Annotated in this window: 53 protein-coding genes, 3 pseudogenes and 1 riboswitch (2 of these 57 running past the window's edge); of the genes and pseudogenes, 24 read left to right on the top strand and 32 right to left on the bottom strand. The window is 60.0% G+C overall.

The features are described 5' to 3' along the window. The 4 genes from ACK83U_RS25625 to vapC form a co-directional block, all read left to right on the top strand. On the top strand, positions 1 to 442 hold the 3' portion of the coding sequence (locus tag ACK83U_RS25625) for a LysR family transcriptional regulator (RefSeq protein WP_112603478.1). Its footprint begins 443 nt before the window's first position; the window shows 442 of its 885 coding nt (coding positions 444-885); the start codon falls outside the window, past its left edge; the stop codon is at positions 440 to 442. A gap of 70 nt (positions 443 to 512) precedes the next feature. Next, positions 513 to 1517: a LacI family DNA-binding transcriptional regulator gene (locus tag ACK83U_RS25620; RefSeq protein WP_112603548.1), complete on the top strand. Its 1005-nt coding sequence runs from the start codon at positions 513 to 515 to the stop codon at positions 1515 to 1517. Between the two features lie 148 nt (positions 1518 to 1665). Continuing rightward, positions 1666 to 1899, top strand: a complete 234-nt coding sequence (vapB, locus tag ACK83U_RS25615) for a type II toxin-antitoxin system VapB family antitoxin (RefSeq protein WP_095436815.1) — start codon at positions 1666 to 1668, stop codon at positions 1897 to 1899. Beyond that, a complete protein-coding gene (gene vapC / locus ACK83U_RS25610; RefSeq protein WP_112603480.1) occupies positions 1899 to 2297 on the top strand; it encodes a type II toxin-antitoxin system tRNA(fMet)-specific endonuclease VapC in 399 nt (132 codons plus the stop codon). The genes vapB and vapC overlap by 1 nt, the downstream gene beginning before the upstream one ends. 53 nt (positions 2298 to 2350) lie before the next feature. On the opposite strand, the gene ACK83U_RS25605 is transcribed toward vapC, so the two are convergent. Then, complete coding sequence (locus ACK83U_RS25605; protein ID WP_112603482.1) at positions 2351 to 3220, bottom strand: LysR substrate-binding domain-containing protein; 870 nt, start codon at positions 3218 to 3220, stop codon at positions 2351 to 2353. Between the two features lie 126 nt (positions 3221 to 3346). Between ACK83U_RS25605 and ACK83U_RS25600 the strand changes: the two genes are divergently transcribed. Then, positions 3347 to 4207 carry a DUF1989 domain-containing protein gene (locus tag ACK83U_RS25600; protein WP_112603550.1) on the top strand — a complete coding sequence of 287 codons (861 nt, stop codon included), beginning with the start codon at positions 3347 to 3349 and terminating at the stop codon, positions 4205 to 4207. Positions 4208 to 4307: 100 nt separating this feature from the next. Here ACK83U_RS25600 and ACK83U_RS25595 read toward each other — a convergent pair whose 3' ends face one another. The 6 genes from ACK83U_RS25595 to thiC all read right to left on the bottom strand — a co-directional run bounded on the left by ACK83U_RS25595 (position 4308) and on the right by thiC (position 9191). Continuing rightward, complete coding sequence (locus tag ACK83U_RS25595) at positions 4308 to 4652, bottom strand: hypothetical protein (RefSeq protein WP_112603483.1); 345 nt, start codon at positions 4650 to 4652, stop codon at positions 4308 to 4310. Positions 4653 to 4813: 161 nt separating this feature from the next. Continuing rightward, positions 4814 to 5425, bottom strand: coding sequence for a thiamine phosphate synthase (locus ACK83U_RS25590; protein ID WP_112603485.1), 612 nt, complete (start codon positions 5423 to 5425; stop codon positions 4814 to 4816). Further along, on the bottom strand, positions 5422 to 6195 hold the full coding sequence (locus ACK83U_RS25585; RefSeq protein WP_112603487.1) for a thiazole synthase: 774 nt from the start codon (positions 6193 to 6195) through the stop codon (positions 5422 to 5424). The genes ACK83U_RS25590 and ACK83U_RS25585 overlap by 4 nt, the downstream gene beginning before the upstream one ends. 2 nt (positions 6196 to 6197) lie before the next feature. Further along, the gene (gene thiS, locus ACK83U_RS25580) at positions 6198 to 6395 is read right to left on the bottom strand and encodes a sulfur carrier protein ThiS (RefSeq protein ID WP_112603489.1); all 198 of its coding nucleotides are present in this window, start codon (positions 6393 to 6395) and stop codon (positions 6198 to 6200) included. Next, a complete protein-coding gene (thiO, locus tag ACK83U_RS25575; RefSeq protein ID WP_112603491.1) occupies positions 6386 to 7363 on the bottom strand; it encodes a glycine oxidase ThiO in 978 nt (325 codons plus the stop codon). Before thiO ends, thiS begins: the two co-directional genes overlap by 10 nt. A 1-nt stretch (position 7364) precedes the next feature. Then, positions 7365 to 9191, bottom strand: coding sequence for a phosphomethylpyrimidine synthase ThiC (thiC, locus tag ACK83U_RS25570; RefSeq protein ID WP_112603552.1), 1827 nt, complete (start codon positions 9189 to 9191; stop codon positions 7365 to 7367). Positions 9192 to 9283: 92 nt separating this feature from the next. Next, positions 9284 to 9415: riboswitch (TPP riboswitch) on the bottom strand. A gap of 609 nt (positions 9416 to 10024) precedes the next feature. Here thiC and ACK83U_RS25565 point away from each other — a divergent pair. Then, positions 10025 to 11116, top strand: a complete 1092-nt coding sequence (locus tag ACK83U_RS25565) for a porin (protein WP_132717958.1) — start codon at positions 10025 to 10027, stop codon at positions 11114 to 11116. 215 nt (positions 11117 to 11331) lie between these two features. On the opposite strand, the gene ACK83U_RS25560 is transcribed toward ACK83U_RS25565, so the two are convergent. Then, positions 11332 to 11817 carry a TetR/AcrR family transcriptional regulator gene (locus ACK83U_RS25560; protein ID WP_246712130.1) on the bottom strand — a complete coding sequence of 162 codons (486 nt, stop codon included), beginning with the start codon at positions 11815 to 11817 and terminating at the stop codon, positions 11332 to 11334. Between the two features lie 48 nt (positions 11818 to 11865). Beyond that, a pseudogene (locus ACK83U_RS25555) lies at positions 11866 to 11988 on the bottom strand (TetR family transcriptional regulator); the annotation flags it as partial. A 748-nt stretch (positions 11989 to 12736) separates the two neighbouring features. Here ACK83U_RS25555 and ACK83U_RS25550 point away from each other — a divergent pair. The 5 genes from ACK83U_RS25550 to ACK83U_RS25530 all read left to right on the top strand — a co-directional run bounded on the left by ACK83U_RS25550 (position 12737) and on the right by ACK83U_RS25530 (position 17034). Continuing rightward, the gene (locus ACK83U_RS25550; RefSeq protein ID WP_112611501.1) at positions 12737 to 13309 is read left to right on the top strand and encodes an RNA polymerase sigma factor; all 573 of its coding nucleotides are present in this window, start codon (positions 12737 to 12739) and stop codon (positions 13307 to 13309) included. Then, the gene (locus tag ACK83U_RS25545) at positions 13302 to 13754 is read left to right on the top strand and encodes a hypothetical protein (protein ID WP_112611499.1); all 453 of its coding nucleotides are present in this window, start codon (positions 13302 to 13304) and stop codon (positions 13752 to 13754) included. The genes ACK83U_RS25550 and ACK83U_RS25545 overlap by 8 nt, the downstream gene beginning before the upstream one ends. After that, on the top strand, positions 13751 to 14203 hold the full coding sequence (locus tag ACK83U_RS25540; protein ID WP_112339523.1) for a periplasmic heavy metal sensor: 453 nt from the start codon (positions 13751 to 13753) through the stop codon (positions 14201 to 14203). The genes ACK83U_RS25545 and ACK83U_RS25540 overlap by 4 nt, the downstream gene beginning before the upstream one ends. A 75-nt stretch (positions 14204 to 14278) precedes the next feature. Further along, positions 14279 to 15811 carry a DUF1800 family protein gene (locus ACK83U_RS25535; RefSeq protein WP_112611497.1) on the top strand — a complete coding sequence of 511 codons (1533 nt, stop codon included), beginning with the start codon at positions 14279 to 14281 and terminating at the stop codon, positions 15809 to 15811. A gap of 2 nt (positions 15812 to 15813) precedes the next feature. Beyond that, on the top strand, positions 15814 to 17034 hold the full coding sequence (locus tag ACK83U_RS25530; RefSeq protein WP_112611495.1) for a DUF1501 domain-containing protein: 1221 nt from the start codon (positions 15814 to 15816) through the stop codon (positions 17032 to 17034). A 48-nt stretch (positions 17035 to 17082) separates the two neighbouring features. On the opposite strand, the gene ACK83U_RS25525 is transcribed toward ACK83U_RS25530, so the two are convergent. Next, entirely contained in the window at positions 17083 to 18264 is a 1182-nt protein-coding gene (locus ACK83U_RS25525; protein WP_162708130.1) for an MFS transporter, read from the bottom strand. Between the two features lie 190 nt (positions 18265 to 18454). Between ACK83U_RS25525 and ACK83U_RS25520 the strand changes: the two genes are divergently transcribed. Next, entirely contained in the window at positions 18455 to 19168 is a 714-nt protein-coding gene (locus ACK83U_RS25520; RefSeq protein WP_112611491.1) for a FadR/GntR family transcriptional regulator, read from the top strand. On the opposite strand, the gene aspA is transcribed toward ACK83U_RS25520, so the two are convergent. Continuing rightward, complete coding sequence (gene aspA / locus ACK83U_RS25515; RefSeq protein ID WP_112611489.1) at positions 19140 to 20567, bottom strand: aspartate ammonia-lyase; 1428 nt, start codon at positions 20565 to 20567, stop codon at positions 19140 to 19142. The genes ACK83U_RS25520 and aspA overlap by 29 nt on opposite strands. A 273-nt stretch (positions 20568 to 20840) precedes the next feature. Here aspA and ACK83U_RS25510 point away from each other — a divergent pair, with 273 nt between their 5' ends. Both ACK83U_RS25510 and ACK83U_RS25505 read left to right on the top strand, forming a co-directional pair. Then, positions 20841 to 22292 (top strand): amino acid permease, encoded by a 1452-nt coding sequence (locus tag ACK83U_RS25510; RefSeq protein ID WP_112611487.1) that lies wholly within the window; start codon positions 20841 to 20843, stop codon positions 22290 to 22292. Continuing rightward, positions 22289 to 23251, top strand: coding sequence for an asparaginase domain-containing protein (locus ACK83U_RS25505; protein ID WP_112611485.1), 963 nt, complete (start codon positions 22289 to 22291; stop codon positions 23249 to 23251). Before ACK83U_RS25510 ends, ACK83U_RS25505 begins: the two co-directional genes overlap by 4 nt. A gap of 70 nt (positions 23252 to 23321) precedes the next feature. Here the strand turns inward: ACK83U_RS25505 and ACK83U_RS25500 are convergent, their stop codons facing one another. Then, complete coding sequence (locus ACK83U_RS25500) at positions 23322 to 23567, bottom strand: hypothetical protein (RefSeq protein WP_015342730.1); 246 nt, start codon at positions 23565 to 23567, stop codon at positions 23322 to 23324. A 26-nt stretch (positions 23568 to 23593) separates the two neighbouring features. Continuing rightward, a complete protein-coding gene (aceA, locus tag ACK83U_RS25495) occupies positions 23594 to 24883 on the bottom strand; it encodes an isocitrate lyase (protein ID WP_112611483.1) in 1290 nt (429 codons plus the stop codon). 207 nt (positions 24884 to 25090) lie between these two features. Here aceA and ACK83U_RS25490 point away from each other — a divergent pair, with 207 nt between their 5' ends. Next, a complete protein-coding gene (locus ACK83U_RS25490) occupies positions 25091 to 26503 on the top strand; it encodes an XRE family transcriptional regulator (protein WP_112611481.1) in 1413 nt (470 codons plus the stop codon). Between the two features lie 97 nt (positions 26504 to 26600). Here the strand turns inward: ACK83U_RS25490 and ACK83U_RS25485 are convergent, their stop codons facing one another. The 14 genes and pseudogenes from ACK83U_RS25485 to ACK83U_RS25420 all read right to left on the bottom strand — a co-directional run bounded on the left by ACK83U_RS25485 (position 26601) and on the right by ACK83U_RS25420 (position 41608). Beyond that, positions 26601 to 27545, bottom strand: coding sequence for a sugar kinase (locus ACK83U_RS25485; RefSeq protein ID WP_112611479.1), 945 nt, complete (start codon positions 27543 to 27545; stop codon positions 26601 to 26603). After that, positions 27542 to 28599 (bottom strand): annotated as a pseudogene (locus ACK83U_RS25480) (ABC transporter ATP-binding protein). The gene ACK83U_RS25485 and the pseudogene ACK83U_RS25480 overlap by 4 nt, the downstream one beginning before the upstream one ends. A gap of 30 nt (positions 28600 to 28629) precedes the next feature. Continuing rightward, complete coding sequence (locus tag ACK83U_RS25475) at positions 28630 to 29445, bottom strand: carbohydrate ABC transporter permease (protein ID WP_095436787.1); 816 nt, start codon at positions 29443 to 29445, stop codon at positions 28630 to 28632. 1 nt (position 29446) lies between these two features. Next, entirely contained in the window at positions 29447 to 30382 is a 936-nt protein-coding gene (locus tag ACK83U_RS25470; RefSeq protein ID WP_112611503.1) for a carbohydrate ABC transporter permease, read from the bottom strand. After that, a complete protein-coding gene (locus tag ACK83U_RS25465; RefSeq protein WP_112611475.1) occupies positions 30382 to 31713 on the bottom strand; it encodes an ABC transporter substrate-binding protein in 1332 nt (443 codons plus the stop codon). The genes ACK83U_RS25470 and ACK83U_RS25465 overlap by 1 nt, the downstream gene beginning before the upstream one ends. 59 nt (positions 31714 to 31772) lie before the next feature. Next, on the bottom strand, positions 31773 to 32432 hold the full coding sequence (locus tag ACK83U_RS25460; protein ID WP_112611473.1) for a GntR family transcriptional regulator: 660 nt from the start codon (positions 32430 to 32432) through the stop codon (positions 31773 to 31775). A gap of 21 nt (positions 32433 to 32453) precedes the next feature. Then, positions 32454 to 33338 carry a dihydrodipicolinate synthase family protein gene (locus ACK83U_RS25455; protein WP_112611471.1) on the bottom strand — a complete coding sequence of 295 codons (885 nt, stop codon included), beginning with the start codon at positions 33336 to 33338 and terminating at the stop codon, positions 32454 to 32456. Positions 33339 to 33595: 257 nt separating this feature from the next. Further along, positions 33596 to 34888, bottom strand: a complete 1293-nt coding sequence (locus tag ACK83U_RS25450) for an amidohydrolase family protein (protein ID WP_112611469.1) — start codon at positions 34886 to 34888, stop codon at positions 33596 to 33598. A 15-nt stretch (positions 34889 to 34903) separates the two neighbouring features. After that, on the bottom strand, positions 34904 to 35845 hold the full coding sequence (locus ACK83U_RS25445) for an ABC transporter permease (protein WP_112611467.1): 942 nt from the start codon (positions 35843 to 35845) through the stop codon (positions 34904 to 34906). Next, positions 35842 to 36891, bottom strand: coding sequence for an ABC transporter permease (locus ACK83U_RS25440; protein ID WP_112611465.1), 1050 nt, complete (start codon positions 36889 to 36891; stop codon positions 35842 to 35844). Before ACK83U_RS25440 ends, ACK83U_RS25445 begins: the two co-directional genes overlap by 4 nt. Beyond that, on the bottom strand, positions 36881 to 38407 hold the full coding sequence (locus ACK83U_RS25435; RefSeq protein WP_112611463.1) for an ABC transporter ATP-binding protein: 1527 nt from the start codon (positions 38405 to 38407) through the stop codon (positions 36881 to 36883). Before ACK83U_RS25435 ends, ACK83U_RS25440 begins: the two co-directional genes overlap by 11 nt. Continuing rightward, the gene (locus tag ACK83U_RS25430; protein WP_112611461.1) at positions 38404 to 39828 is read right to left on the bottom strand and encodes an amidase; all 1425 of its coding nucleotides are present in this window, start codon (positions 39826 to 39828) and stop codon (positions 38404 to 38406) included. Before ACK83U_RS25430 ends, ACK83U_RS25435 begins: the two co-directional genes overlap by 4 nt. Before the next feature lie 15 nt (positions 39829 to 39843). After that, entirely contained in the window at positions 39844 to 40830 is a 987-nt protein-coding gene (locus ACK83U_RS25425) for a BMP family protein (protein WP_112611459.1), read from the bottom strand. A gap of 196 nt (positions 40831 to 41026) precedes the next feature. Next, a complete protein-coding gene (locus ACK83U_RS25420) occupies positions 41027 to 41608 on the bottom strand; it encodes a TetR family transcriptional regulator (RefSeq protein ID WP_112611457.1) in 582 nt (193 codons plus the stop codon). A 68-nt stretch (positions 41609 to 41676) separates the two neighbouring features. On the opposite strand from ACK83U_RS25420, the gene ACK83U_RS25415 reads away from it, so the two are divergent. From ACK83U_RS25415 to ACK83U_RS25395, 5 genes are all read left to right on the top strand, one after another. Further along, positions 41677 to 42108, top strand: coding sequence for a VOC family protein (locus ACK83U_RS25415; protein WP_112611455.1), 432 nt, complete (start codon positions 41677 to 41679; stop codon positions 42106 to 42108). A 115-nt stretch (positions 42109 to 42223) separates the two neighbouring features. Further along, positions 42224 to 42430: a KTSC domain-containing protein gene (locus ACK83U_RS25410; RefSeq protein ID WP_015342748.1), complete on the top strand. Its 207-nt coding sequence runs from the start codon at positions 42224 to 42226 to the stop codon at positions 42428 to 42430. A gap of 164 nt (positions 42431 to 42594) precedes the next feature. Beyond that, on the top strand, positions 42595 to 43905 hold the full coding sequence (locus ACK83U_RS25405; protein WP_112611453.1) for an MFS transporter: 1311 nt from the start codon (positions 42595 to 42597) through the stop codon (positions 43903 to 43905). 425 nt (positions 43906 to 44330) lie between these two features. Next, the gene (locus tag ACK83U_RS25400) at positions 44331 to 45044 is read left to right on the top strand and encodes a FadR/GntR family transcriptional regulator (protein ID WP_112604069.1); all 714 of its coding nucleotides are present in this window, start codon (positions 44331 to 44333) and stop codon (positions 45042 to 45044) included. An 88-nt stretch (positions 45045 to 45132) separates the two neighbouring features. Continuing rightward, positions 45133 to 46053: a dihydrodipicolinate synthase family protein gene (locus ACK83U_RS25395; RefSeq protein WP_112604018.1), complete on the top strand. Its 921-nt coding sequence runs from the start codon at positions 45133 to 45135 to the stop codon at positions 46051 to 46053. A 149-nt stretch (positions 46054 to 46202) separates the two neighbouring features. On the opposite strand, the gene ACK83U_RS25390 is transcribed toward ACK83U_RS25395, so the two are convergent. The 5 genes and pseudogenes from ACK83U_RS25390 to ACK83U_RS25370 form a co-directional block, all read right to left on the bottom strand. Next, the gene (locus ACK83U_RS25390; protein ID WP_112604016.1) at positions 46203 to 46976 is read right to left on the bottom strand and encodes a L,D-transpeptidase; all 774 of its coding nucleotides are present in this window, start codon (positions 46974 to 46976) and stop codon (positions 46203 to 46205) included. Positions 46977 to 47274: 298 nt separating this feature from the next. Beyond that, positions 47275 to 47580, bottom strand: coding sequence for a hypothetical protein (locus ACK83U_RS25385; protein WP_112337400.1), 306 nt, complete (start codon positions 47578 to 47580; stop codon positions 47275 to 47277). A gap of 615 nt (positions 47581 to 48195) precedes the next feature. Next, a complete protein-coding gene (locus ACK83U_RS25380) occupies positions 48196 to 49422 on the bottom strand; it encodes an alpha-D-ribose 1-methylphosphonate 5-triphosphate diphosphatase (RefSeq protein WP_112604014.1) in 1227 nt (408 codons plus the stop codon). Between the two features lie 181 nt (positions 49423 to 49603). Then, a complete protein-coding gene (locus ACK83U_RS25375) occupies positions 49604 to 50167 on the bottom strand; it encodes a cytochrome b (protein WP_112604012.1) in 564 nt (187 codons plus the stop codon). 323 nt (positions 50168 to 50490) lie between these two features. After that, positions 50491 to 50775 (bottom strand): annotated as a pseudogene (locus ACK83U_RS25370) (helix-turn-helix transcriptional regulator); the annotation flags it as partial. Between the two features lie 69 nt (positions 50776 to 50844). Between ACK83U_RS25370 and ACK83U_RS25365 the strand changes: the two are divergent. The 4 genes in view from ACK83U_RS25365 to ACK83U_RS25350 are tightly spaced (each overlapping or abutting the next) and all read left to right on the top strand, a layout consistent with a single transcriptional unit that may run on beyond the window. After that, positions 50845 to 53766 carry a monovalent cation/H+ antiporter subunit A gene (locus ACK83U_RS25365; protein WP_412475036.1) on the top strand — a complete coding sequence of 974 codons (2922 nt, stop codon included), beginning with the start codon at positions 50845 to 50847 and terminating at the stop codon, positions 53764 to 53766. Beyond that, positions 53766 to 54104 (top strand): Na+/H+ antiporter subunit C, encoded by a 339-nt coding sequence (locus tag ACK83U_RS25360; protein WP_015342763.1) that lies wholly within the window; start codon positions 53766 to 53768, stop codon positions 54102 to 54104. The genes ACK83U_RS25365 and ACK83U_RS25360 overlap by 1 nt, the downstream gene beginning before the upstream one ends. Then, positions 54101 to 55711 carry a monovalent cation/H+ antiporter subunit D gene (locus ACK83U_RS25355; protein ID WP_112604006.1) on the top strand — a complete coding sequence of 537 codons (1611 nt, stop codon included), beginning with the start codon at positions 54101 to 54103 and terminating at the stop codon, positions 55709 to 55711. The genes ACK83U_RS25360 and ACK83U_RS25355 overlap by 4 nt, the downstream gene beginning before the upstream one ends. After that, positions 55711 to 55932, top strand: partial view of a Na+/H+ antiporter subunit E gene (locus tag ACK83U_RS25350; RefSeq protein WP_112604004.1) — the start only. Its footprint extends 255 nt past the window's final position; only the first 222 of its 477 coding nucleotides appear in the window; its start codon is at positions 55711 to 55713; its stop codon lies off the right edge, out of view. Before ACK83U_RS25355 ends, ACK83U_RS25350 begins: the two co-directional genes overlap by 1 nt.

Here is a 55932-nt window from a genome sequence, read left to right as displayed (position 1 = left end):
GACGGACACCAATCTCGTGGCGCGTCCGTTGAAACCCTATCGGCGCATTCTTGCGGCGTCGCCGGATTATCTGGATCGGCGCGGCAGGCCGCAAAGCCCCGAGGAGCTTGCCAATCATATGTGCCTCGGCCATTCCTACTGGCGGCTGCAGGGACGCTGGCATCTCATCGGTCCAGACGGGGAAAGGCGTGAGATCGCCATCAAGGGCAGGTTCACCACCAATCAGGGCGGGGCTTTGCGCGTTGCCGCTCTGCACGGAGCCGGCATCGTGCTGCAGCCGGAACTGCTCCTGGCGGCCGATCTCGATGCCGGTCGTCTTGAGCCGGTCCTGCCTCTGTGGTCGTACCAACCGACACCGATGCACCTTGTCTATGCGCCGGACCGGCGTCCGACGGCCATGCTCCGCAGCGTCATCGATTTCCTCGTCGCTCGCTTCGGCTGAAATTCCCCGTCTTTCATCTATCGCGAATCCATGATCAAATCTGATCATCGGGTTGGAAAATGAGGAAAGCGTGGCCAAGGTTACGTTGAAGGATGTGGCGGCCGCCGCGGGTGTGGGAGCAGCCACCGTCGAGCGTGCGCTCAATGGCCGCGGCAATGTTTTGCCGGAAACGGCGGAAAAGATCTTCATCGCGGCCAAGCGGCTTGGCTACCGCGCGCCGCCTGCGGGGATCAGGCACGGTCTGGTGCGCATCGAGGTCGTGCTGCTGCGGCCTGAAACCTATTTCTATTCAAGGCTCAATCGCGCTTTCGAGCGCATTGCCGCCTTGCTCGACAAGGATATCCAGATCCAGCGGACGTTCGCCAGGGAAGACGATCCTGCCGATTTTTCGCGTCATATCACCAATCCACAGGCACGGCGCTCCGCGCTGATCGTCGTTGCGCCCGATCATCCCGATGTGGTCGGAAGCATCCGCAAGGCTGCCGGCAGTGGCATTCCTGTCGTGCAGATCATGACGCGGCCAGCATTGGAGCTGCCTTACGTCGGCATCGACAATGAGGCGGCCGGTCGCACCGCCGCCTTCTACATGGCGCGCATGCAGTCGAATATCCCCGGCACTTTCGTCGCGCTCTGCCACAGCGGCGCTTACGAGAACCACAAGGCGCGTATCCGCGGCTTTTCCAACTATCTGCTTGATCATGCGAACCCATCGCATCGCTTCCTTGAAGTCATGTTCGATGAGGACGATGAAATGAAGACGATCGAGCTGCTGACCAACGCCGTCGCCCGGTATCCCGATATTATCGGCCTTTATAGCGCCGGCGGCGACAATGCCGCGATTGCGACGGTTCTGCGCCGGTATCGCCAGCGGCCGGTATTCTGGGTCGGGCACGAATTGTCCGATGCGACGCGCGGCTATCTGAAGGAGGGTTTGATGACGATCGTTCTCGATCAGGCTCCGGAGGTTCAAGCCCGCCGCGCCATCGATCTGACGCTGAAGCGGCTGGGCCTGATCGATACCGACGTCGATCTCGAACCGGTCCGTTTTCTGACCGTTACCCCTGAAAGCCTTTGAGAACGTTGGCGGGGTGGCTCAGATATCTCGAGCCAACCAGCGCTCGTGGCTTAAACTGCATAGGCGCCTGTGGGAGGGATGTCTTGATTTTTCATGCCTACAGAGCTAAGTATATCCCAATTGCATATCCCAAAATCAGGAGCCGGACATGACGAGTTCGACTGTATTCATCAGCAACAGAAGCCAGGCTGTGCGTCTGCCCAAGGCTGTGGCATTCCCCGAGGACGTACATCAGGTCGATATCCTGAAGATCGGCCGCAGCCGCGTGATTGTGCCCCAAGGCAAACGATGGGATGATCTCTTCCTCCATGGCCCCCGTGTCAGTGACGACTTTCTGGACGAGCGTGAACAGCCAGTGGCGGAGGAACGCGAGTCCTTCTGATGCTGACCTATATGCTCGATACGAATATTTGTATTTATGTGATAAAGACCTATCCACCCGCCGTGCGGGACAAGTTCAACGCGCTGGCGGAGCAGCTTTGCATATCGAGCATAACGCTTGGTGAGTTGTACTACGGTGCGGAGAAGTCGGCTCGGCGCGTGGAAAACTTGACTGCCATCGAACACTTCGTGGCTCGGCTGGAGGTTCTGTCGTTCGGCGACAAGGCGGCTGCACATTACGGGCAGGTACGAGCTGAGTTGGAACGCGCAGGGACCCCATGTGGTCCGCATGACATGCAGATCGGCGCCCATGCCCGGAGCGAGGGACTGATCGTGGTGACGAACAACATGAAGGAGTTCACCCGCATGCCCGGCGTTCGGGTGGAAAATTGGGTGTAGCCGTCGCCGTCGTGATCTTGGCGAGGGGCGGTTCGAGTCGTCCAGATTGACGCCTAAGCGATTGCGGCATTGGCAGCAATCAGCCAGTTGCGAAACGTTTCAGCATCGTTGGAAAGATGGTTGGCTTCGATCAGCCAATAGGATTTATCGGTGTCCAGTGCCGTATTGGATAGGGCAACCAGCGTTCCATTGCCCAATTCTTCTGCAATCAAGGCAGTCGGGCAGAGGCCCACACCTTGACCGCCGATGACGGACGCGATCATCAAGCCGAAATCGGCAAAGATCGGGCCGGCTCTCGGAGGCTGGTGGATACCTTCGAGGGCGAACCAGCGTGTCCATGCGGCCGTCGTTTCATCGTGCAGGAGGTCGAGATTAAGGAGATCGGCTGGCGTCCTGATCGGTCCGTGATGGCGCTCATATTCTCTCGAACAGGTCGGCCGTGTTTCGGCCGTCAATAGCGAGATGGCATGCGTTGAAGGCCTCGCTCCGTGACTGATCAGAAGATCGACGCTTACCTCCTCCGGCGTCCTCGCATCGAGCGCGTAGACGATATTGATCTGGATTTCGGGGTATTCTTTCTTGAATGCGGTCAGCCGGGGTATCAGCCAACGCGTGGCGACGGAAGCGATACAGGCCACGCTGACCGGCCGATTATTGCCGGCAAACCGCAGCTGCCGGGCGGCGATATCGATATGTCCGAGGCCGTTTGCAACGGCAGCCCCGAATTCACGGCCGGCCATCGTCGCCGTGACACCACGGGCATGGCGCGTAAAGAGCTTGATGCCGAGCCATTCCTCCAAGGTACGGACATGCTGGCTAACGCCCGCGGCCGTGAGATTGAGCTCGGCCGCCGCCTTGGCAAAACTCTCGTGGCGAATGGCCGCCTCGAAGGCGCGAAGGGAGGCAAGCGGGACATGTTGCATTCCGCCAGGCTAAGTAAGACTTAGCCAAAGCGCAAGCCCGATCACCGTTGCGCAAGGAGCTGGTATCCTTACAGTACTGCCGAGACGAATGTCTTCTTGTCAGATCGGTGAGGAATGAAAGCCGCCATGAATAGTATTTTCGATATGCCCGCACCCGCCGATGCCGAGGAGCGGCGCGGCAAGCCCCCCGTTGTCGTCTACCCGAACGGAACGCTGCCGTCGGTCGATATGGATGTGCTGCGGGCGGCAAGGCAAACTATGACTAAGATTGCCGAAATCATCGTGCCTGCGCGCGAAGGCGGCAGTTTTCGCGTGCCGAAGGGACATTTCTTCCGGATCGTCAGCGTCGAGGGCGCGCAGGTGGGCGATCTCAATCTGTGGAATGCTGCCGATCTTTCCGAGCGCTTTTTCAGCGGCAAGACGCGGGCTTTGCACGCCACCCATGTCGGTGTCGGGGATCGGCTGTGGAGCACGCTACCCTATCTGCGGCCGATGGCGACGATCACCCATGATACGCTGGGCTGGTATGGCTGGGACGCGGATGGAGCCGGCGTTCACGACGTCATCGGCACGCGCTGCGATCCCTATACGAACCGGCTGCTGAAGGGCGACGACTATCACCGTTGCTGCCATTCAAACCTGTCGCGCGCGCTCGCCAAGGAAATGAACATCCCTGTCCAAGAGGCGGAGTTTCACGTTCACGACGTGCTGAACGTGTTCATGTGTACCGGGTTTACGCGCGACACCCACCAGTATTTCATGAAGGCAAGCCCCGTGCGGCCGGGCGACTTCCTCGAGTTCTTCGCGGAGATCGATCTGCTCGGTGCGCTCTCGGCCTGCCCCGGTGGCGATTGTGGCAGCGAACATTCGAGCGATACGGTGCCCTGCTATCCCTTGCTCGTCGAAATCTGGCGGCCCGAACCTGAAAGCCTGGCCGGGCGAACATTCCCCGAGCGCACTGCCTATCCGAGGACGCACGGACTATAATTTACCGCATAAAGTAAATTTGCCGGCGGTTCCGGCCGCCGGCAAATCCGAATCATCCATCAAACGATGCCTCCATTCGGGCGGACGCATCGTTTATTGCTTAGTTACAAACGCGAATGCGCTCGTAATGCCAGCCATAGTCATACTCGTTCTGGACGCGGCGATCCTCGTACCAGCACCTGGGCGGCGGCGGGGCGACTTCGTAAACCGGACCCCTGTTGGCAAGAGCGCCACCAACAAGCAGGCCGCCGAGAAGACCGGCAGCAACGCCGCCGGCGATCGCGCCCCCATTGCCATGGTGGTGATGACGACGCCAATCGTCATGGCCGCGCCAGTCACCGCGATGGCCGTCGTAATACTGTGCCTGTGCGCTGCTGACGGGCGCCAATGCGCCGCCTGCGACCGTAGCGGCCAGCAAAACCGTGAGAACCGTTTTCTTTATCATGACTACCTCCAAAGCAGTCTTTGTGCTCAGCGAATGCGCGAGTCATCTAATTAACGCCTTCAGCATGATTATGTTCAGCTGAATATTCTATGAATGGCCCGTTCATCGGGCAATAGCGGCTGAAAATAGCCCCTTGCATGGGCTCCTGAGGGGCGATCTTGTCAATTTGGAGGCGTCTGCCGGGTCGCCGCTACCCATTCGAGCGTTCGCGATTCGGGGTCGGCATTGCGGGTGATATCCGTTACGACCGCGGCGATATCGGCGCCATGCGCGAATACGCTCGCAAGACGTTCGACCGTCAGGCCGCCGATCGCAACGAGAGGCCGATTGCCGATGTGCGCCTTCCACGCGCCGATCCGATCGAGGCCTTGGGGTGCCCAGGGCATAACCTTGAGGACGGTCGGATAGATCGGCCCCAGCGCTATATAATCGGGTTCGGCAGCAAGCGCCGTCTCCAGCTCCGCCTCGTCATGTGTCGAAAGCCCCAGCTTCAATCCGGCATCCCGTATGGCGGAGAGATCGGCAGAAGCGAGATCCTCCTGGCCGAGATGGATGAAATCGCAACCCTCCTCGATTGCCAGCTGCCAATAGTCGTTGACGATCAATTGGCACTCATGCGCGGCGCAAATTGCCTTCGCTTCGCGAATTTCGGCGCGGATATCAGGCGTTGAGCGATCCTTGATGCGCAACTGCACCAGCTTGACGCCGAGCGGCACCAATCGCCTGATCCAGGCGGCGCTATCGACGATGAGGTAGAAGGGATCGAGCGTCATGCGAACACCGCCTTTCCGATCACTGGTGTCGATGGCACCGCCATATCGCGCGGCTCCAGCATGCCGGCGCCGTATGCCTGTCGGCCGGCATCGATGGCCTTGGCGAAGGCTTCCGCCATCGCGGCCGGATCGCCCGCCCCGGCAACCGCTGTGTTGAGCAGCACGGCATCGAAGCCGAGCTCCATGACGGTCGCCGCATGCGAAGGTCTGCCGATGCCGGCATCCACTACCAGCGGAACCTCAGGAAAATGTGCCCGCATCGATCGCAGAGCGGATAGATTGAGCGGTCCGGCCGCCGTTCCGATCGGCGCACACCAGGGCATCAGCACCTTGCATCCGGCTTCCAGCAGCCTCTCGGCGACGATGAGATCGTCCGTCGTGTAGGGAAAGACCTCGAAACCGTCATCGGTGAGGATTCTCGCCGCCTCCACCAGCGCGAAGACGTCGGGCTGCAGCGTATCGTGATTGCCGATCACCTCGAGCTTGATCCAGTTGGTCCGAAAGACCTCGCGCGCCATTTTCGCGGTTAGAACCGCTTCGGATACGCCGTGGCAGCCTGCTGTATTGGGAAGGATGCGAACGCCGAGTTCGCGAATCATCTCGAAGAATGCGCCGCCATTACGCCCGCCTGCCGTTTCCCGGCGCAGCGATACAGTCGCGATCCCGGTTTGCGAACGTTTGACGGCTTCCGCCAGTACGGCCGGGGAGGGATAGCGCGCCGTGCCGAGAAGAAGGCGCGATGTAATTTGGGTTCCGTAGAGTTCAAGCATGGTCAGCCTCCCTGCATTGGCGTCAGGATCTCGATCCTGTCATCGTCGGTTAGGATATGCTCTCCGCGTTCCTCGCTATGGACGAGTTCGCCGTTGACGGCGGTTGCCAACCACTCGCCCTCATATTCGAGAGCCGTGAGAAGTTGCAAAAGCGTCGTTGCTTCGACAATCTGCGCTTCGCCATTGATGATCAGGCGCATTGGCGGCTCCTTTCGTCGTGTCCGTAAAAGACGAGATCGGCGGCTTTCTCGGCCATCGCGGGCGCGAGCAGGAAGCCATGGCGATAGAGGCCGTTGACAAGGATGGCTTTGCCCTGCCGCGTCACGCGCGGAAGGTTGTCTGTAAAGGCAGGGCGGATGCCGGCGCCGGTTTCGACCACCGCAGCTTCGGCAAAGGCCGGATGCAGCGCATAGGCTGCGTTCAAGAGTTCCATCAGCGAACGGGCGGTGATCGGCCCTTTGAAGTCGGTCTCGATCATCGTCGCACCGACCATGAACAGGCCTTCGCCGCGCGGCACGATATAGACGGGAAAACGTGGATGCAGCAGGCGGACGGGGCGCGAAAGCACGATCTCATCGCTCTGCAGATAGAGCATTTCGCCGCGTACGCCGCGCAAATCGCGGATGCGGCCGATGCGGGCAGCTCCCGTGCAATCGATGATTTCAGAGAAGCTATCGTCATCCACGAGCCCGTCGATAAAGGTGACGCCTTTTGCAGATAGATCGTCCTTCAACGATTGCAGGACCTCGCGGGGATCGAGATGTGCTTCCTGCGGAAAGAACAGGCCCTGGTGGAACCGGCCGGCAAGCGAAGGCTCAAGGGCGGCGATTTCGTCTTCGTCCACCCAGCGATAGTCCGTCGTGCGGCCGGCGAATCGCTTCAGCTCGTTTTGATCGCGGTTCGGCGCGACGACGAGCGTTCCATTGCGGACGATCTTGCCCGGCAGAATCGCGTCCCATCGATCGGCAGAATCACGGCCGAGCGTCAGTACAGCCTCATCGGCACTTTCGCACTCGCACCATGGCGCCAGCATGCCGCCGGCAAGCCAGGAGGCGGCATGATGAAAATTCCGGCTTCGATCTGAGATCGTGACCTCGGCTCCGCGCCGGACCAGCTCGTGGGCGACCGTGAGGCCGGCAACGCCGGCCCCTTTAACGAGAATACGCATGTCATTCAGCCGGCTGTGCAGGGGTTTCGACCGGCATATAGAGGTCTCCGCCCTCTCGATACTTGGCCGCCATGGCTTCCAGCCCTTCCTTCTGCGCTTCGGCGCGGATGTCGTGCGAAATCCGCATCGAGCAGAATTTCGGACCGCACATCGAGCAGAAATGGGCCACCTTATGAGCTTCTTTCGGCAGGGTTTCGTCGTGGAAGCTGCGAGCCGTGTCCGGATCGAGCGAAAGGTTGAACTGATCCTCCCAACGGAATTCGAACCGGGCGCGCGACAGAGCATCGTCACGAACCTGCGCGGCCGGATGACCTTTGGCGAGATCCGCCGCATGCGCTGCGATCTTGTAGGTGATGACGCCTGTCTTGACGTCGTTGCGATCGGGCAGACCAAGGTGCTCCTTCGGCGTGACGTAGCAGAGCATCGCCGTCCCGAACCAGCCGATCATGGCAGCGCCGATGCCCGATGTGATGTGGTCATAGCCGGGCGCGATATCCGTCGTTAGCGGCCCGAGCGTGTAAAAGGGCGCCTCGCCGCAGACGGAAAGCTGCTTGTCCATGTTTTCCTTGATCTTGTGCATCGGCACATGGCCGGGGCCTTCGATCATCACCTGGCAATCCTTGGCCCAGGCGATCTTCGTCAGCTCGCCGAGTGTTTCCAGTTCGGCGAATTGTGCGGCGTCGTTGGCATCAGCTATCGAGCCGGGGCGCAGGCCGTCGCCGAGCGAGAAGGAGACGTCATAGGCACGGCAGATATCGCAGATTTCCTCGAAATGCTCGTAAAGGAAGCTCTCGCGATGGTGATGCAGACACCACTTGGCCATGATCGAACCGCCGCGCGAGACGATGCCGGTGACGCGATTGACGGTGAGCGGGATGTAATGCAGCCGCACACCGGCATGGATGGTGAAATAGTCGACGCCCTGTTCCGCCTGCTCGATCAGCGTGTCGCGATAGATTTCCCAGGTCAGTTCCTCGGCAATGCCGCCGACCTTTTCCAGTGCCTGATAGAGCGGTACGGTGCCGATCGGCAGCGGCGAATTGCGGATGATCCATTCGCGGATGTTGTGGATGTTGCGGCCGGTCGAAAGGTCCATGACGGTATCGGCACCCCAGCGGGCAGCCCAGACCATCTTCTCGACCTCCTCCGCCATTGAGGAGGTGACTGCGGAATTGCCGATATTGGCGTTGATCTTCACCAGGAAGTTCCGGCCGATGATCATCGGCTCGCTTTCGGAGTGATTGATGTTGGCCGGAATGATCGCCCGGCCGCTCGCAACTTCCTGGCGGACGAATTCCGGGGTGACATGATCCGGAATATGGGCGCCGAAGCTTTCGCCATCGCGAATCAGGGCTTCTGCCTTGGCCTTGCGGCCGAGATTTTCGCGAATGGCGATGAATTCCATTTCCGGCGTGATGATGCCGGCGCGCGCATAGGCGAGTTGGGTGACCGCCTTGCCGTCTTTCGCCCGCAGGGGCTGGCGCTTGGCCGGAAATTCCGGTGTCAGCCGCTCGCCGGTGACGAAACCATTGTCTTCAGGGCGCACATGCCGGCCTTCATAAGTCTCGACATCGCCGCGAGCGAGAACCCAGTCGCGGCGTAGCTGAGATAGACCCTCCTCGATGCGGATATCGGCGCCCTCGATTGTGTAGGGGCCGGAAGAATCATAAACAATGACAGGCGGCTCGCCCGAGGTCGGATGGACGCTGATTTCGCGCATCGGCACGCGGATGTCCGGGTGGATCTCTCCGGGAACATAGATTTTCGCGGATGCCGGCAGCGGGCCGGTGGTGACGGTCGGAGTGAGGTTCTTTGCGGCAATATTCATGGTTTGAGGCTCCAAGTTGCAGTTGGAGACCCAGTCAATCAGCCGGAATGATGAAAAGACGCCGGCATGGAATCCAGGCGGGAATCCGAAGCCTTCGAGCGCTTGCACCGTCCCTACGCCAGTATGAACTGGATCAGGTTCAACGGGTCACTGCGCAACAGGAGGCAAAGCCTCATTGTCCAGCAGTATCTCAGCCCCTTGCCGGGACCCCCCTGGTGAATACGGAAAGGCTATGCCTTACCCTTGTTCTCTGTCAACCCCGCAACGACGGTCGCGTTTTCTCAATCGATTGACCAGTGTGGCGCGGGGGCGGCTTGGATTCTATAGGGGCGAGCCTCCTATAGGCGCGATCATCATCTTCGATGACGCTGCTCTTGATCTAAGTCCGTTCCCGCATAAATGGTACCGATGAAAATTCCGGATCTCGAGCCTGATTGGGGAAGGCTGTCTCGATTTGGTGCGAATTCTTGAACCTTGGCGACGGCCGACTATTCCGGCAGTAAAAGGCTCAGCCCGCCGCCAGTTGCATTTAAGCAACAGCAATCAAGTCTAATGCCGGGGCGGGTTTCACAGAATTGACAAACATACGGGCTGTTTGTAAACCAAATATAGGACATAACTGTCTTACGGACGAGCAATCGGCCGGATCGGTAGAGGCATTTCAAAACCTTTGCCGCGGGGTGAATTATGGAGGTTAGAGGGGACTCAAGCCGACATCAGGTGCGTATCTGCCGGACTGCCCGGTTGCGTTTAAACCGACGTAATCCTCAGGGTGGTGTTCCAGCTTTGTACTCGCGGTAAATTGGAATGCATATTGCAACCAGGAGTTTAAAATGAACATCAAGAGCCTTCTTCTCGGCTCCGCTGCTGCGCTAGCAGCAGTTTCTGGCGCCCATGCGGCTGACGCGATCGTCGCTGCTGAGCCCGAGCCGCTGGAATACGTTCGCATCTGCGACGCATACGGCGCTGGCTACTTCTTCATTCCAGGCACCGAAACCTGCCTCAAGATCGGCGGCCGCGTCCGTACCGAAGGCGAGTGGTACGATGCCTACAACCCGAACAGCCATAACGGTACGCTGTGGCACACCCGTGCGGAGCTGAGCGTCGACACGGCAACCGACACCGAATACGGCCCGCTGAAGACCAACACGGTCATCCGTTGGGACTGGAATGACGGCAACTCCACCTCCACGAAGCTGCTGTTCGCAAACATCAGCCTCGGCGGTTTCCTCGTTGGTAAGGCTGACTCCCAGTACAACTCCTACATCGGTTATGCCGGCGACGTCATCAACGACGACGTGATCTATGACGGTCCGTACGAACTCAACCAGTTGACCTACAACTACGACGCCGGCAACGGCTTCACGGCTGTGATCTCGGTTGAAGACTCGAACTCCAGCGGTTCTGGCGCTTCCTATGGCTCCAGCTGGTGGTCTGACGACAAGGGCAACCACTACGCTCCTGACGTCGTTGCCGGTGCTGGCTTCAAGTCCGGCGCATGGGGCTTCAAGGTCGTTGGCGGTTACGACTCGATCGTCGAAGAAGGCGCCATCAAGGCTCGTGTCGATGCTGACTTCGGTACCTTCTCGGCCTTCTTGATGGGCGGCTGGAACACCGACGGCGACAAGCTGAACAAGTATGCCGGCACCAACCTCGATCGTTCGGCTTGCCCGGTTAACGATGCATCGAAGTGCGGCTGGGGTGACTGGGCTGTTTGGGGCGGCGTTGGCGTTCCGATCAACGAAAAGCTGAAGTGGAACCTGCAGCTCGCCTACACCGACTCGAAGATTTTTGCCGCAACCACCAACGTCAAGTGGAACCCGGTCAAGAACCTGCTCATCGAGCCGGAAGTCTCCTACACCAACTTCGATTCTGTGAACCAGGATCAGTGGGCTGGTATCCTGCGCTTCGAGCGTAGCTTCTAATATTGAATTACCCGGCTCAATGCCGGGTAAGAGAAGCCTGACGTTCCAATCCGTCAGGCTTCTTTCATCGATCGGTTGACCTCCGATCAAAGCAAAGGATCTGGCTTTCCCTCCGGATCCTTTTTTATTTCCAGCTTTGGGAAATCGGTTCAGCTCCCGGCAGAAGCTTCAAACTGCCGTCGTTGGTTCTCTTCAATTCCGAAGAGACCACCGTTCTAGGCTTTTTCCGGTATCATCGCGGCAATCGCCAGTTCCTGCGTCTGTGCAAGCGGGAACCAGGTTTTAAGCACCATCTTTATGAACATCTGTCCACACGGGACCAGTTCGAAGCTGCCTCGGTCGAGGGTCCATTCGGTGATCAGGCCGCCGATGACCGCTGTCAATGCGGAAGAGGCAGTATCCGGCGTCCAGGGAGGCGGAAGTTTTGTCTTTTCATCCATAAGGGTGAATATGCGTTCGAAATTTTCGTGCATGTCGTGCCGAAACGAACTCGCACGGCTCGTGGTGCCGTCGCAAAACGCCATGTCGAGATGCATCATAACTTTCAGCATGCTACGCTTGCGCGGGTCGCTGTGGATATCGTCAAATATCGCGGCTATGGTATCGGCGATGAGATCGAGCGGGTTGGGCGGCAGTTCCTTCGACATCCGCTCCGCCAGATCCTTGAACGGCTGCTGGGCCTCGTCGCGGATCGCAAACATCAGCCCTTGCTTGTTCTTGAAATGCCAATGCACTGCCCCCCGCGTGACACCGGCGGCTACGGCTATCTCTTCCAGGCTGACATTCTCGTAGCCCTTGTCGAGAAACAGAGCTTTTGCGGATTGCAAAATCTCGTTCCTCGTTTCTGCCGCCTCCTCCTTAGTTCGCCTCATTCACCTCTCCACAGAAACCGATGTTCAAGCTGCGCCCCTCTTATTGATATTCTTCTTCCATCATACCGTTCAGTGCTGGAGCCCATATACCAGCGATGCTCAACGGAGTGGAGGTATTTATCTATCCTCAAAAATTGAGCAAGCAAATCGTAACAGAATATATCCTGTCAAGCGCTATAAGCCACGCGCAAGTTTCCGTGAGCAATTTCCCCATGTTGTGAAGTGAAAATCGGAAAGTGCAAATGCTGATATAGCCATGATGGCGAAATATATTGGCCGGGCGATCCCCGGTCCGCTTGTTCCGGAAGCGATGCAGCGTTCAAGTTGAAACCTATGATGCATTTAGCCTGCGGCGTTCGCAGATCCGTCAGCTCATATCGATCATCGAAGTCTTGATCCCGCCGTCATGCGGCGGGTCTGACCGCCATGGCTTTGGTCGAACTGGCGGAACCGGTCGACAAGCGATCTGCTGCAGCTCTGACCTAGCTTGAGCTTTCGTCTGTCTTTTTGCAAGCTGACAATAGTTCGAGCGCAAATCGTCTTTCAGCGTGGAAAGAGAATTCGAAAATTCCTGGCATAAGAGCGACGGATTTGCATAAGCGCCGCGTTCAATTCTCGTGAACCCGCGTTTGATGTCGAAGGATGATACGCTGACCGAGATGCTGCGATCCAAGTGGCACTGTTTGCCGACTATAAGGCCGAGGTGCCATGCAACTATCGCAGTGAACTGGAGCGGTGGCGATTGTCGATGAAGTGGGATCGCGCGCCCAAGAGTGGCGACCAGGATGAGGATCTACTTGGCCGAATCGCTGCAGGCGATGTTTCGGCGATGCGCATGATGGTCGCGCGGCAATTGCCGCGCATCGTCGCCGTCGCGACCCGCATGCTTGGCGATGCGGCCGAGGCCGAAGATGTGGCGCAGGAGACATTTTTGCGCATCTGGCGAAATGCCGGCGGCTGGCGCCAGCGCAACGCGCGCTTCAGCACCTGGGTGCATCGTGTGGCGATCAACCTTTGCTATGATCGCCTGCGCCGCCGCAAGGACGTTCTTGCCGAACATCCGCCTGACATCGAATATGAAGGGCCGGCGCCGGATGCGGACTTGATGAGCGAGGATGATCCGTCGAGACGCGTCGAACGGGCCTTGCAGATGATTGCGTCCCGGCAGCGCGAGGCGATCATTCTGGTTTATTATCAGGCGCTGTCGAATGTCGAGGCGGCTGAGGTCATGGATGTCAGTGTCGATGCACTGGAAAGCCTGCTTGCGCGTGGAAGGCGCTCCTTGCAGGGGCTTTTGTTGAAGGATGAGGGCGATGGTTGAAAATATCGCGGGTCCGATGAATGCCGAGCGGTTCGAAGCACTGACTGCGGCCTATGGCGGTGATATCGGCCGATGGCCGCAGGCCGAGCGCGGGGCCGCGCGGGATTTTGCCAAGAATAGCGCCGCCGCGCAAACACTCGCGCGCGCCGCCGATCTGGATGCGCTGCTCGACACCTACGTCGTAAGACCCCGTCACACCGGCCTGGAAGAGCGAATCCTCGCAAAGCTCGTGCGGCGCCTGACGATACGAAACTGGTTCCGCTTCGGTTCGGCCGGGATCGGCCTTGTGGGGGTCGGCATCGCCGGCGCGCTTGCCGGCAGCATTGCAATCGCCGTCTTGGTTCCGAGCCTGACATCCGATACCTCGATCGTCGCAGATGGAACCGCGACGATGTTTGGCGATATAGGGCCGGACGCGGGTACAGCACAGCAGGACAGCCAATGACGGAACGCAGCTTTCGAATAGTGGTCATTTTTCTTTTGGTGCTGAATACGTTCCTGGTCGGAGCATTGGCCGGTGGTGGGCTGACCTGGATACGTAAGACGCAGGCGCGGGCCGGAATGATGCCGCTAGCCGGCGAGCAATTGCCTTCGGCGCAGAGGAAGGCTCTGCGTGCGGCGCTCAACGAAGCCCGCAAGGACGAACGTCAGATCATTCTCGAGGCACAGCAGGCCAAGGTCGACGCCGCCTCCATTCTTGGGCAGCCGACGTTGGATAAAGAGGCGCTCTCGGCCGCGCTGGCGAGGGCGCGCGATGCCGATATCACCTTGAGGGCGAAGCTGGAGCAGCGTGCGGTCGATTTTGCGGCAGGGCTTTCCTACGACGAGCGTCGGGCGCTGGCGGAAAGCCTGGTCCGCCGCAGCATGCCCAAGGCTGCCGCTGCCACAAAATGATCATACTTGCCGAGCGACGGATCGAAACCAAGCCTGCGTTAAAGGAGCATGTTTGATGCAGGAGTTGGCAAGTCCATGGCCCAGCAGTCCAATGATGTTTATGCAGCGCTCGCTCTTTCCCGCTTTGGGCTAGGGGCTGACCACAACGGCACCACGTCGATCGCATCGGATCCGCGCGGCGCGTTGTTGGAAGAAATCACTGAGCGCTTCGTCCCGGTTCCGGTCGGGCCGCAGCTGCAATCGACGGCCGATCTTCTCGTTTCTCTCTACGCATTCCAGGAACAGCGCAAGCAGGCCAGACAGCAGGCGGCGGTCGCAGCCGCCGCCGCACCGCAAGACAAACTGATGCAGGGGCCGGAGCAGCCGCAGAAACCTTCGGCACAGCCGTCCGGCACGACGCCAAACAGTCAAGCCATGGCGGCGCAGCCGAACAACCAAGCTATGGCGGCTGCCATCGGCAAGGCAGTCGAGAAGCTGGAAAAGCCCGCAATGCCTTACCTGCCGCAGCAGGTCCTGTTGGCGGAAGTGGATGCCCGCTTCAACGGCACTATCCGGCAGCCATTGATCGGTTTTGGCGAGCGGCTTGCCATGTTCTGGGCAAACCATTTCGCGGTCGCCGTCTCGAAGAGCGAGGAAGTTCATATCGTTGCTGGTGCCTTCGAGCGGGAAGCAATCCGGCCGCACGTCTTCGGTCGTTTCGCCGATATGCTATTCGCCGTCGAGACCCACCCAGCCATGCTTGCCTATCTCGACAACCAGCAATCGATCGGACCGAACTCGAAGGCCAATGCCAACAAGAAGCGCGGCTTGAACGAGAATCTCGCCCGCGAAACGTTGGAGCTCCACACGCTCGGCGTCAATGGCGGCTACACGCAGACGGATGTGACGACGCTTGCCAGGATCATCACCGGCTGGACGGTGGCGCGCGCCGAGGGCAGACTCGGAACGCCCGGTACCTTCGTCTTCAATGCAGGCGCGCACGAGCCTGGCGACCAGACGCTGCTCGGTCTCACCTATGCCGACAACGGCGTGGGGCAGGGGCGGGAGGCGCTGCGCGATCTTGCCCGCCATCCGGCAACGGCACAGCATATCGCCACCAAGCTCGTCCGGCATTTCGTCGCCGATACACCGCCGCCAGGACTTGTGCAAACCGTCGCGGCGACCTTCAGCAAGACGGATGGTGATCTTTCGGCCGTCTACCGGGCGCTCGTCGGCTCCGAGGATGCATGGAACCCGACCCTGTCGAAAGTTCGCTCGCCGCTCGAATTCATGACCGCACTTTTGCGGGCAAGCGGCGAGACGCCGAAGCCGAATGTCATTCTCGGCGCCCTGACAGCCATGGGCCAGCCTTTCTGGGCGCCGGCCGGTCCTAACGGCTTTGCCGACACCGCCGACGTCTGGGCTTCCAGCGAGGGCCTGAGCATGCGCATGGATGTCGCCAATATGATCGCGAATGCGGTGCCACCTCAGGTCGATCCCCGCAGTTTCGTGTCCGACAGCCTGGGGCCGCTTCTTTCGAACGAAACACTGCAGGCGGTATCGCGTGCGGAAACCCGCAAGCAGGGCCTAACGATCGCTTATCTTTCCCCCGAATTTCAAAGGCGCTGACCATGACCTGCGAACTCATGACCCCCACCCGTCGTGCCGTACTTGGCGCTTCCGGCGCCTTGTTTGCCTGGGCCTTCATCCCGCGCTTCGCCCATGCCGCCGGCGGACGCGACCCGCGTTTCATTACTATTATCCTGCGTGGGGCGCTTGATGGTCTGACCGCCGTCCCGCCCGTTGGCGACCCTGATTATCAGGCTTTGCGGCAGGCGATCGCCATGACGACGAGCGGCCCCGAGGCGGCGTTGCCGCTCGACAGCTTCTTTGCGCTGCATCCGTCGATGCCGAATTTCAACAGGCTCTATCGCGCAGGACAGGCGGCCGTCGTGCATGCCAGTGCGACGCCCTATCGCGATCGGTCCCATTTCGACGGTCAGGACGTACTGGAGTCCGGTTACGAAATGCCCGGCCGCGTCGAATCCGGATGGCTGAACCGGATGCTGGAGGGCCTTCCGAAGGGAGACAAGGTTTCACCGGGAGCTTCGGAGATCCGAGGCCTCTCGGTCGGTGCCAATGCACCGCTTGTCATTCGCGGCAGGGCGCCGGTACTCGGCTGGTCGCCATCGACCCTCCAGCCGGTGAGTGACGATCTGCCGCCGCGGCTGATGGATCTCTACAACCACACCGACCCGCTCTTTGCGAAAATCCTCACTGAGGGCATTTCGACCGGCAAGATCGCTGCCGGCCTCGATGTCAAGGCGAAGGGAGGGCCTGGCGATCCCACGGGCATGGAACAGATGGCGAGAGGGGCCGCGCGCCTTTTGGCCCAGGACGATGGTCCTCGCGTTGCGGCACTGGCCTTCGAAGGATGGGATACCCATGCCGGAGAGGTCGATCGGCTGAACAAACTACTCGTCGGGCTCGACAATTCCTTTTCCGCCTTCCAGCAGGAGCTTGGTCCGGCTTGGAAAGATACCGCTATTCTTGTTGCAACCGAATTCGGTCGCACGGCGCAGGTCAACGGTACGCAGGGCACCGACCACGGCACTGGAACGGCCGCCTTCCTCGCCGGCGGCGCGATCAAGGGTGGCCGGGTCATCGCCGATTGGCCCGGTCTCAAGCAGGCGCAATTGCGTGATGGCCGCGATCTTGCCGCCACGACGGATCTGCGCGCTGTGGTCAAGGGTATCGCGGTCGATCTGCTTGGCGCGTCACCGGCGCTATTGACGCGCGATGTCTTCCCGGGCTCCGATCACGTCCTGCCGATGAAAGGGCTCATCGCCTGACTTGTGTGCCGGCGGCAGGTGTTAAGGGCCGCGGCCTTCCAATAGAAATTACGTGAGAGCGGCGTTTGGAGGAACGGCGCCACTGCGCCTTTCGTTGGCTGCGGAGAGGATCGCAACCACGCAGGCCAAGGCAAGCGTGATGGCGCCGAGCACCGGCAAACTGCGATAGCCATACCCGCTCTCGAGCAGTGCGGCGCCGACGCTTGCTGCGATCGCGATTCCGATATTGAACCCCGACGGAATGAGCGAGGAAGCAAGGCCTGGTGCATCGGCGGTCCACATCAGGATGCGAGCCTGGATAGGGGTGCCGATGGCAAAATTAAGCGCGCCCCAAACGAAGATCGCCACACTCATCGGCAAGGGGTAGGGGCTGACCAGATAAAGGACGACGAGTATTGCGGATTGAATGGCGAGCATCGCGATAAGCGAGGGCATCAGCTTCCAATCCGAAAGTCTGCCACCGATCACAACTCCCAATGTCGCCCCGACGCCATTGAGCAGGAGAACCCAGGGGATAAGCATGGCATCCAGGCCGGTCACTTCACGCAGCAGCGGCGTTATGTAGGTAAACGGCACCATCTGGCCGATCATCAATGCGAGCATCATGATGAGAGATGTCCAGACCTGCTGGCGGCCGAGAACACGCACTTCTCCGCTCAAATGGCCGGATTGCTGAGTTTCTGCCTTCGTCTGTGGGATCAAGACCCATATCGCGACCAATGCGAGGACGCCAACCAAGGTCATCGCCCAAAACGTCGTCCGCCATCCCCAAAGTCCACCGATCGCCGCGCCCAGAGGAACGCCGACAATATTGGAAACCGTCAGGCCTGCAAGGATCACGGACACGGCGCGACCGCGAAATGCCTGCGGCACGAGGCCAACCGCGACCACCATGGCAATCCCGAAATAGGCGCCGTGAGCAATTGCCGTCGCGACGCGGAAGAGGAGCATAGCGGCGAAATCGGGCGCAAGCGCACAGGCGATCTGACCCAGGCAAAAGGCGATCGTCAGAGCGATCAGAATGGTCCGGCGCGAAACCTGTCGCGTCGCCATGGTCAGGAGCGGCCCGCCGAGTGCGATTCCCAGTGCGTAACCCGATACCAGATAGCCGGCAAAAGGGATCGAGACATCAAGACCCTGCGCCACGTCCGGAAGAATGCCCGCGATGACGAACTCGGTCGTGCCGAAAGCAAAGGCGGCCAGAAACAAAGCGAAGAGGGGTAAGGGCACGATGACGTTCCATATAAAGGAATAGGGATTTCTTTATATCGCCGGCGATGGCGGTATCAAGTGCAAGTTGTTGCCGATGGCGTTGTCAACATAAAGTCGGCTTTTCGAATTGTGTTGCGGCCCCGCGAGCAAGCGCCATTTCGTGAGCCGATCCTTGACAAGCGCGGAATGTTTGTGAAGTTTGACTGTCATGAGTGAGGTGGCTGATTGGTTATCTGATACAAGTCCGATCAGTCGGAAAAACGCTGCCGAGGCAGTGTTTGAGGATATTCGTTCGGCGATAACATCGGGACGGTTGGTGGTCGGGATGCGACTGCCCGCCGAGTCGCAGCTTGCCACGCGTTATGGTGTCAGCCGCCCGATCATCCGCGAAGCACTCCGTTCGCTTCAGACGCTCGGCCTCACCCAGACGCGCACGGGCAGCGGCACCTATGTTTTGACCTCCACTCCCGGTCCGGAACTCCATTATGGCGGCTATTCCGCGCGCGACTTGATCGAGGCGCGTCCCTTCATCGAAGTTCCCGCCGCCGGCTGGGCGGCACTGCGGCGCACAGAGCAGCAATTGGCGCGATTGCTTGAACTTTGCGATGAGATGGACCGGGAAGAAGACCCTCTGAAGTGGGTAACTCTGGACTCGGAATTCCATTCGATGATTGCCGAATCTTCCGGAAACGCCGTCTTTTCCAAGATCGTTTCCGACGCCCGCGACGCACTGATGCGCCAGTCGGAGCTTGTCAACATGATGGCCCAGCGCCGCGTGGCCTCGAATGTCGAGCACCGCCGCATCGTCGAGGCGATTGCGGCGGCATCGGAGGAGGGGGCCATCGCGGCAATGGAGGCCCATCTCGGTCAGGTTAAGCGCGTGGTGACCACGATCATCGGCGAGGATCAGCCGCATCGTTGAGACCAGCGGGCAAGTTGGCGAGGCGCTCCGGCCGCAGTGCCTCGAAGAGCTCCTCTGCGGTCAGATATCCATGGTCCAGCACGATTTCCGGCACTGTGCGTCCGGTTGCCAGCGCCTCCCGAGCGACCTTGGTTGCCGCCTGATAGCCGATCAGCGGATTGAGTGCCGTCGCAAGGCCGATCGATTCCTGCAGGCGCTGCGCCATCAGAGCCGGATTGGCCGTGATGCCATCGATGCAGCGTTCGGCGAGGATATGGCAGGCCGCGGTCAGATGTATGATGCTTTCCGACAGCGAACGCACGATAATCGGCTCGAAGGCATTGAGTTGCAGTTGCCCCGCTTCTGCCGCCATGGTCACGGTGATGTCGTTGCCTATGACGGAGAACGCCACCTGATTGACCATTTCCGGGATTACGGGATTGACCTTGCCGGGCATGATGCTCGAGCCCGCCTGCATCGCCGGCAGCGTGATCTCGCCGATGCCGGCGCGAGGACCGGAAGAGAGCAGGCGCAGGTCATTGCAGGTCTTCGACAGCTTGACTGCGACGCGTTTCAGTACGCCGGAGAGGTGGACGAAGGCGCCGGGGTCCTGTGTTGCTTCGATGAGGTCGCTTGCGGTAACCAGCGGGCGGCCCGTCAGCCGGGCAAGATGAGTGCAGGCAAGGGCGGCATAGCCGACAGGTGCATTAAGGCCGGTGCCGATGGCAGTAGCGCCGAGATTGACCTCATGCAGGAGAGCGGCCGATTCGATCAGGCGGGATCGATCTTCCCCGAGCATGACGGCAAAGGTCCTGAATTCCTGACCAAGCGTCATCGGCACGGCGTCTTGCAGCTGCGTGCGGCCGATCTTTAGAATGCGGTCGAATTCCTTGGCCTTGCGTTCGAAGGCCTCCTGCAGCGTTTCCATTGCCGCCGCGAGATTGTCGATCGCTTCGATGAGCGCAACGTTGACGGCCGTCGGATAGGCGTCGTTGGTGGATTGGCTTAGATTGACGTGATCGTTCGGGTGAAGGTGAGCATAGTCGCCTTTGGCATGGCCGAGCAATTCGAGCGCGCGGTTGGCGATGACCTCATTGGCGTTCATGTTGGTGGAAGTGCCGGCGCCGCCTTGAATCACGTCGACGACGAACTGGTCGTGAAGCTCGCCGGCGCGGATTTCGCGGCAAGCGCGCACGATTGCATCGAGCTTGTCTTCGCTCAGCAAGCCCAGTTCGTGATTGGCAAGAGCCGCTGCTTCCTTGACGAAGGCCAAGCCTCGGATGAGATGCGCATAGCGGCCGATCGGTGTTCCCGTCACCTGGAAATTCTCCACGGCTCTTGCCGTGTGCACCCCCCAATAAACATCGGCGGGAATATCCTTCTCGCCCAACAGGTCATACTCGCTTCGCGTCTTGACCACATTATCCTCCTACAGTGGAAATCAAGTTAAATCTGTCAAGCTGTATGACAGATTTTGAAATCTGTTATCCCTTCGCTCGTGCCGCGTCAATAAGTGCCGTTTGGCTTGACCCGCCGCTATTTCTGTGTCTAAGAGGAAATCTGTCATACAGCATTACAGCATGACCGGCGATCGCTAAGTTCGATCGACGGCCAGATTAAGGCAATGGCATCCGGTCGGGTGCAACATCAGCACCCGGATCCGCTCATGGACAAACGGCTCGAGGGAGGAGCAATGTCAGTCGAACCTATTCAGAATATTCCGGCGGATCGCCGGCCGCCGGTCAATGAGGACCTTGGCTATCACAAGGCCTTGAAGCCGCGGCAGATCCAGATGATCGCCATTGGCGGCGCGATCGGCACCGGTCTTTTCCTTGGCGCAGGCGGACGCCTTGCCGCGGCAGGTCCGGCTCTCATCTTCGTCTATGCGCTCTGCGGTTTCTTTGCCTTTCTCGTGTTGCGCGCGCTTGGCGAACTGATCATGCATCGCCCGAGCTCCGGCTCCTTCGTTTCTTACGCCCGCGAGTTCTATGGCGAGAAGATGGCCTTTGCCGTCGGCTGGATGTACTGGCTGAACTGGGCCATGACATCGGTTGCCGATGTGACAGCCGTCGCCCTCTACATGAATTTCTTCAAGCACTACGTGCCCTGGCTGGCCGGTATCGACCAGTGGGTCTTCGCGCTGATCGCGCTGCTGGTGGTGCTGACCATGAACCTTCTGTCGGTGAAGGTCTTCGGCGAGCTCGAATTCTGGTTCAGCCTGATCAAGGTTCTGGCGCTGGTCAGCTTCCTCGTCATTGGCATCTATTTCGTCGTGTCAGGTACGCCGATTGCCGGTCATTCGGCAGGCTTCAGCATCATCAGCGATAGCGGCGGTTTCTTTCCCAATGGCATCTTGCCGGCCTTCGTCATCATACAGGGCGTGGTCTTCGCCTATGCATCGATCGAACTAATCGGCACGACCGCCGGTGAAACAGAGGATCCGCGCAAGGTGATGCCACGTGCGATCCGCACGGTAGTCGCCCGTCTGTTGGTCTTCTATGTCGGCTCGGTCCTGCTTCTGTCGCTGCTTCTGCCCTACACGGCCTACAAGGCGGGTGAGAGCCCGTTCGTCACCTTCTTCGGGACGATCGGCATCCAAGGTGCCGATATCATCATGAACCTCGTCGTGCTGACGGCCGTTCTGTCCTCGCTCAATGCCGGCCTTTATTCGACGGGTCGCATCTTGCATTCGATGGCGGTTTCGGGCTCGGCACCGGCAGCGCTCGCCAAGATGAATAAGGCCGGTGTGCCTTATGTCGGCATCGCCGTGACGGCTGTCGTGACCGTCATCGGCGTGGCGCTGAACGCCGTCGTTCCGTCGGCCGCTTTCGAGATTGCCCTCAATATCTCGGCGCTCGGTATCATCTCCGCCTGGGGCGTGATCGTATTGTGCCAACTGAAGCTCTGGAAGTTGTCGCAGCGCGGCGAGATGGCCCGCCCGGATTTCCGCATGTTCGGCGCGCCCTACACCGGTATCCTGACGCTCGTTTTCCTCTTCGCGGTACTGGTGCTGATGGCGCTCGACTATCCCGTCGGCACGTGGACGATTGCGTCCCTCATTCTGATCGCACCGGCTCTTGTCATCGGCTGGTATCTGTTGCGTGACCGCATCTATCGGCTGGCGGCCGAGCGGGGCCAGTCGTGACGGCAGGGCAAGTCAATCCGCTGGTGGCAGTCATTGCCACCGGCGGCACCATTGCAAGCGAGCGCACCAATAGCGGCGCCAGCATACCGTCGTTGACGGGTGAAAGCCTGCTGGCGCTTCTTCCCAACATGCCTGTCGATCTCAGACCCATCGAGCTGATGGCGAAGGATTCGGCGAGCCTGACGCTCGCTGACATGCAGGAGATTAGCGACAAGGTCGGCGAACTGCTCGCCGATGATGCCATCAGCGGCATCGTCATTTTGCATGGTACGGACGCCATGGAAGAGACGGCGCTGCTTGTCCATCTGCAGCATGGCTTGATTAAGCCCGTCGTGTTTACCGGTGCGCAATTTACCGCTGATCATCCCAAAGCCGACGGACCGGGTAATCTCGCCGCGGCCGTTGCCGCAGCCGTCGATCCGGCCAATGCGGGCCGCGGCGTGCTCGTCTGTTTCGGCGGCCGCCTGCTGCCGGCTTGGGGGCTTTATAAGCACTCTTCCGATGTTGCCGACGCTTTTCGACAATCGCGGCCGCTCGAAAATCCGCCAAGCCCGTGCCTTGCGGCGGCACTTGATAACGTGCGGATTGATGTCGTCGCAATCTACCCTGGCTGTGACTCGGTGCATGTGGATGCGAGCCTTAGGGCCGACGCCCATGGCATCGTTCTGGCTGCCCTCGGTTCCGGCAATGCCAATCCGCGTCTGGTCGAAGCCGTCAGGCGGTGTGCCGATGTCGGCGTACCCGTCGTGGTTTCCAGCCGCGTACCGGATGGATTGCTTGTTTCCAGCTATGGCGGTGGCGGCGGCGGGCATGACCTTGCTGCGGCCGGGGCAATCCATTCCTCGACGCTACGCCCGGGGCAGGCGAGAATTTTGCTGGCATCCCTCGTCGCGTCCGGTGCAAGCGCGGAGGCGATCGAGCACACGTTTGCGGACTTCGCCAGCGACGCTACGCCCTGATTGCAGCCACGAAAACGGGCCGCCCCTCGATTGACGGCGCGGCCCGAACATTCGCTGAATACTGTCTTCGTTATGCCGTTTGCGTTGCCTTGGCGACGACGACGGGTATCAGGAGATCGCCCCAGTTGCCGTTGCCGCCGTGGTGACGGGCCGAGCGGACGAGCTCGACCGAAACGCCGGCCTCGACCGCATTCATGACGGTTTGGTTGAGGCGATGCAGTTCGTTGGCCAGCATGCGGATGACCGCCTGCTGATCGGCATTCATGGTGAGAGATTGCTCCTCCGCTCTCTCGCGAACGCGTGCTATCGATGCCATGTCATTCTCCTCCTAATTTCCTGATATCACTCTGCTGCCGGTTTGAATTGGGCATGCTCTGTCGATCCGTGCATGGCCGTTGTCGATGACTGGCCGCCGGTGATCGCCAGCGAGACCGCATCGAAATAGCCGGTGCCGACTTCGCGCTGGTGCTTGGTGGCGGTATAGCCATTGGCCTCCGCTGCAAATTCGGCTTCCTGCAGCTCGGAGTAAGCGGCCATCTGGCGAGCCTTGTAGCCGCGGGCGAGCTCGAACATGCCGAAATTCAGCTGGTGGAAGCCGGCAAGCGTGATGAACTGGAACTTGTAGCCCATGGCGCCCAGCTCGCGCTGGAATTTTGCGATCGTCGCATCATCCAGGTTCTTCTTCCAGTTGAAGGACGGCGAGCAATTGTAAGCTAGCAGCTTGCCCGGGTGGACCCGATGCACGCCTTCGGCAAATTTCCGCGCCTGTTCCAGATCCGGCTTCGACGTCTCACACCAGATGAGGTCGCAATGCGGTGCATAGGCGACGGCGCGGGCGATGCAGGGCTCGATGCCGTTCCTGACCTGATAGAAGCCTTCGACCGTCCGTCCGGCGTCGTAGTCGACGAAGGGTCGGTCGCGCTCGTCGATGTCCGAGGTCAGAAGCTTCGCTGCTTCGGCATCGGTGCGCGCCACGACAAGGGTCGGCACGCCCATGACGTCGGCGGCAAGCCGCGCCGCGTCGAGATTGCGGATATGCGCCGCCGTCGGAATGAGCACCTTGCCGCCCAGATGGCCGCATTTCTTCTCCGATGCCAACTGGTCCTCGAAGTGGACGCCGGCCGCACCCGCCTCGATATAGGCCTTCATGATCTCGAAGGCATTGAGGGGGCCACCGAAGCCCGCTTCGGCATCGGCGACGATCGGCGCAAACCATGTGTCGACGGAAAGCCCTTTGCCTTCGGCGGTTTCGATCTGGTCGGCCCTTTGCAGCGTGCGGTTGATGCGCTTGGCCAACTCTGGACCCGCATTGGCAGGATACAGCGATTGGTCGGGGTACATGGCCGAGGCCGTATTGGCGTCGGCGGCGACCTGCCATCCCGAGAGATAGATCGCCTTCAGGCCGGCGCGAACCATCTGCATGGCCTGATTGCCGGAAAGCGCGCCGAGCGCATTGACGAAATCCTCCTCGTGAATGAGCTGCCAGAGACGGTTTGCACCCATTTCGGCCAATGAGTGCCGAATGGTGATCGAGCCGCGCAACCGCTCCACAACCGCGGCCTGATAGGGGCGCTCGATACCATCGAAACGTCCGGCGGGCGCGCTGGGAACCAGTTTGTAAAAATCTGTCATACTATTCTCCCGATACTTTTCTCTCGATCCTCCGATCGATCTCGACTGCATAACTATTTTTACAACATTGATGTTGAAGCAGCGAGTAAAACTGGAAAATGCCGTTAGATAAAAGGGTTATGATGTGTTATTATTGACATCCGTCTTCGGTAAAATTGTAAATCTTGTAAAATATTGCCGACTGAAGAATTGTAAAAGGTATGACACATGGTTGAGCGCAAGATCTTTGCCGGCCCGAAGGTTCGGCGCATCCGCATGGGCCTCGGTCTGACGCAGACGACGATGGCGCAGGCGCTCGATATCTCGCCGTCCTATCTCAATCTCATCGAGCGCAATCAGCGGCCACTGACCGTACAATTGCTGTTGAAGCTGTCGGCGGTCTACAAGGTTGATCTCGACGAATTGCAGGGCGAGCAGGGCGGCAGCGCAGGGCAATTGCGTGAAATCTTTGCCGATCCATTGCTGGCAGGCGAGATCCCCGGCGATCAGGAGCTGATCGAGCTCGCCGAAGCTGCGCCGAATGCGGCAAACGGCATGATCCGGCTTTATCGCGCCTATCGCGAGCAGGCCGCAAGACTGTCCGATCTCGCCGAGCTTCTGGGCCGCGAGGGCCGGGTTGCCGAGGTCGCCGGACCGCGCCTGCCGCTCGACGAGGTTCACGATCGCCTGCAATCGCGCCCGAATTTCTTTGCTCGCATCGAAGATGCTGCGGAGACCTTCCATGAACGCCTATCGCCCGGCGACGACCTGACGGGCGCTTTGAAGGCATGGCTAAAGGCCGAGCATGGCATCGCGGTACGCCTGTTGCCGGTGCACGCCATGCCTGGCTTGCGTCGACGCTATGACCGGCATTCGATGCGGCTTTTCCTGTCGGAGCGTCTGTCGCCCTTTGATCAGATCCGGGAGATTGCGACAGAAGTCTCGCTTTTGGTTCTGCGCGAGGAGATCGCCGCCGAGCTGAACGCCCTCGCGCTTTCGACGCCCGAAGCCAATCGCGTCGCCCGTTTCGAGCTGGCGCGCTACGCTTCCCATGCGCTTCTGATGCCTTATGGCGCCTACCTCGCGGCAGCGCAGCGAATGCATTATGATATCGAAGCCCTCGGCGCTCGCTTCGGCGTGTCCTATGAGCAAGCCGCCACGCGGCTGAGCAGCCTGCAAAGACCAGGCGCATCCGGCATCCCGTTTTTCCTGATGGAGATCGACAATGCCGGCCATCGCCTGCGCAAGGCGGGCGCCCAAGGCTTTCCGCAAGGGCGCTTCGGCGGCGGCTGTCCGAAACTCAACATCCATGCCGCGTTCGCTCAGCCCGGACAGATATTGGTGGACGCTGCCCAGATGCCTGACGGGGCCGGCTTCCTGACCGTATCGCGAACGATTGAGGGACCGCGAGCCGATTTCGGAGAAAGGGTACGCCGCACGGCACTTCTGATCGGCTGCGATATCGCCCATCGTGACGAGGTGGTCTATGGCAAGGGGTTGGATGCCAATCAGACCCCAATCGGCCCCGCCTGCCGCCTATGCGAGCGTCAGGGCTGTCTGGCGAGAGCCGAGCCGCCGGTGACGCGCCCGCTTGGCCTCGATGAAATGGCGGCCGGTCTCAGTGTGTTCGATTTTCAGTGATTGCCTTGATTGCCATTGTTGAAAATAAGGCCTGAACCTCGCCGCGACGAGTGGAAGACCTAGCCTCATCGAGAATGCTGCGCTCGCGACCGGGCTTTCAAAGCGAACGGGATCGACGGATCACCTCGGCCCGCGTCGGTGCCCCGGATCGTCCTCCAAAGGACTCGCACTTGATGGCAGCGGCTATGGAGGAAAAGTGGATTGCGTCTGCCGGCGCCATTCCCTCGGCAATCGCCAGCGCGAAGGCGCCGTGGAAGATGTCTCCTGCGGCAAGCGTGTCGACAGTCTTGACGGAAATAGTCGGGCAATGCGCGACGGCGTTGCTTTGCTCGTCGAACCAGTAGCTGCCGGTCGCCCCTGCCGTCACGCAGATGAAAGCATGATCGAAGCGCTGTTTCAGACGATGCGTCATCGCGGACACATCGCTTGTTCCCGTCAGGCGCTGCGCAGCCGGTTCGGAGAAAACGATATGGGTTGCTTCCGGCGCCAGTTGTTCGATGATGCCGTCAGGAGCCACGTCGCCGTCGAGAATGGCGGGTCTGCCCATCGCTCTCGCGGCTTTGAGAACCTGCAGAGCCAGCGCCGGCCAGCGCACGTCGACCAGTGTGGCGTCGAACGCTGCGATATCAGCCATCGTGAATTCCTTCACCGTATGGTGCAGCTTCGGATCGTAGAAGGGAACGATCAGTCTTTCGCCGTCATCGTCCACCAGGATGGTCGAGATGGCGGAACGGGCGCCTTCCACACGCAGCATGCCCCCGACATGGATGCCGGCGGCATCCATGTCGCGGATAATACGCTCGCCGGTATCGTCGTCGCCAACGGCACCCCACAGGCTCGCCCCGCCACCGAGCCGGACAATGGCATAAGCAGCGCTGGAGGCCATGCCTTCGGCGATCTGCAGCATGTCGTAAGGCAAAACCTTCCCCTGACCGTGCGGAAGGGTATGGACGCGAAAGAGCGTATCGAGAACAGCAGCGCCGACGCAAAGAACGCGCTTGGCCGCGCCGGCGGGCGGATCGAAGATGGATGGAGCGGTCAAAGTCGCTTTCCGCTCGCTTTGTCGAAAAGATGGATGCTTGCCGGATCGATGCCGATTTCGATCTTGTCGCCGAAGCGAATATCCAGCCGCTCGCGGAACAGGCAGGAGATTTCCTCGCCGCCGCAATCGAGCTTGACATAGATCTCAGATCCCGTGCCTTCGACAATGCCGACGCTTGCCGACAGGCCGCTTGCCGCAGCGCGGATATGTTCGGGCCTGATGCCGTAGACGAGGGGACGCCCCCCGTACTCCGTGATCGGAAAGCCCTCCGCAAGGGCAGGATGAGACCCTTGTCGCTACGGAAGACGCCTTCCTCGATCCTGCCGTCGATGAAGTTCATCGACGGTGAGCCGATGAAGCCGGCGACGAAGAGATTGGCCGGTCGGTCATAGAGATCGAGCGGCGCGCCGACCTGTTCGATAAAGCCGCCATGCAGCACGACGATCTTGTCGGCCATGGTCATGGCCTCGACCTGATCGTGCGTCACGTAGATCGTCGTCGTACCGACGCGCTGATGCATGGACTTGATCTCGCCGCGCATCTGGACGCGCAGCTTCGCGTCGAGATTGGAGAGCGGCTCGTCGAACAGGAAGACCTGCGGATCCCGCACCAGTGCGCGGCCCATGGCGACGCGTTGGCGCTGGCCGCCGGAAAGCTGACGGGGCAGGCGATCCAGTAGATTTTCCAGGCCAAGGATGGCGGCCGCCTTCTGCACCTTGGCGGCGATTTCGGAAGCGTTTGCTTTTTTCAGCTTCAGCGCAAAGCCCATGTTTTCGGCGACCGTCATATGCGGATAGAGCGCATAGTTCTGAAAGACCATCGCGATATCGCGGTCGCGCGCCGGCAGATGGCTGACTTCGCGCCGACCGATATGAATTTCACCGTCGCTGACCTCTTCAAGCCCGGCGATCATGCGCAGCAGGGTGGACTTTCCGCAGCCCGAAGGGCCGACGAGGACAACGAATTCGCCGTCGGCGATATCGACGCTAATGTCATGGATGACCTTCACCTGGCCATAGCGCTTCTGGATGCTCTGTATATTGACGGGTGCCATGAATGTGATCCTTTCCAAAAGGGGAGGCGGTCATTTGACCGCGCCGGCCGTCAGACCGGCGATGATCTGTCGTTGCGCGAACATGGTCAGCACGAGCACCGGCAACGTCACGATCAGGGCCGCCGCCGCAAGCGGTCCCCAGCTCACCTGCTCGAAGGAGAGCATGTTATAGACGGCCACCGGCAGTGTGCGGGTCTCGCGGCTCGCAAGCACGATGCCGAAGACGAAATTGTTCCACGAGAAGATGACCGAAAGAATGAAGGCGACGACGATGCCGGGACGGGCGATCGGCAGGGCGACGAGGCGGAAGACTTGCCATGGCGTCGCGCCATCGATGCTTGCCGCCTCCTCCAGTTCCATCGGCGTCGTCTCGAAATAGCCGATCATGATCCAGACGACGATCGGTACTGTGACGACGAGATGGATGATGATCTGCGGCCAGAGCGTTCCGAGCAGATTGAGCCATTGGAACAGCAGGAACAGCGGGATGAGGAAGGATAGGCCCGGCGTCATGCGGGCGATCATGATGACGATAGCCGACTTCTCTGCCTTCAGCCGCGCAATGCCGTAGCCGGCCGGCACGCCGATGACGAGCGCGAGCAGGGTGGCTGCCCCCGTCACAAGGATCGAATTCCAGAAATAGAGGAAGAAGTTGTTTTCCTGGAAGACATTGACGTAGTTCGTCCAGGCGAAACGGTCTGGAATGAGTATTGGCGGATAGGCGCCGTTATCGATCTCGTATTTCAGCGACAGCGAGATCATCCAGAGGAAGAATAGAATAACGGGCGAGACGATGACCAGGGCCACGAAGAACAGGCCGATACGGTTGAGCGTCGAGCGCTTCATCTCAATGTCCCTCCGTATCGGTCCATTTCGTCCGCTGCCGCATCATCAGGAGGATGAAGGAGAGCGCGACGATGAGGATGAAGAACACCACCGCCATGGCCGAGCCATAGCCGATGTCGTAGTAGGAAAAGGCGGTGTTATAGAGGTAGATGTTGATCGTTTCGGATGCCGTTCCCGGGCCGCCTTGCGTCATCGCATAGATGATGTCGAAGCTCTTGATCGCATCGATGCCACGGATGATGACAGCGATCATCAGGAAAGGCGAGATCATCGGCAGCGTCAGATAGCGGAACTTCTGCCAGGCGTTGGCGCCGTCGATTTCGGCGCTCTCATAAGGTTCGCGCGGCACGGAGGCGAGGCCGCCAAGCACGATCAGCATGACTAGCGGCGTCCATTGCCACACTTCGACCAGCACGAGGGAGGGGATGACGCTTGCCTGGTTGTAGATCCATTCCAGCGGTCCGATGCCGACAAATGATAGCAGGTAGTTGAGCACGCCGAGCTGCGGATGGAACATCATGGTCCAAACCAGGGCGACGGCAACAGGCGTTGCCATCATCGGCATGACGAAGATGCCACGCAGGAAACCGCGCAACGGAAAGTTCGCATCGAAGATGAGTGCCGCCAGCGTTCCGAAGATCAAGGGGCCGACGACGGAGAGCACGGTATAGAGAACCGTGTGCCAAAGGGATTCCCAAAAGCGTGCGTCAGTCGCCAGCCGCACATAATTGTCCCAGCCGACGAAACTCTGCGATTGACCGAGCGTCCACTTGTTCACGCTCATCCACAGGGTGAAGACCCACGGAAAGACGATGACAGCGGCAATGACGATCAAAGCGGGAATGACAAAGGGCCAGTAGTTGGGAGCAAGCCTTCGCGGCTTGCTCCTGTCTGCGGCTGCATTTGCGGCAGTATCTTCGATGCTCACGGAAGCCATCATCCCTCGCTTCGTGCCAGAACCGGCTCGAACTGGGCGGTCGCCGTCTTCAGTTCAGCTGCGGGATCTGCGCCGCCGATCATGTTCGTCAGCGCGACACCATATATGTCGCGGAACTCGGTGACCGGGATGATGACGGGCAAGGCGAGCTGAGAGACCTTGGCAGAGCCGGCGACGGCATCGAGCCAGGCACCCGGCATCTTCACACCCTCGCGCACCTTCTGATCCTCCAGGATGGATTGGCGGAAGGGAACACCGGCGCCGGCCTGCAGGAGGCGCGCGCCCATGTCGTGCGAGATCGCCCATTGGCAGAAGAGATAGGCGGCTTCCTTTTTCTGGCTGGCCGCCGTCACGCCGAGGCCGTCGCCGGTCGTCGCCGCTGCCTGCGCATTCGGTCCTTTCGGCATGACGCCGTAGCCGACCTGGCCGACGACGCGGGATTTTTCCGGGTTTTCGATCGGCGGCGCAAACCCGACGCCATCGACCCACATGCCGATCTTGCCCTGCAGGAAGGCCGATTGCGCTTCCGCCCAGTTGAAGCCGGAAACGCCGGGAGGTGCCGATTTCGTCATCAGGCGCTGATAGAGCTTGGCAGCGTCGACCGCGCCCTGCGATTCCGTCTGCAGCTTGCCGTCAGCCGAGAGCGGCGTCGTGCCATAGCCGAGCATGAAGGTCGTCCACACCGGCGCGTTGGCATTCTTCAGGCCGCGTGCCACGAAGCCGTAGGTATTGGTCGACTTGTCGGTCAGCGCCTCGGCGGCCTTCGCCATATCTTCGAAGGTTTCCGGATAGGCGAGGCCCTTCTTCTCGAACAGGGCCTTGTTCCAGTAGACGATCCAGTAGTCCACCGAGAAGGGCAGCGAGCGCATGACGCCTGCGGAATCCTTGGCGAACTTCAGGCCAGCCTCGGCGAAATCGCTTTCCGTCAGCGAGGGATCGGTGAGCGACGGGTCCTTCATGAAGCCGCTGATATCGGTAAGCCAGCCGCCCTTTTCGAATTGACGCTTCTGGACGTGATAGCTCAGATGCACGACGTCGAAGCTTGGCTTGCCGGAGCTGAGCTCGATCGTGGTCTTCTGTCGCTGCTGTTGTTCCGGCGTCGCCTCGGCATTGACCTTGATGCCGGTCAGGGCTTCGAACTCGCTTAAGTATTTGAGGATCGTCTCGCTGCGCGGGCTCTTGACCAGATTGACCTCGAGCGTCGTGCCGGCAAAGCGCTTCCAGTCTACCGCGGCTGAGGCGGTGCGCACGCCCAGAAGGCTCGTTGCGCCTAGTGCGGCCGTGCCGGCCATGAAGCCGCGACGTGTCGGATTGAAAAATGACGATGACATGTTGTTCCTCCTCCTCTGGCCGAAAATCTCCTCATTCGCGGCCTGTTGTCTAAAGCTGTTTACATCTTTAACGCGCGATCCCGCGCTCCGCCGATATGGGCTACCAGCGCGGTAACCGCCTCGTCGGCTGAGCGCCTCTCAATGGCTTCAAGCACTTTCAGATGCTCTTCCATAACCGGGCCGACATGGCCGTTGATGCGAAACCTGTCCTGGCTGATCAGCCGCATCTTGATCGAATTGACCCGATAGGCATTCGAGATGATCGTGTTGCCGAGCGCGTCGATGAAGGCATCGTGCATGCCCCAGTCCACCGACTGCGCGTGAAGTTCGAGTTCTTGCGAGCTGTCGCCGGCCCGAATGGCATCCGCGATATCGCGATGGTCCTTCAAAAGCTTGCCAATCGTCTCGTCTGACGCTGAATAGGTGAACAGCGCGACGGCTTCCTTTTCCAGAAAGAGACGGAGCTGGAAAGCCTCCCGGATCAGGTCGAGATCGATATGGGCGATCTGCAGCCCCCGCTGCGGAACCGTCTTGATCAGCCCTTCGGCCTCCAGGCGCGGGATCAATTCGCGGATCGCGCCGAGCGTCAGTCCCGTTAGTTCGACCAACCGCCGCTGCGATATGAATTGCCCAGGGCGAACGTCGCGCGCCAAAAGATGGCGCGTGAAGCTCTCATAGGCTTTCTCTCTCAACGTCGTCTGTTCGCCTGGTCCGTCCATCGGCAGCTCCGGGCTGATCGGTTAGGCTGCCTTGGCGCGAAACAGTGCGCCGAAAGCAGCAAAGAGCGTGTCGGAATCTTGGCTGTTCAACGCCACGAGGGGTGGGCGTACGGCAAGCCAGCCATCGTCCTCCGTCAGACGGGCGAGAATGGCCTTGATCGAGGGGATGACCGGATAGTTCAGCAGTTGCCCGACGAAGCGCTCCACATTGGCGTCGTCGATGCCCTTTTCCGCCATGACCTGAACTTCGCGAGGAAGGAGATTTGCCATGCCGGAGATTGCTCCCTGTCCGCCGAGCCGAACGCCGCGAGCCAGATGCCGCTCGTCACCGATCAGTATGATGAGATCGCCATGCGTCTTCAGCAACTCCTCGGTATAGGGCCAATCGCCGGAGGAGTCCTTGACGCCGACAACAACATCCGGAAATGCGGCGCGCAGGCGGCCGACCAGCGAGATCGAGAGCGGCACCATCGTCACCGACGGAATATTGTAGACGATCACGTCTCGGGCATGGGTGCCGAGCATGGTGAAAACGGCCGAAAACCATTTGAAGAGGCCGTCGTCGCTGACATTCTTGAAGTAGGAGGGTGGGGCGAGGAGAATGTTGCGGACACCTTGCGCCAGCGCCTGTCCAGCCTGGGCAGCGGCATCCTCGGCGGCATCGACGAGCACGCCCATGACGATTTGCTTGGGCGCAATGCCGGCGGCGAGCATCGCGGCCAGAACCTGCTTGCGCTCCTGCATGCCGATCGACGCGCCTTCGCCCGTGGTGCCGAAAAGGGTGACGCTTTTGCAGCCATTGGCAAGGCAATGCTGCGCCTGCTCGATCACGCCCGGGATTGCAATCTCGCCATCCGCGTCGAAAGCTGTTGCCAGCGCGGCCGACAGGCCAAAATTCTCACTCATCCGATCCTCCCAAACTCATGAGTTAGTGCGTAGCATACTGACATGTTAGTTGTAAAGTAAAGTTCGTTTCAGTGATGCATATGTGATTTACTGGATGAGGAAGAGCATCGCGAGGGAACTTCCGCCGCGACGAATATTGGATATGCAGCGTGCTGTTGCCGCCGAATTTTGTGGCGCAGACCATGCTCGGCTCGACCGCGCGGAGAAAGCACGATCAGCGACGTTGCAATGATATCGCTTGTCAGGCTGGCGAGGTGTTAGTTCCCGACAGGCACATAATCGAGCCCGCCATCGATCTGCGAAGGCCGCCCGTCGAGGAAAAGCTCGCCGATACGCGGCGCCGAGCGGGCGATGACCTTGCCGCGCTTGATGACGGCGAGGCGATTGGGTTTCAGACGCAGCGCTTCCAGCGTGTCGACGGCCTGCAGCACGACAAAATCGGCATTGCAGCCCTTTTCCAGGCCGTAGCCTTCAAGGCCGAGCGTCCTGGCGGAGTTGACGGTGAGTGCATCGAAGATATTCTTCTTGTCTTCGATGCCGGCCATCTGCGCGACGTGGATGGCCATATGGCCGACCTCAAGCATGTCGCCCGAGCCCATCGAATACCAGGGATCCATCACGCAATCATGGCCGAAGGAAACGTTGAGCCCTGCATCCATCAGTTCGCGCACGCGCGTCATGCCGCGCCGTTTGGGATAGGTGTCGTGCCGGCCTTGCAGCATGATGTTGATGAGCGGGTTAGCGATGACGTTGATCTTCGCCTCCGCCATCAATGGGATGAGCTTGGAGACGTAATAATTGTCCATCGAATGCATCGAGGTCAGGTGCGAGCCTGCGACACGGCCCTGCAGTCCGAAGCGGATAGTCTCTGCCGCCAGCGTCTCGATATGGCGCGACATCGGATCGTCGGTTTCGTCGCAATGCATGTCGACGGGAAGGCCGCGATCGGCCGCGATCCTGCAAAGTGCCTCGACCGAGGCTCTGCCCTCATCCATCGTCCGCTCGAAATGCGGAATGCCGCCGACGATATCGACGCCCATGTCGAGCGCGCGTTCAAGAGAGGCAACGCCGTCCTTGGCGCGATAGTAGCCATCCTGCGGGAAGGCGACGAGCTGCAGGTCGATATAGGGCTTGACCCTCTCCTTCACCTCCAGAAGCGCCTCGGCTGTCACCAGTTTGGGATCGGACGTGTCGACATGGCTGCGGATGAACAGCAGTCCTTGCGTGACGGCGAGATCGCAATAGCGCAATGCGCGATCGACAAGCTCCTCCTTCGTCACGATCGGGCGCAGCTCTCCCCAAAGCGCGATGCCCTCCAGAAGCGTGCCGGAAATATTCATGCGCGGCAGGCCAAGCGAAAGCGTCGCATCCATATGGAAGTGCGGATCGACGAAGGGCGGGCTTACCAGCCGGTTGGTCGCATCGATTTCTTCCTTTGCCTCGGCGGCGATCGAGGCTTCGATTGCTGCGATCTTGCCGTCCTTGACCGCAATGTCGATGCCCTTGCGGCCATCAGGCAGATTGGCATTGCGAATGATCAGATCGAACATGGAAGGCTCCTTGGATTATCTTTCGCCACGACGATAGGGTTGCATCAGCGCCTGTGGCACGCGAGCACGCCTGCTCATGACCGCAAGGGCGACGATGGACAGGATATAGGGCGTCATCAGGAAGATCTGATAGGGCACACCCTGCACCGCCGTCTGCAGGCGCAGCTGGAATGCGTCGAAGAAGGCGAAGAGGAGGGCGCCGAACAGCGCCCGGCCCGGCCGCCAGGACGAAAAGACGACAAGCGCGATGCAGATCCAGCCGCGGCCCTGCACCATGGTCGGAAAGAAGCTGTTGAAGGCGGAAAGCGTCAAGAAAGCGCCGCCCATGCCCATCAGGGCGCTGCCGGCAATGATCGCGCCATAGCGGATCTTCATCGGGTTGAGGCCTTGAGCCTCGGCTGCATGCGGGTTCTCACCCGTCATGCGGATCGCAAGCCCCGCCGGTGTGCGAAAGATGAGGTATGCCATGACCAGCGCGACCAGGATTGCGAGATAGGTCGGCGTCGTCTGTGTGAAAAGCGCAGGGCCAATGAAAGGCAGGGTGGAAAGCCCGGGAATGGCGATCGGCTGGAACGGCGTAATGGTCGGCGGCGTCCCGGCGACGGGAACGATCAGCCGGAAGACGTAATAACTGAAACTGGATGCAAACAACGTCACACCGAGACCTGAAACATGTTGCGACAAGCCGAGCGTCACCGTCAGGGCCGAATGCAGAAGCCCGAAAATGCCGCCGGCGATCGCCGCGATCAGAAGTCCGGTCCACAGATCGGCGCCGTGATAGACGGAGAGCCAGCCGATCATCGCGCCGAAGGTCATGATGCCCTCGATACCGAGATTGAGGACACCGGCCCGCTCGCAAAGCAGCGCACCGAGCGTGCCGAAGATCAAGGGTGTCGCAATCCGCAACACGGCAGCCCAGAGCCCGGCCGAAGCAATGATATCGACAAGCGTGCTCATCGGCGGATCCTGTACTGGGTGAAGAACAAGGCGATCAGCATCGTCAGCAGCGACAGGGCGACCGTGACGTCGGCGATGTAAGTGGGGATGCCGAGGCTGCGGCTCATGCCGTCGGCGCCGACGAACATGGTTGCGGTGAAGATCGCCGCAAGCACGACGCCAAGTGGGTTGAGGTTTGCCAGCATGGCGACGACGATGCCGGCATAGCCGAAGCCGGGTGAAAGATCTGTCGTGACGTAACCTTTGACGCCCATCACTTCGATCGCGCCGGCAAGGCCGGCAAGCCCGCCGGAGAGACAGGCGACCTTGACGAGGGTCGAGCCGAGGCGAACGCCGGCGAAGACGGCGCCTGACGGATTGAGACCGGCTGCCCGCGACTGCATGCCGAAGACTGTGCGCGACTGGACGAAATAGACGACCGCGGCGATGACAATCGCAATTGCAAAGCCGATGTGGAGGCGTGATCGTGCAATCAGTTTCGGCAGCATGGCGTGATCGGCAAGCGCCTGGGATTGCGGCCAGCCGAATGCCGTCGGGTCCTTCAGCACGCCGTCGATCAGCATGGAGACGAAGAGAACCGCGATGAAATTCAGGATGAGGCTCGTCACGACCTCGTCGACGGAGAAGCGTAGCCGCAGCCATAGCGGCACGAGGATCAATATCATCCCGGCGAGCGCGCCGATGATCATCAACAGCGGAATGAGGATCGGGCCGGGCAGCCCGGCAAGCATTTTCGACCCGAAGGTCGCAACGGCAATGGCGCCGAAATAGAATTGTCCCTCGGCGCCGATGTTCCAGAGGCGGGCACGAAAAGCGACCGCGGCGGCCAATCCCGTCAGGATCAACGGCGTCGCGCGGGTCAGCGTCTCCGTTGCCGAAAGCCTGGAGCCGAAGGCACCGAGCAGGATCCGCCGATAGGCCTCGAAGACCGGCGCGCCGGCAATCGCAATCAGGATGCCGGCGAGTGCGAGCGCTGCGATGATTGCAAGCAGGGGGGCCAGGGTCATCATGTAGAGTGGGCGGTGCTCGCGCCGTTCAAATCGCATGTTCGGTCCCGCTCTTGTCTTTCCATTCTCCGGCCATCATCAATCCCAACAGGCGTGCATCGGCCTCACTGGCATCGATCGGTGCCGAAAGGCGACCGCCGACGATGGCCTGGATGCGATCGGCTAAGGCGATCACTTCGTCCAAATCCTCCGAGATCAATAGAACGGCGGTGCCTTGCCGGCGCGCTTCCAGAATGCGTCCGTGGACGGCGGCAACGGCCCCTTCGTCCAACCCGCGCGCTGGCTGGGCGGCGATCAGGATTCGTGGTCGCTCATGGAGATTGCGGCCAAGGATCAGCTTCTGCATGTTGCCGCCAGACAGCAGCCGGGTGCGGGTCGCGGCATTGCCGCCGCGCACATCGAACGCCTCGATGATCTCCTGCGCAAAGGCCATGCCGGCACTGCGGTCGACCAGACCATGCTTCGAATAGGAAGACAGGCGCTCGAGGACGGCATTCTCCCAGATCGCCATTTCGCCGATTGCGCCATCACGGTTGCGGTCTTCCGGAATGCGGCCGATGCCGGCCTCGATGACCGCAGCCACATCAAGATCGCCGACGGGCTTATTGAACAGAAGAAGCTCGCCGGACGAACGGTTTGCGGTGCCGGACAGGATCTGCCCCAGGCTCGCCTGGCCGTTACCCGACACGCCGATAATGCCCAGAACCTCACCGGCACGGACATGAAAGCTGATCTTCTTCAAGCGTTCGACGCCGCCGCTTTTGAGCGTGATGTCGCGGGCTTCGAGCGCGATGGCGCCGGGGACGCTTTTCTCGCGGGTTGGGCGCGTGACGCGATGTCCGACCATAAGTTCGGCAAGCTCGGCCTTGCTGGTCTGAGATGCCTGCCTTTCGGCTGCAACCTTGCCGTCGCGCAGGACGACGATACGTTCGGCCGTGGCCATGACTTCATCGAGCTTGTGGGAGATGAAGATCAAGGATAGGCCTTGTGCGGCCATCTGTTTCAGCGTCGAGAAGAGCTTTTCTGCCTCGATCTGGGTGAGAACGGCGGTCGGCTCGTCGAGGATCAGGATGCGCGCATCGTTGTAGAGCGCTTTCAGGATTTCCACCCGCTGCTGCTCGCCGACCGAGAGATCGCCGAGGCGGGCATCGGGGTCGACCTTCAGGCCGAAACGTTCTGAGATCGCCAGAAGCTTGTTGCGGGCCGCCGTCATTTGAGATGTGAGCGACCACAACCTCTCAGTCCCCGTCATGATGTTTTCGAGCACAGTCAGGTTTGGTGCCAGCGAGAAATGCTGATGCACCATACCGACGCCAGCCCGAATTGCGGCGCGCGGCTTGCCCTTTGGCAACTCCACATTGTCGATCAGGATGCGGCCGGTATCGGGCACATAGTGGCCGAAGAGGATGCTCATCAGCGTCGTTTTGCCGGCGCCGTTTTCTCCGAGCAGGGCAACGATCTCGCCCTTTGCCAAGGACAGCGAGATATTGTCATTGGCGACGGTGCTGCCGAAACGCTTGCTGACACCTTCGATGGTGAGAACGGCTGTGGTCATGTCGCGAAGCCTGCAATCGGGAAGCGGTGTTGCCACCGTTGCTCGGCCTCGAGCGCAGATGCAAGCTGCAGCAACAGCTTATCCTCGCTCATGGGCGCCATCATCTGAATTGGCAGCGGCAATCCCTGGGCGTCTTTGCCGAAGGGGAGCGTGATTGCCGGAAAGCCGGATATGTTGGCGACCGAGGCAAGCGGGGCGAAGGATGTCATGCGCTCGAGATGCAAATCGATGTCTGAATGATCCGTGGGGAAAGAACCAATCGGCGGTGGCGCCGCGGCAAGCATGGGCATGACGATGACATCGACCTTGTCGAAGATTTCCCACAGAGTGCGGCTTGCCCTGACGGCGCCATTAAGCGAGCGCCAAAGGACTGTTGCCGGCATGGCGCGTCCGCGCATGATGAAGGCTTGCGTCATCGTCTCCACGAGGCGCACGTCCAGTTTGAGATCGTCAACCAGGCCGGCGATATTGACGGAGATGATATCGCCAAAGGCACGCGCGCTGGCCTGGATGGCACTTTCCATCTCATCCCAACGGATGGATATCAGCGCGTTTCCTTGGTTTTCCAGGAACCTGGCCGCTGCTTCCACCGCTTGGGCCCGATCCGACTCGATAGCGTAGTGCCGCCCGGTATCGGTAAGGAGGCCGACGCGAAGTTTGCCCGTCTTGGCCGTGTGTTGAGCGATGTCCGCGTACGGCCCCCTTGTCCTTCCCCGGACAACATCGAAGATCGCTGCGGTGTCGCGCACGGAGCGGGTGACAGCGAGTTCGCTGGCGATGCCGCCGAGATGATTGCCGAAGGAGGGACCGGCGGGCACCGCTCCGCGCGTTGGCTTCAGCCCGACAAGGCCGCAGCAGGCGGCCGGCACGCGGATCGAGCCGCCCGCATCCGTCGCATGCGCGATCGCCACGATACCGGTGGCGACTGCGGCCGCGGCACCACCCGACGAGCCGCCAGCGGTTCTGCTCGGATCCAGCGGATTTCGGCAGATCGGGCCGATTGCCGGCTCGGATGCGAGTGAGAAGCCGAATTCCGGACTTGTGCTCAAGCCGAAGACGCAGAGGCCGGCATTACGAAAGCGCTCTGCCAAATCGCTATCCGCGCCTTTGCCGGCGCGGGCGAACAAGCGAGAGCCAGCGGTCACCGGCAGCCCCGGGAAGGGGCCGCCGAGATCCTTGGCGACCGTCGGCACGCCGGCAAAGGCGCGCCGCGCAAAGCGCTCAGGATGCACCGAGGCCTCCCGATCCAGGGCGAGCGCTGCCGCAAGCCCTGCTTCGGGATTGACATAGGTAATGGCGCCAAGCTCATCTTGCTCGGCGCAGGCATCAAGCGCAGCTTGCATGGCATCCACGCAGGTAAGCGTGCCGGATTTGATGGCGCCAGCTAGCTCCGTGGCATCGGCGTATGATGGGCTGCGCATGATCGCGCCACGCAGTTACTTCGGCTGATCCGCTACCTTCGGCACTTCGAAGGTGCCAGCCTTGATATCGGCGCGGACCTTCTCCATTGCAGCTTCGGCCTCTGCTGGTGCGACGCCCTTCACATAGACGATGTCGCTGCCGCCTTCCTTCATGAGACCATAGGCCGTGTAGTTGCGGCCGACCGGCTTGCCGGCGGCGACATCGGCGATTGCGGCATTGAGAATGGGACGGAAGTACCACATGGCATTGGCAAAGACGGTATCGGGATAGCGTGGCGTGTAATCGATCAGCGATCCCACTGATTTGATATGCCGCTCCTTGGCGGCATCCGCGGTGCCGATGCGCTCACCGAAGAGAATGTCGGCGCCGGCGTCGATCTGCGCGAGACCGGCTTCGCGTGCCTTCGGCGGGTCGAAGAAGGTGCCGATGAAGGAGACTAGATGCTTGCAGTCGGGATTGACCGCTTTGACGCCAGCGGCAAAGGCATTGATCAGCATGTTGACTTCGGGGATCGGGATCGCGCCGACCGAGCCGACGACATTGGACTTGGTCATCTTGCCCGCCAGCATGCCGGCGAGATAGGCGCCGTCATAGTTCCAGGTGCCGAAGACGCCGAAATTGCTGCCGGCAGCCTCGCCGCTGGAGCCGAGAACGAAGGCTGTATCCGGGTAGTCCGCAGCGACCTGACGTGCTTCCTTTTCCACCGCATAGGCTTCACCAATGATCAGCTTGTTGCCTTGTTCGGCATATTCGCGCATGGCGCGGGGATAGTCCGTGCCGGAAACGCCTTCGGAAAAGACGTATTCGATAACGCCTTCCTTGGCGGCATCCTGGAGCGCCTTGTGAAGACAGGAATTCCAGGCGTTTTCGACCGGCGAGGCATGAATGCCTGCCACTTTGAGCGGCGCGGCTGCGCGCGCAGCCGGCGCAAGAGCGCTGACGCTGAGAGCGATGCCTGATGCAATGACGGCACGGCGTGACAGTATGATTTCATTGGTCATTTTTTAGTTCCCCAGCTTTTTGATCAATTGGTAAAAATCATATGGGGAGGCTAAAAATGTGTCAAGCGATCCGCGTGCTCAAATAATATGCTGGGTGGCCGATATCCGCTCGTTGCCAGCGGCTTCAGGCAGTCGGCACGGTCGCTATTTCATCGCTTCAGGCGCAACGATCTGATGGGCTTGGCGAGTAAGCACTTCACTCTGCGATCCGTTCGATCATATGGCCGATCGCCTCGCGATAGCGGTCAGCATCGCCGCCGGCATCGATCGCAAGGGCGGCCCGATCGAAGGCGGCCGATAGAATGTCGGCAAGCGCGTCGACCGGAATGCCAGATTTGCGGTCGTGACGGAGAGCTGCTTGCAATCCCTGTCTGAGAGTGAGGGTTGTCGTCTCCTCGTCCAGTTTTTTCATCTCCGTAAAGCCCAGCACCGTCGGTCCTTCGATCAGCAGAAGTCGAGTGCGACCATTAACCCGCATGGCATCGAGATAGGCGTTGCTGCCGGCAATCAACGCCTTGCGAGCAGGAAGCTGCGCCGGCGTCGCTTGCTCTATGGCGCGGGTGACTGCCAGCGCCTCCTGTCTGACGACGGCGCGAAAGAGCGCGCGCTTGTCTTCATAGTGATGATAAAGCGCGCCGCGGGTGATGCCGGCTGCTGCGACGATCTCCGGCGTCGATGTTTCAGCATAGCCTTTCTCCACGAACAGGGCTCGTGCCGCGGCGATGAGAGCAGCCTTGGTCTTCTCGGTTCTTTCACGATTGGAGCGCGGATCTTGCATGCATGCAGCCTGTATGTTATTTGAAAAATACAGGCAGATTGTATGTCTTTTTATGGGAGATGTGAAGCATGAAGGTGACAAGCTATTATCCTGTCATCATGACCGAGCGGGTGGAGGAGACGGCCGCTTTCTACATCGCGCATTTTGGATTTCGGGAAAACTTCGCGAGCGATTGGTATGTCCATCTGCAATCGGCCGAAGACAACGGTACCAATCTCGCCATTCTGGATGGCCGGCATGAGACAATCCCGTCGCAAGGGCGTGGCCGGGTAGCCGGGCTGTTGCTCAATTTCGAAGTGGAAGACGTCGATATGGTCTACGACCACGTGCGGGAAGCTGGATTGCCTATTTTGCTAGCGATCCGCGACGAAGATTTCGGTCAGCGACATTTCATAACGTCCGATCCGAATGGCGTCCTGATCGACATCATCAAGCCGATACCGCCAAGCGCCGAGTTCGCAGCTCTTTATGCCGAGAGCGCCTTGCCGCCGGGCCAGTAAGATGTTGAGCCCAATCGATAAAATCGAGCAATACAACTCTATCTTTGATTAACTAGGTCGCTTCACCCAATATTTCGCTTTTCATGCGACAAAGCCGGCAGAGGTAAGGTGACCCATGCAAGAGCTTCCGGTTTCGTCAAAAATCATCAAATCAGTCTATTTCCGTCCGGATGACGGACGGCTTTATATTCGCTTTAAAAATGGTGAGGAACGTCAATTCACCGGCGTTCCGCAAAAGGCAGCGATTGCCATGGTAAAGGCGCCGTCGCCCGGCCAGCACTATATCGAGCATATTCGCACGAAATTCGAACGCGTCGCCTGAAGCGCAGCCTACAGCCTACACGCTGATTGGCATTTTCGCTTTGAAAGTGCCAGTTCGTTCGTCATCCGTCGCGAAGTCGAACGAGCTTTATGTCTCAGCGCATTGATAAACGCTGAGTTGCGCTATCTACATCGATCAGAACCATCTCCCAGGGAGGACGCGGCGTGATTGATGAAAAGCAGCTTATATCCAAGATCACTTGGAGGATTATGCCCTTCCTGGGCATCCTTTATCTGATCGCCTATATCGATCGCCAGAACGTCAGTTACGCAAAGCTGCAGATGGTCGGCGATCTCAGCATGAGCGAATATGCCTATGGTCTCGGCGCGTCGCTGTTCTTCATCGGTTATTTCATTTTCGAAGTGCCGAGCAACCTGCTTCTCGACAGATTCGGAGCGAGCAGATGGTTCGCGCGCATTCTGATATCCTGGGGCGCAGTCACGGTCGCTCTGGCTTATACGCAGAATGCGACCATGTTCTACATTCTCCGTTTCCTGCTCGGCGCCTGCGAAGCCGGCTTCTTTCCTGGTGTACTTTATCTGCTGACCCTCTGGTATCCTTCGGCCTATCGCGGCAGGATGGTCGGGCTTTTCATGATCTTCAGCGCCTTTGCCAACGCGATCGGTGCGCCGCTCGGCGGCGTGCTGCTGGATTTGAACGGGCTCTATGGTATTGCCGGCTGGCAATGGGTCTTCCTGGTGACGGGTGTTCCCGCCATCCTTGCCGGCTTCATCACCTTGTTTTATCTGCCGGACCTGCCGTCCAGGGCGCCGTTCCTTGACGATACGGAAAAGAAATGGCTGAAGGACCGGCTCGCGGTGGAAAATTCGGGCATGGAGCAGAACGCAGCCGATGGCTTCAAGGCGCTGATCAATCCGCGCGTACTGCTGATGGCGCTTTGCTATATCGGTTTCCCGCTTGCCGCTTACGGTCTCAGCTACTGGCTGCCGACCATCGTCAAGAATTTCGGCGTCAGCAATACGACGAACGGCTTCCTGAACATCATTCCATGGCTTCTTGTCGCAATCGCTCTTTATGCCGTGCCCGCGGCAGCAGACAAGGCGGAGACCAAGGCGCCCTATATCGTCATTCCCGCGCTGGTCGGTGCCGTGAGCCTGGTTCTGTCAGCCGTTATCCCGGACCATACGCTGCAATTTGTTTTCCTCTCCATTGCGGCAGCCGGCATTTTTGCGGGCCAGCCGGTGTTCTGGAGCCTACCGTCGCGCTTCCTGCAGGGAGCGGGTGCGGCAGCGGGTCTTGCCGCGATCAACTCCGTTGGCAATCTCGGCGGCTTTATCGCCCAGAACGTCGTCCCCTGGATCAAGGATTCCACGGGAAGCACGATCGCGCCGATGTTCTTCCTAGCGGCCTGCCTGCTGGCAGCGGCACTTTTGGTTCTAGTGGTAGGGCGCATGGTGCCGCGCACGCCACGCCCGGAAGATTTCGGCAACTCAGGTGCAGCCCGAGTCAAATGATTGCGCTCATCTGAGCAGAACATTCTTCGGATGAGAGGGGCGGTCTGATGGCCGCTCCCGGGAGGCGTCGGCATTGACGTCCCAACGCTCGGCGAGCTTCTGGAGCACCTGGGTAAATTCGAGCTTCCAACGACGCGGCCTGCCAGAGACAGGGCCGCCATTCCCGCCATACCTCCCAGGACGGCGCGTCTGCTCACGCCGTGGGACAACATTCAGCGCGCATTGAATCCCTGCTCGGCCGGGTTTTGATCAAGGTCGATGCGACCACTTCCAACCCGTCTGATGCACTTGTCTGGCGCAGCATCGAAACTTTAATGCATTCTCATATAATTACAAAAGTTGATAAGTTTTTACAGATTTAGTAGCCCTATCGTGTAGGAAATGCGCAATGGCTGTGCCTGCGCCGCCATTCACGAAGGATGATGATGAAACTCTCTGTCGCCAACGATTCCGGTGTGGGCGTGACGCGCTTCGGCGACATCATCTATGAGAGGATCGTCGCGATGATTGCGGATGGAACCTTTCCCGTGAACGAGCGGTTGCCGGCGGAAGCCAAGCTCGCGGAAATGTTCGGCGCGTCACGGCCTGTTGTGCGCGACGCTCTGGAGCGGCTGCGTGCAGATGGTTTGGTCGTTTCGAGCAAGGGGTCGGGTTCCTATGTCAGGCAAAGGCCGGATTCGTCGGTCCTGAAAATGGTGCCTGTAGGATCGCTTGCCGATGTCCAGCGCTTTTTCGAATTTCGCGCCGGGCTTGAGGCGGAGGCCGCCGAGCTTGCTGCGCGCAACTGGCAGGCTGATGACAAGGAGCGGATCACACTAGCGCTTCAAAAAATCGAACAGTGTCTTCGCGAGGGCCGACTTGGCGCTGAAGAAGATCAGGAACTGCACGATGCCATTGCGGTCGCCACCGGCAATCAATTCCATGTCTCTGCTCGCGAATTGTTCAAGCCGCACTTCGCCATCGGTCATTCCGTGACCCGCAGCCTCAGCCTCAAGCGGACGCCAGAACAGATCCGCAGTGTTCAGGATGAGCATGCCGTCATCGTGCAGGCGATTTTCGCGCGGCAGGAGACCGAGGCTCACGATGCCATGAAGCGCCATATCTTGAATGCACGCGCCCGCATGTTCCAGGGCGTATAGGGAATTGGATGAGGCGAAGGCGAGGTGATGGCTTCTTTACGTCTCCTCGTTTGCGTCTCGATGGATGATAAAGGGTCAGGGTAGGAAGATGAGCATTGAAACCATGCGGCAGGTGCTGACCGGCGTCTCCGGTGTTCCGGTCACGGCCTATGATGGAAGTGGCGAGGTGGAACCGCGCGTCACCGCTCAGGTCTATCAGCGGGTAGCGGCTGCCGGCATTCACAACATCGTTGCGGCTGGGAATACCGGCGAGTTCTATGCGCTCACTCCGCAAGAAATCCGCCGCGTCCATGAAGCGGCGATATCCGGCGTCGACGGCAAGGCGCCGGTGACGGCGGCGATTGGCCGTTCATTGCGCGAGGCGATCCAGATGGCGAAGGATGCTGCCTCGATCGGTGCTTCAGCCGTCATGTCGCACCAGCCGGTGGATCCTTTCGCCGCACCCGGCTCGCAGATCGACTATTTCCGCGATCTGGCGGAGGCCTCGCCCCTGCCGCTCGTTGCCTATGTCCGTGCCGAGGGCTTCAGCGTCGACGATATGGTTCGCCTGGCCGGTCACGGCAACATTGTCGGCATCAAGTTTGCGACGACGGATCTGATGCTGCTTTCGCGGGCGATCGCGAGTTCCGACCCAAAAGGCGCGCTCTTCGTCTGCGGTCTGGCCGAAAGCTGGGCTCCGACATTTGCGGCGGCGGGCGCAAGAGGCTTCACCTCAGGCCTCGTCAATGTTGCGCCGAAGCTGTCGCTTGCCGTTCACGCTGCCTTGGAGAAAGGCGATTTCACCGCTGCGCGCGCCATCGTCAACAAGCTTGAGCCCTTCGAACGCATGCGCACGAAGTTCCGCAACGGAACAAACGTTACCGTCGTCAAGGAGGCCGTGACCTATTCCGGCCTCGATGTCGGTCCTGTCCGTGTTCCGGGCGTGCCACGTCTTGATGAGAAGGATCGCGAAGAGTTGTTCGCTTTGCTGCGCAGATGGCGGGAGGTGGATGAACTTTCCTCCAGCTGACGCATCGATGCCAATGACGGCCATTTCGTGAACCAAATCTGATCGGCGCCGGAGAAACTCGCTTCGGCGCCGCACTCTCCTATACCGTCGTTTACGCAGTTTCCCTTGGATTGAGATGAAGAAGAGATCGGCGATCGTTGAGGTCGCAGTCAGAGCACCACGACCTTCGCTCCTACGCTGACCCGGCTATAAAGATCCATTACATCCGGATTTGCCATGCGGATGCAGCCGGAAGATACAGCCTTGCCGATCGAGTTGGGCTCATTGGTGCCATGGATGCGATAGAGGGTGGAACCGAGATAGAGCGCCCTTGCCCCAAGGGGATTATTGAGACCGCCCTCCATGTGATCGGGTAGTTCCGGGCGACGGGCGATCATTTCCTTGGGGGGTGTCCAATTGGGCCATTCCGCCTTGCGGCTGACCGTTTCCGTGCCCTTCCAGGAAAACCCCTGCTTGCCGACGCCGATGCCGTATTTCAGTGCGGTTCCGTCATTCTGAACCAGATAGAGGCGTTTCTCCTTCGTGGAGATCACGATCGTGCCCGGCTCGTAGCCGGAGAAGGGGACCACCGTGCGCGGGATCGGAGATCGCGCCATGGCCGCACGCTGGTCATCCTTGACGCCTGGGTTGAACTGCGGGGAAGTCTCGCGCGGATCGATCGAAGCCTGCCGTGGTAGCCGCCGGGGAGGAGGCGGGAAGTCGCCGTCCTCGTCATCATAATAGTCATAGGCGTCGCCGCGATAGTAATAGCCATCATCAAGGCGCCGATCGTCCCGATAGCGCGGTGGTGCTTCTCGGAAATATCGTGGAGCAACGTAGTCGTCGCCATAATCCGGCAAGTATCTCCATTCCTGTGCATGCGCGGCGACGCTTGCCATCAGCACTGCCATAGCGGGCAAAAGAACCAGTCTCATAGTCTTCATGTCACAACCATATTTCCCGAAATCGTGCCCCGCGAGGGTGGGCAGCTTGCGCCGACAATTCCGGAAACGGCGGGCGTAATTGTGGCAAAACGGCTGAAAGTCTCACAATCAGGTGCTAGATACTGTCGATAATGAAGATATTGCGGCAGGTTTGGAAGCACCTGCAAATCCCGACAAGCCGATCGGCAGAATCGCCAGGAGGACTATGGCGCGAGCTGAATTGGGCATCCGATGGCGCCCCGCATCTATAGAGATACCGTTATTTATTGTCGAACGCTGCGATTGCCGGCTGGAGCAGTTAAATTCCTGCCCCGTCGAGCTGCTCAGCGTCGTCGCCCTCCCAAGGCGAGGGCATCGAGGTCCGATTGAGATTGGCCGAGGGAAGCGGCATCCAGCACTTCAATTCCGGCTCGGCATATTCAATGATGCACCCCGGCGCAGAATCGGAAGCGCGCCAGCCTTCCGACCCAAAGCGATCCCCACTCGACCAATAGGCAAGGTCGACTTCTGCCGGCCCTTGCTCGGACGGCCGGATGGTAACGAGAATTCTGCTGCCGTCTTTCGGCGCGCTTGCCATTTGGCGCCAGCGATCTGGCTCGTCCATCATTATTCCTCCTGCCTCGCTCCAGATTGGAAGTGTCGCCTCACCATTGGAAACGGTCAACTCAAACTTTGCGCAATCCAGCCACTGCTGATTGATCTTGGATCGAAATAGATCGCGATTTTCTGCAATCGGTGGGAGCAACCGCTGCCGATGTTTTGATGGATATAGCGGTCTCTTTTTATGGGAGAGAGCCGCGTTTGGCGCTGCCTTAACGGTGCGTAGCGCCTCCATAAGCAATAGCGGCTCAGATAATTCGAGGTCTTCGGCCGCGGGCAAGCTTTCGGCCGGGATCCATTTGCGCGAACGCCTCGATATTTTTCGGAACCAGCGGCCCATGTCTGCGTAGACTTATGTGACAAGCTTTGCTGGGTCCTAGCGAGCGCGCAGCGCGGTGCTTCGTGTCGTGCCCAGAAAGGGCGAATTTCATTGTACGACGATCCCTGGAGTCATGTCGAAGGGAGGCCGCATGTCCAGATACACGCCTCTGGTGCTTTTCTTCATCTGCGCGGGATTGCTGACTTGCATGATCAGTGTCGGTTTAGCCTCCCTTCTTCAATGAATGGGGCCATCCCGGGCCACAAAATACGGCCTATGACGCCGTGCTTTGATGTGCCGCTAGTGCCCAGCGGCAATGGCTCGATAGGCCTCGCGGCCGGCGACCCAGGTGCACCGGACGACGGGTACATCGCCCTCGGGCCATTCGACCAGGATGAGGTCGGCTCGACTGCCGACCTTGATCGTACCGCGATCGTCAAGGCCCGATGCCCGTGCGGGATTGCCGGAGACCAGCGGCCACAGATCTTGCAGCGATCCCACGCCATCTGCCTTCAGGCGCGCGAGTCCCAGCAGCATGGCGGGATAATAATAATCCGAGGCGAGGATATCGCAGAGGCCCTCGCGGATCATGTCGGCGGCCCCGATCGAGGCGAGATGACTGCCGCCGCGCGTTGCATTCGGCGCGCCGAAGACAATAAAATCACCCGCATCACGGGCGGCGCGCGCCACGCGGCGGTTCATGGGGAATTCGCAGATACGTGCACCGCGTGCGCGATAGAAATCACGCGTCTCAATCTGGCTGTCGTCATGCGAAAGCATTGGAGCGCCGGCAGCCTCGCCAAGCGCTGAGACTTTGTTGATAGCCGCCAGCACTTGCGGCCGGCGCTCCCACATGGTGCGTGCCATGGCGATCATGTCGGAGACAGGCAGCTTTGCCCTCTTCGCCCGTTCGGCCATCTTGTCCGCGAAAACCGGTGAGCCCGGATCCAGAGCTGGGAAATTCGGGTCGAGATCGAACGGCCGTTCCTGCAGCGATATCGAGGGATCAAGCAGCAGCATCGATGTGTGATCGTTGAAGGCAATGGAGGGCCGGCGAGTACGTGACAACGCATCGCGAATAAGATCGATCGCCTCAAAACAAAATGTTTCCCAGCGCAATTGTACCCGGTTGTCGACCATCAACCTGGAAGCCAGCGTATCGAGGGAGGAAACCACCGCGCGGCCGTTGTCGACGGAGCGCAGCCCCGGCTCCCAACTCAAGGTCAGTGCGTGGAAGGCTGTGGCGATGCCATTGGCAGCAAGCTGTCGATCCGTTTCGAGCAGCGCCGGCGCAACAGGCAACATCGTGCCCGGACGCGGCATGAGCTGTCGCTCGAAAGCGTCGCCGTGGACATCCACGAAAGCTGGCCCGAGAAGATGACCGCGCCCGTCGATAACGGCGGCTCCGTCGCGCGCACCGTCGATATCAGTGATACGTCCCTCTTCGATCCGTATCGATGCTGGTTGCAGGCGGTCGCCGAAGACAACGGTGGCGCCCTCGATGAGAATGGGAGAATTGTGGTGCATGGGCGGCCTGTTTCGCGACGTGACGAGGGCGGGAATCGCAGCCCTGTGGCGGCTGATTTCCAGCACGTGCTTCTAGTGACACGATATGACAGATTTGAGAATGCTGTTGCCAAATCTCCCATCCAAAACGGCTGCCGCCGCCCACCGTGGTCGAGCAATGGATATCGACACTATCGATACGTCAAAGTCCAAGCATTCTCTGCAACACCTCATCTCTCCGAATGAAATGGTGCCAGAGGGCTGCCAGTATATGCAGGCTGACAAGAACATAGAGGCAGTAAGCACCGTATTCGTGGATCTGCGCAGCGATTCTTTCCAAGCCCCTGTCAGGCGACAGCAGGTTGGGCCATTGGAAGAGACCGAACCAGGGCAGATCATGCCCCCCAGCGGCGGAGGTGGTGTAGCCGGCAAGCGGCATCAAGATCATCAGGGCGTACAGCAGGATATGCGCGCCGCGCGCTGCGTGATGGTTGAAGACGTCTAGCGGACGCCGATGGGCGGGTTCGCCAAACGAAAGTCTCAGCGGCAGCCGGATGGCGATGAGGACAAGCGCCGTCATGCCGAGCGATTTATGTACATCGAGGAGGGCGCGGCGCAGAGGCGTGCCGGGTGTGAGATAAGAACAATAGAGACCGATAAGGAGCGCGGAAATGATGATGACAGCCATTAGCCAATGCAGGAGCCGTTGCGATGGCCGGTAGCGGGCTGTCGGAAGCGTGGTTGATGCTTCGTTGGTGATGGACATATGTTTCTCCGGTCGTCCTGGGGTACTGCGCGGATGCGGTGATCGGCGCGAATGTGGCTGATTTGAGGGCCTATTCATTCACCTTCCTGCGAGCGGAGTCGGATCGACAGCCGGCAAGGCTTCCCAGGGCGGCAAAACGGGCTGTCCGTTGCCTCATAGAGAACAGGCCTGCCGCCCGGCGCTTTGCTCGTGCCAGATGCCGGTCGCCGATCCTATCGGTCTGCCTTCGGAGGGAGGATCTGGGCCTTGTCGCCGGCGGTAGACAGGATCTCGCAGCTCTCGGTACGGGACGGCGCTTGACCCTCCGTGGCGAGAGCCTTGGTACAGATGCCGATCTCGTGCCCCTGGATCCGGAAGAAGGCGATGCCTCCGGCCTCGAGCGCCAGTCGCAGTTGCGCTTCCGTCGCCCGATGCAGGCTATGGCGATTGCCCTCGTAATCGCGGATCGTGCTGCGCGACACGCCCGAACGGTCGGCAAGGTCCATCTGCGTCCAATCGAGGAAGCCGCGGGCCGCCCGGCAGAGCGCTGGTGTCAAAATCATCGCCATCTTACCTTGACGCAGGGTTTCAAGCTGCCCATATTGGGCGATATCTATCATATAGGGCATAATATAGCGGATTTCCAGGGGTTTTGCCGACTGGCGTGATCCGGCCAAGCGAAGGAGCAACGTTTTGGGATAACGAGCGGGCCTATTTTTATTTTAGCACTTTTGGCTCTGCCGTTTATCGGAAGTCTTCTTTCCGTATGCCTCTTGCGCACGCAGTCACGGCGTGGCCCGGCCTGGATTGCCGGAGCTGTCACATTTCTGGCGCTGTTGATTTCCGCAAGCTTCTATCCTGCCGTCAAAAACGGCGGTGTCGTCCGTTATAGCATAGAATGGCTGCCGCAGTTGGGGCTTGATTTCAGTCTCAGGCTGGATGGCTTTGCGTGGCTGTTTTCGCTCGTCATCACCGCCATCGGTTTTCTCGTCATCGTCTATGCTCGCTACTACATGTCGGAGGAGGACCCGGTTCCCCGCTTCTTCTCCTTCCTGCTTGCCTTCATGGGTGCGATGCTCGGCATCGTGTTGTCGGGCAATGTCATTCTGCTCTCGATATTCTGGGAGCTGACCAGCATCTTCTCCTTCCTGCTCATCAGCTATTGGCACAATTCGGCTGCCGCTCGTGATGGTGCCCGTATGGCGCTGACGATCACCGGGATTGGCGGATTCTGCCTGCTGGTCGGGCTGATCCTGCTCGGCCATATCGTCGGCAGCTACGATCTGGACAAGATCCTGACGTCCGGCGATATCATCCGCAATCATCCGCTCTATCTGCCTGCATTGATACTCATCCTGCTCGGTGCGCTGACCAAGAGTGCGCAGTTTCCCTTCCATTTCTGGCTTCCGAATGCGATGGCGGCGCCGACGCCCGTCTCCGCCTATCTGCATTCAGCTACCCTGGTGAAGGCAGGCGTTTTCCTGCTGGCGCGCTTCTGGCCGGTTCTCGCCGGCACGAATGAGTGGTTCTACATTGTCGGCGCCGCCGGCATCATCACGCTGCTGCTCGGCGCCTATTTCGCAATGTTCCAGCAGGATCTCAAAGGGCTGCTCGCCTATTCGACGATCAGCCATCTCGGTCTCATCACAACGCTGCTCAGCCTCGGCAGTCCGCTTGCGACGGTTGCCGCCATCTTCCACATGCTGAACCACGCGACCTTCAAGGCGTCGCTGTTTATGGCGGCGGGCATCATCGATCACGAGACCGGCACGCGTGATATGCGCCGTTTGAGTGGCTTGTTCCGCCATATGCCGTTCACCGGGGCGCTTGCGATCGTCGCGAGTGCCGCCATGGCCGGCGTGCCGTTGCTCAATGGCTTTCTATCCAAGGAAATGTTCTTCGCCGAAGCGATCGAAACCCATGCTGATTCCATCCTCGATCGTATGCTTCCCTATGTGGCGACGCTCGCAAGCGCCTTCAGCGTCGCCTATTCGCTGCGCTTCATTCAGACGGTGTTTTTCGGGCCGGCGCCGACCGATCTGCCGATCGCCAAGCCGCATGAGCCGCCGCGCTGGATGCGCTTCCCGATCGAGCTTCTGGTCGTGGTATGCCTGGTTGTCGGCATCGTTCCGGCGCTTTCGGTGGCGCCCTTCCTGCAGGCAGCCGTCGTCAGCGTTCTCAACGCCGATACGCCGCAATACAGCCTCTCTCTCTGGCACGGCTTCAATCTGCCTGTTATCATGAGCATTGTCGCATTGGTCGGCGGGACGGTGTTCTATTTCGCCTTCAAGGATTATTTTTCGCGATGTGACGACGGTCCGCCCCTCTTTCGCCGCATGAAGGGGCAGCGCATCTTCGAGCGGGTGCTGGTCGAGGTTTCCTGGCACTGGGCGCGAATAGCCGAAAAGCGGATCGGCACGCGCAAGCTGCAGCCGCAGCTTCGCTGGGTGGTGGCAACAGGCTTTGCGGCCGGCCTGCTGCCGCTCTATCTGTCGGGCTTCCAGGCCAAGCATTTTGCCTTTTCAGGCGCCGATCCGGTGTTCGCCGTCGTCTGGGCGATCGGGATTTGCCTGGCGATCGGCACTGCCTTTTTTGCCAAATATCATCGGCTTGTTGCCTTGGTGATGCTGGGTGGGGTCGGATTGATCGTCTGCATGACGTTCATCTGGCTGTCGGCACCGGATCTTGCGATTACCCAACTTCTCGTCGAGATCGTCACGACGGTGCTCATCCTTCTAGGCTTGCGCTGGCTGCCGAAGCGGACAGAAGGGATTGACGATACGGTGAATTTACGCGCTCGTTTCCGACGCTTCCGCGATTTGGCGCTCGCCGTCATCTGCGGCATCGGCATGATGTTCATTTCCTATGCCGTCATGACCATGCCGGTGCCTGACGCCATCGCGAATTACTTCCTGGAAAATGCCTATTCGAAGGGCGGCGGCCGTAATGTCGTCAACGTCATCTTGGTCGATTTCCGTGGCTTCGATACGCTTGGCGAAATCGCCGTCCTCGGTGTCGTCGCCTTGACTGTCTATGCGCTGCTGCGTCGTTTCCGCCCGGCGCCCGACAGCATGGAGATGCCGGAGCAGCAGCAGATCCAGAACCGTTTCGACGAGGAACGGCCGGAGCGCTCGGCCGGCGATACCGTGCGCGACTATCTGCTGGTGCCCTCCGTCATCATGCAGTGGATGTTCCCCTTCGTGATCGCTCTTTCGGTCTATATCTTCATGCGTGGGCATGACGCGCCGGGCGGCGGCTTCTCGGCCGGTCTCACGCTCTCGATCGCCTTCCTGTTGCAATATCTGGCCGGCGGCACGCGTTGGGCGGAGGATCGCATCCGCATCCTGCCGCTGCGATGGATGGGCGCCGGGCTTCTGATCGCGACGGCAACGGGCATCGGCGCCTGGTTCTTCGGCTATCCATTCCTCACCTCGCATTTCCAGTATCTGGACCTGCCGTTGCTCGGCAAGGTTCCGGCGGCAAGCGCGCTGTTCTTCGATCTCGGCGTTTTCCTGCTCGTCGTGGGATCCACGGTTCTGATCCTCGTCGCGCTTGCGCACCAGTCGATCCGTATCAACCGCTTGCGTGCGCTCGATGCCGACAAGGCAAAGGGGGACTGATGGAACTCATCTTGTCCATTGCAATCGGTGTCATGACGGCTTGCGGGGTCTGGCTGATCCTGCGCCCGCGCACCTACCAGGTCATCATCGGCCTGTCTTTGCTCTCCTATGCGGTCAATCTCTTCATCTTCGGCGTCGGCGGCGTGAAGACGAATGTGCCGCCGCTGCTTGGCGATGGCACGGCAACGCACGCCTTGGCAGATCCGGTGCCGCAGGCTCTGGTGCTGACTGCGATCGTTATCGGCTTTGCAACAACAGCTCTGTTCCTGGTCGTACTGCTTGCCTCACGCGGCCTCACCGGTACGGACCATGTCGATGGCAGGAGTGACCGGAAATGACTGGCTGGTCGCATCATCTCATCATCGCCCCAATCCTGGTTCCCCTTGTCGCGGGTGCGTTGCTTGTGTTCATCGATGAGCGTTCGCGCACGCTGAAGGCGCTCATCAGCCTCGTTGCAACGCTATTGCTGGTGGGCATTGCGCTTGCGCTCTTCCGTGCAGAAGGCGGATCGCCGGGGCAAGAGCGTGCCTATCTGCTAGGAAACTGGAGCGCGCCCTTCGGCATCGTGCTTGTGCTCGATGGCTTGTCGGCACTCATGCTGCTGCTGACATCCATCGTTACCGTTGCCGCGTTGATATTTTCGTTGGCGCGTTGGCATGCGGTCGGTGCGCATTTCCACACCATGTTCCAGTTGCTGCTGATGGGTGTCAACGGTGCGTTCCTGACGGGTGATCTCTTCAATCTCTTCGTCTTCTTTGAGGTCATGCTGGCCGCATCTTATGGCCTTCTGCTGCACGGCTCCGGGCCGCTCCGGGTCAAGGCGGGCATGCATTACATTGCCGTCAATCTCGCAGCCGCGCTGCTCTTCCTTATCGGCGTCAGCCTGATCTATGGCACGGCGGGAACGTTGAACATGGCGGATCTTGCCATGCGCATCCCGGAAATGTCGGCAGATCGCCGCATGTTGATGCAGGCGGGCGCCGGCGTGCTCGGCATCGCATTCCTCATCAAGGCCGGCATGTGGCCGCTCTGCTTCTGGCTGCCGACGGCCTATAGCGCGGCGTCGGCGCCGGTTGCGGGCGTATTTGCCATTCTCAGTAAGCTTGGCATCTACGTCATCCTGCGGCTGACCATGCTGCTGTTCAACGCTGGTCCGTCCGCCGGCTTCGGCGCGACCGTGCTTCTCTATGGCGGGATGGCAACGCTGATCTTCGGAACGATCGGTGTGCTGGCGTCGCAGGCGCTTGGCCGGCTGGCGGGTTTTTCGGTGCTGGTCTCATCCGGTACGCTGGTTACGGTGATCGGTATCAACGATGGCTCGATCTCGGCCGGTGCGCTAATGTATCTCGTCAGCTCGACGTTGACGATCAGCGCATTCTTCATGCTGATCGAGCTCGTCGAGCGCGGACAGGATGCGGGCGCCAGCGTTCTCGCGGTCACGATGGAGGCCTATGGCGATGCCGAGGAGAAGGAGCCGGCAGAAGGCGATGGCGTGACCATGCCCGGCACCATGGCGATGCTCGGCATCTGCTTTGCCGCCTGCGGCATCCTGTTGGCCGGCCTGCCGCCACTTTCCGGCTTCGTCTCCAAGTTCGCCATGCTCTCGGCCATGATGGGGACCGGCGCGATCGGCATTCCGCCGAGCACTGCGGTATGGGCGTTGATCCTGCTGGTCATTCTTTCCGGCATTGCCGCTTTGATCGCCATGACACGGGCCGGCATACGCACATTCTGGAGTTCGCTGGAGGGCACTGTTCCCCGTGTGCTTGTCATCGAGATATTCCCGGTCATGGGCTTGCTCGCATTGACGCTGGCACTGACCATTTGGGCCGGCCCCGTCATGCAATATATGGATGCGACCATCCGCACGCTCAGCGATCCCAATCTCTATGTCGATGCAGTCCGCAATGCCGTGGTCGCGCCGGCAAAGACGGGAGGCCTGTGATGCTGCCTTATCCGCTCCTGGCGCTGAGCCTGATCCTGATGTGGCTGCTGCTAAGCGGCTTCACGCTCGGTCAGCTTATCCTCGGCATCATCGTCGCGGTCTTTGCCTCCTGGGGGATGGCATCGCTACGACCCGAAAAGCCGCGGCTGTGGAAATGGTATCTGCTGCCCAAACTCTTCTTTCGGGTCGTTTTCGATGTGGTGAAATCGAATGGACAAGTG

Source organism: Rhizobium sp. WW22 (assembly GCF_047041135.1).
GTDB lineage: Bacteria > Pseudomonadota > Alphaproteobacteria > Rhizobiales > Rhizobiaceae > Rhizobium.
This window is presented reverse-complemented; position numbering and strand designations above follow the sequence as displayed.

What these genes read in the sequence shown, in the direction of transcription:
- vapB (WP_095436815.1), top strand. Translation starts at nt 1,666, where the DNA reads ATGACGAGTTCGACTGTATTCATCAGCAACAGAAGCCAGGCTGTGCGT.
- vapC (WP_112603480.1), top strand. Translation starts at nt 1,899, where the DNA reads ATGCTGACCTATATGCTCGATACGAATATTTGTATTTATGTGATAAAG.
- ACK83U_RS25605 (WP_112603482.1), bottom strand. Translation starts at nt 3,220, where the DNA reads ATGCAACATGTCCCGCTTGCCTCCCTTCGCGCCTTCGAGGCGGCCATT.
- ACK83U_RS25600 (WP_112603550.1), top strand. Translation starts at nt 3,347, where the DNA reads ATGAATAGTATTTTCGATATGCCCGCACCCGCCGATGCCGAGGAGCGG.
- ACK83U_RS25595 (WP_112603483.1), bottom strand. Translation starts at nt 4,652, where the DNA reads ATGATAAAGAAAACGGTTCTCACGGTTTTGCTGGCCGCTACGGTCGCA.
- ACK83U_RS25590 (WP_112603485.1), bottom strand. Translation starts at nt 5,425, where the DNA reads ATGACGCTCGATCCCTTCTACCTCATCGTCGATAGCGCCGCCTGGATC.
- ACK83U_RS25585 (WP_112603487.1), bottom strand. Translation starts at nt 6,195, where the DNA reads ATGCTTGAACTCTACGGAACCCAAATTACATCGCGCCTTCTTCTCGGC.
- thiS (WP_112603489.1), bottom strand. Translation starts at nt 6,395, where the DNA reads ATGCGCCTGATCATCAATGGCGAAGCGCAGATTGTCGAAGCAACGACG.
- thiO (WP_112603491.1), bottom strand. Translation starts at nt 7,363, where the DNA reads ATGCGTATTCTCGTTAAAGGGGCCGGCGTTGCCGGCCTCACGGTCGCC.
- thiC (WP_112603552.1), bottom strand. Translation starts at nt 9,191, where the DNA reads ATGAATATTGCCGCAAAGAACCTCACTCCGACCGTCACCACCGGCCCG.
- ACK83U_RS25565 (WP_132717958.1), top strand. Translation starts at nt 10,025, where the DNA reads ATGAACATCAAGAGCCTTCTTCTCGGCTCCGCTGCTGCGCTAGCAGCA.
- ACK83U_RS25560 (WP_246712130.1), bottom strand. Translation starts at nt 11,817, where the DNA reads ATGTTTGCGATCCGCGACGAGGCCCAGCAGCCGTTCAAGGATCTGGCG.
- ACK83U_RS25550 (WP_112611501.1), top strand. Translation starts at nt 12,737, where the DNA reads ATGAAGTGGGATCGCGCGCCCAAGAGTGGCGACCAGGATGAGGATCTA.
- ACK83U_RS25545 (WP_112611499.1), top strand. Translation starts at nt 13,302, where the DNA reads ATGGTTGAAAATATCGCGGGTCCGATGAATGCCGAGCGGTTCGAAGCA.
- ACK83U_RS25540 (WP_112339523.1), top strand. Translation starts at nt 13,751, where the DNA reads ATGACGGAACGCAGCTTTCGAATAGTGGTCATTTTTCTTTTGGTGCTG.
- ACK83U_RS25535 (WP_112611497.1), top strand. Translation starts at nt 14,279, where the DNA reads ATGGCCCAGCAGTCCAATGATGTTTATGCAGCGCTCGCTCTTTCCCGC.
- ACK83U_RS25530 (WP_112611495.1), top strand. Translation starts at nt 15,814, where the DNA reads ATGACCTGCGAACTCATGACCCCCACCCGTCGTGCCGTACTTGGCGCT.
- ACK83U_RS25520 (WP_112611491.1), top strand. Translation starts at nt 18,455, where the DNA reads ATGAGTGAGGTGGCTGATTGGTTATCTGATACAAGTCCGATCAGTCGG.
- ACK83U_RS25510 (WP_112611487.1), top strand. Translation starts at nt 20,841, where the DNA reads ATGTCAGTCGAACCTATTCAGAATATTCCGGCGGATCGCCGGCCGCCG.
- ACK83U_RS25500 (WP_015342730.1), bottom strand. Translation starts at nt 23,567, where the DNA reads ATGGCATCGATAGCACGCGTTCGCGAGAGAGCGGAGGAGCAATCTCTC.
- aceA (WP_112611483.1), bottom strand. Translation starts at nt 24,883, where the DNA reads ATGACAGATTTTTACAAACTGGTTCCCAGCGCGCCCGCCGGACGTTTC.
- ACK83U_RS25490 (WP_112611481.1), top strand. Translation starts at nt 25,091, where the DNA reads ATGGTTGAGCGCAAGATCTTTGCCGGCCCGAAGGTTCGGCGCATCCGC.
- ACK83U_RS25475 (WP_095436787.1), bottom strand. Translation starts at nt 29,445, where the DNA reads ATGAAGCGCTCGACGCTCAACCGTATCGGCCTGTTCTTCGTGGCCCTG.
- ACK83U_RS25470 (WP_112611503.1), bottom strand. Translation starts at nt 30,382, where the DNA reads ATGGCTTCCGTGAGCATCGAAGATACTGCCGCAAATGCAGCCGCAGAC.
- ACK83U_RS25465 (WP_112611475.1), bottom strand. Translation starts at nt 31,713, where the DNA reads ATGTCATCGTCATTTTTCAATCCGACACGTCGCGGCTTCATGGCCGGC.
- ACK83U_RS25460 (WP_112611473.1), bottom strand. Translation starts at nt 32,432, where the DNA reads ATGGACGGACCAGGCGAACAGACGACGTTGAGAGAGAAAGCCTATGAG.
- ACK83U_RS25455 (WP_112611471.1), bottom strand. Translation starts at nt 33,338, where the DNA reads ATGAGTGAGAATTTTGGCCTGTCGGCCGCGCTGGCAACAGCTTTCGAC.
- ACK83U_RS25450 (WP_112611469.1), bottom strand. Translation starts at nt 34,888, where the DNA reads ATGTTCGATCTGATCATTCGCAATGCCAATCTGCCTGATGGCCGCAAG.
- ACK83U_RS25445 (WP_112611467.1), bottom strand. Translation starts at nt 35,845, where the DNA reads ATGAGCACGCTTGTCGATATCATTGCTTCGGCCGGGCTCTGGGCTGCC.
- ACK83U_RS25440 (WP_112611465.1), bottom strand. Translation starts at nt 36,891, where the DNA reads ATGCGATTTGAACGGCGCGAGCACCGCCCACTCTACATGATGACCCTG.
- ACK83U_RS25435 (WP_112611463.1), bottom strand. Translation starts at nt 38,407, where the DNA reads ATGACCACAGCCGTTCTCACCATCGAAGGTGTCAGCAAGCGTTTCGGC.
- ACK83U_RS25430 (WP_112611461.1), bottom strand. Translation starts at nt 39,828, where the DNA reads ATGCGCAGCCCATCATACGCCGATGCCACGGAGCTAGCTGGCGCCATC.
- ACK83U_RS25425 (WP_112611459.1), bottom strand. Translation starts at nt 40,830, where the DNA reads ATGACCAATGAAATCATACTGTCACGCCGTGCCGTCATTGCATCAGGC.
- ACK83U_RS25420 (WP_112611457.1), bottom strand. Translation starts at nt 41,608, where the DNA reads ATGCAAGATCCGCGCTCCAATCGTGAAAGAACCGAGAAGACCAAGGCT.
- ACK83U_RS25415 (WP_112611455.1), top strand. Translation starts at nt 41,677, where the DNA reads ATGAAGGTGACAAGCTATTATCCTGTCATCATGACCGAGCGGGTGGAG.
- ACK83U_RS25410 (WP_015342748.1), top strand. Translation starts at nt 42,224, where the DNA reads ATGCAAGAGCTTCCGGTTTCGTCAAAAATCATCAAATCAGTCTATTTC.
- ACK83U_RS25400 (WP_112604069.1), top strand. Translation starts at nt 44,331, where the DNA reads ATGAAACTCTCTGTCGCCAACGATTCCGGTGTGGGCGTGACGCGCTTC.
- ACK83U_RS25395 (WP_112604018.1), top strand. Translation starts at nt 45,133, where the DNA reads ATGAGCATTGAAACCATGCGGCAGGTGCTGACCGGCGTCTCCGGTGTT.
- ACK83U_RS25390 (WP_112604016.1), bottom strand. Translation starts at nt 46,976, where the DNA reads ATGAAGACTATGAGACTGGTTCTTTTGCCCGCTATGGCAGTGCTGATG.
- ACK83U_RS25385 (WP_112337400.1), bottom strand. Translation starts at nt 47,580, where the DNA reads ATGGACGAGCCAGATCGCTGGCGCCAAATGGCAAGCGCGCCGAAAGAC.
- ACK83U_RS25380 (WP_112604014.1), bottom strand. Translation starts at nt 49,422, where the DNA reads ATGCACCACAATTCTCCCATTCTCATCGAGGGCGCCACCGTTGTCTTC.
- ACK83U_RS25375 (WP_112604012.1), bottom strand. Translation starts at nt 50,167, where the DNA reads ATGTCCATCACCAACGAAGCATCAACCACGCTTCCGACAGCCCGCTAC.
- ACK83U_RS25360 (WP_015342763.1), top strand. Translation starts at nt 53,766, where the DNA reads ATGGAACTCATCTTGTCCATTGCAATCGGTGTCATGACGGCTTGCGGG.
- ACK83U_RS25355 (WP_112604006.1), top strand. Translation starts at nt 54,101, where the DNA reads ATGACTGGCTGGTCGCATCATCTCATCATCGCCCCAATCCTGGTTCCC.